Annotated in this window: 53 protein-coding genes and 1 riboswitch (2 of these 54 only partly in view); of the genes, 19 read left to right on the top strand and 34 right to left on the bottom strand. The window is 57.0% G+C overall.

The genetic code is table 11. The annotated features are described in order from the left end of the window. The 7 genes from ACEWZM_RS05360 to ACEWZM_RS05330 form a co-directional block, all read right to left on the bottom strand. Nucleotides 1-870, bottom strand: partial view of an iron-containing alcohol dehydrogenase gene (locus tag ACEWZM_RS05360; RefSeq protein WP_414005454.1) — the 5' portion only. 276 nt of this gene lie to the left of the window's left edge; only the first 870 of its 1,146 coding nucleotides appear in the window; its start codon is at nucleotides 868-870; the stop codon falls past the left edge of the window. A 92-nt stretch (nucleotides 871-962) separates the two neighbouring features. Then, complete coding sequence (locus ACEWZM_RS05355) at nucleotides 963-2,345, bottom strand: aldehyde dehydrogenase family protein (RefSeq protein WP_414005453.1); 1,383 nt, start codon at nucleotides 2,343-2,345, stop codon at nucleotides 963-965. Nucleotides 2,346-2,424: 79 nt separating this feature from the next. Next, on the bottom strand, nucleotides 2,425-3,777 hold the full coding sequence (locus ACEWZM_RS05350) for a glutamine synthetase family protein (RefSeq protein ID WP_414005452.1): 1,353 nt from the start codon (nucleotides 3,775-3,777) through the stop codon (nucleotides 2,425-2,427). Between the two features lie 111 nt (nucleotides 3,778-3,888). Then, complete coding sequence (locus tag ACEWZM_RS05345; RefSeq protein WP_414005451.1) at nucleotides 3,889-4,923, bottom strand: TRAP transporter substrate-binding protein; 1,035 nt, start codon at nucleotides 4,921-4,923, stop codon at nucleotides 3,889-3,891. 51 nt (nucleotides 4,924-4,974) lie between these two features. Next, nucleotides 4,975-6,477 (bottom strand): TRAP transporter large permease, encoded by a 1,503-nt coding sequence (locus tag ACEWZM_RS05340; RefSeq protein WP_414005450.1) that lies wholly within the window; start codon nucleotides 6,475-6,477, stop codon nucleotides 4,975-4,977. After that, the gene (locus ACEWZM_RS05335) at nucleotides 6,477-7,073 is read right to left on the bottom strand and encodes a TRAP transporter small permease subunit (RefSeq protein ID WP_414005449.1); all 597 of its coding nucleotides are present in this window, start codon (nucleotides 7,071-7,073) and stop codon (nucleotides 6,477-6,479) included. Before ACEWZM_RS05335 ends, ACEWZM_RS05340 begins: the two co-directional genes overlap by 1 nt. Then, the gene (locus ACEWZM_RS05330) at nucleotides 7,066-7,875 is read right to left on the bottom strand and encodes an N-formylglutamate amidohydrolase (RefSeq protein ID WP_414005448.1); all 810 of its coding nucleotides are present in this window, start codon (nucleotides 7,873-7,875) and stop codon (nucleotides 7,066-7,068) included. The genes ACEWZM_RS05335 and ACEWZM_RS05330 overlap by 8 nt, the downstream gene beginning before the upstream one ends. 149 nt (nucleotides 7,876-8,024) lie before the next feature. On the opposite strand from ACEWZM_RS05330, the gene ACEWZM_RS05325 reads away from it, so the two are divergent. Further along, nucleotides 8,025-8,897 (top strand): MurR/RpiR family transcriptional regulator, encoded by an 873-nt coding sequence (locus ACEWZM_RS05325; RefSeq protein WP_414005447.1) that lies wholly within the window; start codon nucleotides 8,025-8,027, stop codon nucleotides 8,895-8,897. A 107-nt stretch (nucleotides 8,898-9,004) separates the two neighbouring features. Here ACEWZM_RS05325 and ACEWZM_RS05320 read toward each other — a convergent pair whose 3' ends face one another. From ACEWZM_RS05320 to ACEWZM_RS05295, 6 genes are all read right to left on the bottom strand, one after another. Beyond that, nucleotides 9,005-10,459 (bottom strand): mechanosensitive ion channel family protein, encoded by a 1,455-nt coding sequence (locus tag ACEWZM_RS05320; RefSeq protein ID WP_414005446.1) that lies wholly within the window; start codon nucleotides 10,457-10,459, stop codon nucleotides 9,005-9,007. Between the two features lie 211 nt (nucleotides 10,460-10,670). Then, nucleotides 10,671-11,951, bottom strand: a complete 1,281-nt coding sequence (locus ACEWZM_RS05315) for an amidohydrolase family protein (RefSeq protein ID WP_414007965.1) — start codon at nucleotides 11,949-11,951, stop codon at nucleotides 10,671-10,673. Beyond that, entirely contained in the window at nucleotides 11,951-12,895 is a 945-nt protein-coding gene (locus ACEWZM_RS05310) for an ABC transporter permease (RefSeq protein ID WP_414005445.1), read from the bottom strand. Before ACEWZM_RS05310 ends, ACEWZM_RS05315 begins: the two co-directional genes overlap by 1 nt. A gap of 1 nt (nucleotide 12,896) precedes the next feature. Beyond that, the gene (locus ACEWZM_RS05305; RefSeq protein WP_414005444.1) at nucleotides 12,897-13,949 is read right to left on the bottom strand and encodes an ABC transporter permease; all 1,053 of its coding nucleotides are present in this window, start codon (nucleotides 13,947-13,949) and stop codon (nucleotides 12,897-12,899) included. After that, nucleotides 13,939-15,507, bottom strand: coding sequence for an ABC transporter ATP-binding protein (locus ACEWZM_RS05300; protein ID WP_414005443.1), 1,569 nt, complete (start codon nucleotides 15,505-15,507; stop codon nucleotides 13,939-13,941). Before ACEWZM_RS05300 ends, ACEWZM_RS05305 begins: the two co-directional genes overlap by 11 nt. A gap of 13 nt (nucleotides 15,508-15,520) precedes the next feature. After that, nucleotides 15,521-16,552 (bottom strand): BMP family protein, encoded by a 1,032-nt coding sequence (locus tag ACEWZM_RS05295; protein ID WP_414005442.1) that lies wholly within the window; start codon nucleotides 16,550-16,552, stop codon nucleotides 15,521-15,523. 326 nt (nucleotides 16,553-16,878) lie between these two features. On the opposite strand from ACEWZM_RS05295, the gene ACEWZM_RS05290 reads away from it, so the two are divergent. Further along, nucleotides 16,879-17,226 carry a RidA family protein gene (locus ACEWZM_RS05290; RefSeq protein ID WP_414005441.1) on the top strand — a complete coding sequence of 116 codons (348 nt, stop codon included), beginning with the start codon at nucleotides 16,879-16,881 and terminating at the stop codon, nucleotides 17,224-17,226. 87 nt (nucleotides 17,227-17,313) lie between these two features. Here ACEWZM_RS05290 and ACEWZM_RS05285 read toward each other — a convergent pair whose 3' ends face one another. The 6 genes from ACEWZM_RS05285 to paaZ form a co-directional block, all read right to left on the bottom strand. After that, nucleotides 17,314-18,393: a FecCD family ABC transporter permease gene (locus tag ACEWZM_RS05285; protein ID WP_414005440.1), complete on the bottom strand. Its 1,080-nt coding sequence runs from the start codon at nucleotides 18,391-18,393 to the stop codon at nucleotides 17,314-17,316. 1 nt (nucleotide 18,394) lies between these two features. Next, nucleotides 18,395-19,375 (bottom strand): ABC transporter substrate-binding protein, encoded by a 981-nt coding sequence (locus ACEWZM_RS05280; protein ID WP_414007964.1) that lies wholly within the window; start codon nucleotides 19,373-19,375, stop codon nucleotides 18,395-18,397. A 14-nt stretch (nucleotides 19,376-19,389) separates the two neighbouring features. Continuing rightward, a complete protein-coding gene (locus ACEWZM_RS05275; RefSeq protein ID WP_414005439.1) occupies nucleotides 19,390-20,175 on the bottom strand; it encodes an ABC transporter ATP-binding protein in 786 nt (261 codons plus the stop codon). Then, entirely contained in the window at nucleotides 20,172-20,600 is a 429-nt protein-coding gene (locus ACEWZM_RS05270; RefSeq protein ID WP_414005438.1) for a DUF1636 family protein, read from the bottom strand. Before ACEWZM_RS05270 ends, ACEWZM_RS05275 begins: the two co-directional genes overlap by 4 nt. Nucleotides 20,601-20,703: 103 nt before the next feature. Then, a riboswitch (cobalamin riboswitch) is annotated at nucleotides 20,704-20,917 on the bottom strand. Nucleotides 20,918-20,998: 81 nt separating this feature from the next. Then, complete coding sequence (locus tag ACEWZM_RS05265) at nucleotides 20,999-21,826, bottom strand: PaaX family transcriptional regulator C-terminal domain-containing protein (protein ID WP_414007963.1); 828 nt, start codon at nucleotides 21,824-21,826, stop codon at nucleotides 20,999-21,001. Nucleotides 21,827-21,892: 66 nt separating this feature from the next. Beyond that, on the bottom strand, nucleotides 21,893-23,923 hold the full coding sequence (paaZ, locus tag ACEWZM_RS05260; protein ID WP_414005437.1) for a phenylacetic acid degradation bifunctional protein PaaZ: 2,031 nt from the start codon (nucleotides 23,921-23,923) through the stop codon (nucleotides 21,893-21,895). Between the two features lie 124 nt (nucleotides 23,924-24,047). On the opposite strand from paaZ, the gene paaG reads away from it, so the two are divergent. Genes paaG through ACEWZM_RS05240 form a run of 4 tightly spaced genes read left to right on the top strand, consistent with a single transcriptional unit; the run spans nucleotide 24,048 to nucleotide 27,223 of the window. Then, complete coding sequence (gene paaG, locus ACEWZM_RS05255) at nucleotides 24,048-24,833, top strand: 2-(1,2-epoxy-1,2-dihydrophenyl)acetyl-CoA isomerase PaaG (protein ID WP_414005436.1); 786 nt, start codon at nucleotides 24,048-24,050, stop codon at nucleotides 24,831-24,833. A 2-nt stretch (nucleotides 24,834-24,835) separates the two neighbouring features. Further along, nucleotides 24,836-25,261, top strand: coding sequence for a hydroxyphenylacetyl-CoA thioesterase PaaI (gene paaI / locus ACEWZM_RS05250; RefSeq protein WP_414005435.1), 426 nt, complete (start codon nucleotides 24,836-24,838; stop codon nucleotides 25,259-25,261). 33 nt (nucleotides 25,262-25,294) lie between these two features. After that, nucleotides 25,295-26,620, top strand: a complete 1,326-nt coding sequence (gene paaK / locus ACEWZM_RS05245; RefSeq protein ID WP_414005434.1) for a phenylacetate--CoA ligase PaaK — start codon at nucleotides 25,295-25,297, stop codon at nucleotides 26,618-26,620. Nucleotides 26,621-26,626: 6 nt separating this feature from the next. After that, complete coding sequence (locus ACEWZM_RS05240; RefSeq protein ID WP_414005433.1) at nucleotides 26,627-27,223, top strand: TetR/AcrR family transcriptional regulator; 597 nt, start codon at nucleotides 26,627-26,629, stop codon at nucleotides 27,221-27,223. A gap of 167 nt (nucleotides 27,224-27,390) precedes the next feature. Here ACEWZM_RS05240 and ACEWZM_RS05235 read toward each other — a convergent pair whose 3' ends face one another. Together ACEWZM_RS05235 and trpS are read right to left on the bottom strand one after the other, a co-directional pair. Further along, on the bottom strand, nucleotides 27,391-27,597 hold the full coding sequence (locus ACEWZM_RS05235) for a cold-shock protein (protein ID WP_014875579.1): 207 nt from the start codon (nucleotides 27,595-27,597) through the stop codon (nucleotides 27,391-27,393). Between the two features lie 54 nt (nucleotides 27,598-27,651). Next, complete coding sequence (gene trpS / locus ACEWZM_RS05230) at nucleotides 27,652-28,680, bottom strand: tryptophan--tRNA ligase (RefSeq protein WP_414005432.1); 1,029 nt, start codon at nucleotides 28,678-28,680, stop codon at nucleotides 27,652-27,654. A gap of 144 nt (nucleotides 28,681-28,824) precedes the next feature. On the opposite strand from trpS, the gene ACEWZM_RS05225 reads away from it, so the two are divergent. Further along, on the top strand, nucleotides 28,825-29,511 hold the full coding sequence (locus tag ACEWZM_RS05225; RefSeq protein ID WP_414005431.1) for a rhomboid family intramembrane serine protease: 687 nt from the start codon (nucleotides 28,825-28,827) through the stop codon (nucleotides 29,509-29,511). A gap of 107 nt (nucleotides 29,512-29,618) precedes the next feature. Here ACEWZM_RS05225 and murJ read toward each other — a convergent pair whose 3' ends face one another. From murJ to ACEWZM_RS05210, 3 genes are read right to left on the bottom strand one after another with little or no spacing between them, the layout of a single operon-like run. Beyond that, nucleotides 29,619-31,178, bottom strand: a complete 1,560-nt coding sequence (gene murJ, locus ACEWZM_RS05220) for a murein biosynthesis integral membrane protein MurJ (RefSeq protein ID WP_414005430.1) — start codon at nucleotides 31,176-31,178, stop codon at nucleotides 29,619-29,621. Continuing rightward, the gene (locus ACEWZM_RS05215; protein ID WP_414005429.1) at nucleotides 31,175-34,003 is read right to left on the bottom strand and encodes a [protein-PII] uridylyltransferase; all 2,829 of its coding nucleotides are present in this window, start codon (nucleotides 34,001-34,003) and stop codon (nucleotides 31,175-31,177) included. Before ACEWZM_RS05215 ends, murJ begins: the two co-directional genes overlap by 4 nt. After that, nucleotides 33,963-35,135, bottom strand: a complete 1,173-nt coding sequence (locus tag ACEWZM_RS05210; protein WP_414007962.1) for a penicillin-binding protein activator — start codon at nucleotides 35,133-35,135, stop codon at nucleotides 33,963-33,965. The genes ACEWZM_RS05215 and ACEWZM_RS05210 overlap by 41 nt, the downstream gene beginning before the upstream one ends. 84 nt (nucleotides 35,136-35,219) lie before the next feature. Between ACEWZM_RS05210 and rsmI the strand changes: the two genes are divergently transcribed. The 3 genes from rsmI (at nucleotide 35,220) to gshB (ending at nucleotide 37,517) form a co-directional block, all read left to right on the top strand. Beyond that, complete coding sequence (gene rsmI, locus ACEWZM_RS05205) at nucleotides 35,220-36,080, top strand: 16S rRNA (cytidine(1402)-2'-O)-methyltransferase (RefSeq protein WP_414005428.1); 861 nt, start codon at nucleotides 35,220-35,222, stop codon at nucleotides 36,078-36,080. Nucleotides 36,081-36,082: 2 nt separating this feature from the next. Continuing rightward, nucleotides 36,083-36,481 (top strand): YraN family protein, encoded by a 399-nt coding sequence (locus ACEWZM_RS05200; RefSeq protein ID WP_414005427.1) that lies wholly within the window; start codon nucleotides 36,083-36,085, stop codon nucleotides 36,479-36,481. 103 nt (nucleotides 36,482-36,584) lie between these two features. Then, nucleotides 36,585-37,517: a glutathione synthase gene (gshB, locus tag ACEWZM_RS05195; protein ID WP_414005426.1), complete on the top strand. Its 933-nt coding sequence runs from the start codon at nucleotides 36,585-36,587 to the stop codon at nucleotides 37,515-37,517. Between the two features lie 21 nt (nucleotides 37,518-37,538). On the opposite strand, the gene ACEWZM_RS05190 is transcribed toward gshB, so the two are convergent. The 4 genes from ACEWZM_RS05190 to cobU form a co-directional block, all read right to left on the bottom strand. After that, a complete protein-coding gene (locus tag ACEWZM_RS05190) occupies nucleotides 37,539-39,041 on the bottom strand; it encodes a YifB family Mg chelatase-like AAA ATPase (protein ID WP_414005425.1) in 1,503 nt (500 codons plus the stop codon). A gap of 132 nt (nucleotides 39,042-39,173) precedes the next feature. Further along, nucleotides 39,174-39,857 carry a glutathione S-transferase gene (locus ACEWZM_RS05185; RefSeq protein ID WP_414005424.1) on the bottom strand — a complete coding sequence of 228 codons (684 nt, stop codon included), beginning with the start codon at nucleotides 39,855-39,857 and terminating at the stop codon, nucleotides 39,174-39,176. Nucleotides 39,858-39,915: 58 nt separating this feature from the next. Further along, entirely contained in the window at nucleotides 39,916-40,518 is a 603-nt protein-coding gene (locus tag ACEWZM_RS05180; protein ID WP_414005423.1) for a histidine phosphatase family protein, read from the bottom strand. Further along, nucleotides 40,515-41,048, bottom strand: coding sequence for a bifunctional adenosylcobinamide kinase/adenosylcobinamide-phosphate guanylyltransferase (cobU, locus tag ACEWZM_RS05175; protein ID WP_414007961.1), 534 nt, complete (start codon nucleotides 41,046-41,048; stop codon nucleotides 40,515-40,517). The genes ACEWZM_RS05180 and cobU overlap by 4 nt, the downstream gene beginning before the upstream one ends. Before the next feature lie 291 nt (nucleotides 41,049-41,339). Here cobU and ACEWZM_RS05170 point away from each other — a divergent pair, with 291 nt between their 5' ends. The 8 genes from ACEWZM_RS05170 (at nucleotide 41,340) to ACEWZM_RS05135 (ending at nucleotide 49,930) form a co-directional block, all read left to right on the top strand. After that, a complete protein-coding gene (locus tag ACEWZM_RS05170; protein WP_414005422.1) occupies nucleotides 41,340-42,218 on the top strand; it encodes an RNA polymerase factor sigma-32 in 879 nt (292 codons plus the stop codon). Next, nucleotides 42,215-43,162, top strand: coding sequence for a ChaN family lipoprotein (locus ACEWZM_RS05165; RefSeq protein WP_414005421.1), 948 nt, complete (start codon nucleotides 42,215-42,217; stop codon nucleotides 43,160-43,162). The genes ACEWZM_RS05170 and ACEWZM_RS05165 overlap by 4 nt, the downstream gene beginning before the upstream one ends. Nucleotides 43,163-43,261: 99 nt before the next feature. After that, nucleotides 43,262-44,458: a bifunctional phosphopantothenoylcysteine decarboxylase/phosphopantothenate--cysteine ligase CoaBC gene (gene coaBC, locus ACEWZM_RS05160; protein WP_414005420.1), complete on the top strand. Its 1,197-nt coding sequence runs from the start codon at nucleotides 43,262-43,264 to the stop codon at nucleotides 44,456-44,458. A gap of 61 nt (nucleotides 44,459-44,519) precedes the next feature. Then, nucleotides 44,520-44,975 (top strand): dUTP diphosphatase, encoded by a 456-nt coding sequence (gene dut / locus ACEWZM_RS05155; protein ID WP_414005419.1) that lies wholly within the window; start codon nucleotides 44,520-44,522, stop codon nucleotides 44,973-44,975. Next, nucleotides 44,975-46,078 (top strand): HesA/MoeB/ThiF family protein, encoded by a 1,104-nt coding sequence (locus ACEWZM_RS05150; protein WP_414005418.1) that lies wholly within the window; start codon nucleotides 44,975-44,977, stop codon nucleotides 46,076-46,078. The genes dut and ACEWZM_RS05150 overlap by 1 nt, the downstream gene beginning before the upstream one ends. 92 nt (nucleotides 46,079-46,170) lie before the next feature. Continuing rightward, complete coding sequence (locus tag ACEWZM_RS05145; RefSeq protein ID WP_414007960.1) at nucleotides 46,171-46,944, top strand: transporter substrate-binding domain-containing protein; 774 nt, start codon at nucleotides 46,171-46,173, stop codon at nucleotides 46,942-46,944. 65 nt (nucleotides 46,945-47,009) lie between these two features. Further along, the gene (locus tag ACEWZM_RS05140) at nucleotides 47,010-47,831 is read left to right on the top strand and encodes an amino acid ABC transporter permease (protein ID WP_414005417.1); all 822 of its coding nucleotides are present in this window, start codon (nucleotides 47,010-47,012) and stop codon (nucleotides 47,829-47,831) included. Between the two features lie 83 nt (nucleotides 47,832-47,914). Further along, nucleotides 47,915-49,930, top strand: coding sequence for a M3 family metallopeptidase (locus ACEWZM_RS05135; protein WP_414005416.1), 2,016 nt, complete (start codon nucleotides 47,915-47,917; stop codon nucleotides 49,928-49,930). A 504-nt stretch (nucleotides 49,931-50,434) separates the two neighbouring features. Here the strand turns inward: ACEWZM_RS05135 and ACEWZM_RS05130 are convergent. Both ACEWZM_RS05130 and ACEWZM_RS05125 read right to left on the bottom strand, forming a co-directional pair. Then, entirely contained in the window at nucleotides 50,435-51,361 is a 927-nt protein-coding gene (locus ACEWZM_RS05130) for a 2-hydroxyacid dehydrogenase (protein WP_414005415.1), read from the bottom strand. After that, nucleotides 51,358-51,768, bottom strand: coding sequence for a VOC family protein (locus ACEWZM_RS05125; protein WP_414005414.1), 411 nt, complete (start codon nucleotides 51,766-51,768; stop codon nucleotides 51,358-51,360). The genes ACEWZM_RS05130 and ACEWZM_RS05125 overlap by 4 nt, the downstream gene beginning before the upstream one ends. 92 nt (nucleotides 51,769-51,860) lie before the next feature. Here ACEWZM_RS05125 and ACEWZM_RS05120 point away from each other — a divergent pair, with 92 nt between their 5' ends. After that, nucleotides 51,861-52,685 (top strand): LysR substrate-binding domain-containing protein, encoded by an 825-nt coding sequence (locus ACEWZM_RS05120; protein ID WP_414005413.1) that lies wholly within the window; start codon nucleotides 51,861-51,863, stop codon nucleotides 52,683-52,685. A gap of 7 nt (nucleotides 52,686-52,692) precedes the next feature. On the opposite strand, the gene rodA is transcribed toward ACEWZM_RS05120, so the two are convergent. The 4 genes in view from rodA to mreC are tightly spaced (at most 25 nt apart) and all read right to left on the bottom strand, a layout consistent with a single transcriptional unit that may run on beyond the window. Continuing rightward, a complete protein-coding gene (rodA, locus tag ACEWZM_RS05115; protein ID WP_414005412.1) occupies nucleotides 52,693-53,832 on the bottom strand; it encodes a rod shape-determining protein RodA in 1,140 nt (379 codons plus the stop codon). 25 nt (nucleotides 53,833-53,857) lie between these two features. Further along, complete coding sequence (gene mrdA / locus ACEWZM_RS05110) at nucleotides 53,858-55,804, bottom strand: penicillin-binding protein 2 (RefSeq protein WP_414005411.1); 1,947 nt, start codon at nucleotides 55,802-55,804, stop codon at nucleotides 53,858-53,860. Next, a complete protein-coding gene (gene mreD / locus ACEWZM_RS05105) occupies nucleotides 55,801-56,340 on the bottom strand; it encodes a rod shape-determining protein MreD (protein WP_414005410.1) in 540 nt (179 codons plus the stop codon). Before mreD ends, mrdA begins: the two co-directional genes overlap by 4 nt. Further along, nucleotides 56,330-56,619, bottom strand: partial view of a rod shape-determining protein MreC gene (mreC, locus tag ACEWZM_RS05100; RefSeq protein WP_414005409.1) — the end only. 649 nt of this gene lie beyond the right edge of the window; the window shows 290 of its 939 coding nt (coding positions 650-939); its start codon lies off the right edge, out of view; the stop codon is at nucleotides 56,330-56,332. Before mreC ends, mreD begins: the two co-directional genes overlap by 11 nt.

The following is a 56,619-nucleotide window of genomic DNA, read 5'->3' as shown; positions in this document are numbered from 1 at the left end:
CATGCAGACCGCATTGGTGGTGCCGTGGTGCGTGTTGAACACCGCGCCAATTGGGTGGCTCATGGCATGAATCGCGCCAAGGCCCTTTTGGAACGCGGTCGCCCCCATCGCTGCAGCAGACATCAGCTGTGCTCGGGCCTCAATGTCGGTACCGTCAGCATAGGCGCGCGGCAGATAATCCTTGACCAGCCGCATGCCTTCTAGCGCGATGCCTTGGGACATGGGGTGGTAATGGGGGCTGCTGAATGCCTCAACACAATGGGCAAATGCATCCAAACCAGTGCCTGCGGTGATGAACTGGGGCATGCCAACGGTCAATTCAGGGTCGCAGATCACGACAGTGGGTAGAACCTTCGGGTGGAAGATGATCTTTTTCTGATGGGTTGCACTGTCAGTGATGACGGAGGCACGACCTACCTCGGAGCCTGTACCTGCTGTAGTTGGCACCGCAATGATTGGTGCGATGGCATCAGCATCCGCGCGGGTCCACCAATCACCGATGTCCTCAAAATCCCAGACCGGGCGGTTCTGGCCACACATGAACGCAACCATTTTACCCAGATCGAGACCCGATCCGCCGCCAAAGGCAATAACACCGTCGTGCTCACCTGCATTGTATGCAGCTACACCAGCCTCAAGGTTTTTCTCATTTGGGTTTGGGTCTACTTCGGAGAATATACCGCGCCCCAGGCCCGCAGCCGCCATAGTCTCAAGGGTAGATTGGGTGACCGGCAGATTGGCTAAGCCCTTGTCTGTGACCAGGAGTGGCTTCTTGATGCCAGCCGCAGCGCAGGCATCTGCCAGTTCCTTAATCCGACCGGCGCCGAATTTGATTGCGGTTGGATAAGACCAGTTTCCAACGAGAGTCATATGCATGTTCCTGTGATGAGTTGGGGAGGGGGCACTGCCCCCACTTGCCTACCGGCAAGCCCCCCGGAGTATTTAGAGAAAGATGACAGGCCTTAACCTGTGGTCTTTTTCAAATGATAGGATTTCGGACGTGTCAGGTTCTGATAGCCAATAACAGAAAGGCCGCCGCCGCGCCCGGTGTCCTTGCACCCGGTCCAGCAGAGGCCGGGATCCAGATAATCTGCGCGGTTCATGAAGACAGTACCGGTCTCGATCTTGTCACCAATAGACTGCGCACGGTCCAAGTCAGCCGTCCAGAGCGACGCAGTGAGGCCAAAGTTGCTGTCGTTCATCAGCGCAATCGCTTCGGCGTCGGAGGAGACTTTCATGATACCCACGACAGGGCCAAAGCTCTCTTCGCGCATTACTCGCATGTCATGGGTTACTTGGGTCAGGATCTGGGGAGTCAGATAGGCTCCACCATCATCCTGAGGCATGGTCTCTATATGGGCGACGGCTCCTGCCGCAACGGCATCGGAAATCTGGGAGCGGACCTCGTTGGCGAAGCGCACGTTAGCCATCGGTCCGATGGTGGTGTCTTGTTCCAGTGGGTGGCCCAGCTTGTAGCCGTTTACGATGGCAATGGCTTTCTCCAAAAAGGCGTCATAGAGACTCGCGTGGACGTAGATCCTCTCAATACCGCAGCAACACTGACCGGAGTTGAACATTGCGCCATCGATCAATGTATCAACCGCGGCATCCACATCCGCGTCTTCCATCACATAGCCCGGGTCCTTACCCCCAAGCTCAGTGCCTACGCCGGTGAAGGTGCCTGCCGCCGCCCGTTCCATCGCGCGGCCACCGCCGACGGAGCCGGTGAAATTCACAAAGTTGAACGCGCGTTGCGAGATCAGCTCAGAGGTCGTGTCATGGTCAAGAAAGGCGTTCTGAAACACGTCTTCTGGAATGCCGACCGCATGAAAGGCCTGTGCCATGCGCTCACCCACCAGGAGTGTCTGAGTTGCATGTTTCAGTACGACGGTATTCCCCGCTATCAGCGCAGGAGCCACAGTATTGATTGCGGTCATATATGGGTAGTTCCACGGCGCGACAACCAACACCACACCGTGCGGCACATGTTTAATATAGCGTTTGAAGTGCTCATCTTCGCCGACTTCAATGTCCGCAAGCGCATCTTTGGCGATTGTCGCCATATGGCTGGCGCGCTCGTTGAAGCCTCCAAATTCCCCGCCGTAGCGGATAGGGCGACCCATCATATGTGCCAGTTCTGGCACGATCTCATCATTCATTGCCCCGACAGCGGCTACACCAGCCATCACTAGATCAATGCGCTCCTGAAGAGGGCGTGCGGCCCAGCCCGTCTGCGCCATGCGCGACCGCTGAGTCAGCTCAAAGGCGGCTTCGCGTGGCAGTATTTCACGCTCAGCGTAGACCGATCCATCGATCGGTGAGATGCATTTCAGGGTCTGGCCCATTGTGTTCCTCATTTGGTTTGACAGGGGCGTTGCCCCCATCGTCGTCGTTCCTAAATACTCTCGCTGAAGGCCGATTGCCTTAAGCGCGCTCAAACCCACGAGCGACCTCATAATCGGTCACTGCGCGCTCGAAATCTTCGATTTCGACTTCGGCAGTGCGCGCATAGTGATCCACCACATCATCACCAAAGGCACGGCGCAGCAGTTCAGATCCCATTAAGGCATCGCGTGCCTCGCGCAAGGTGGAGGGAATCATGCCGGTATCGCCTTTGTAGGTATCCCCTTTTGTTGGGGGAGCCAGCTCCAGCTTTTCTTCAATCCCTGCAATCCCGGCGGCCAGCTGCGCTGCCATCGCCAGATAGGGGTTGAGATCGGAACCGCCCACCCGACATTCAACACGAATAGCCTTGCTTCCTTCGCCGCACAGACGAAACCCAGCCGTGCGATTGTCCACAGACCAGATGATCCGGGTCGGCGCGAAAGTGCCTTTCATGAACCGTTTGTAGCTGTTGATATAGGGTGCCAGAAAATAGGTGTAATCAGGCGCGTATTTCAGCATCCCGGCCATATAGTGTTTCATCAGATCGGACATGCCAAGCTCATCGGTCTCATTGTAGAAGGCAGGCTTGCCATCCTTCCAAAGCGATTGGTGAACATGGCTGGAAGAGCCGACCTTGTCGCGGTGCCATTTGGGCAAGAAGGTCGCAGCGTGGCCCTGCAGATGGGCAATTTCCTTGATCGCGTGTTTGGCTATCGTGTGATGATCCGCCGTATCCATCGCCGGAGCGTATTTGATATTCAGCTCTTCCTGACCGGTTTCGGCTTCACCTTTGGAATTCTCAATCGGCAGGCCTGCATCATAGAGATGGTTGCGGATCGGCCGCATCACATGCTCTTCGCGGGTCGTCTGCATGATGTTGTAGTCTTCATTGTAACCGGAGATTGGCGCAAGATCGCGGAAGCCGGATTTGCGCACCTCGTCAAAGCTCTTTTCAAAGAGGAAGAACTCAAGCTCGGTCGCCATCATCGCGTCAAAGCCCATCTCGGTAAGCCGGGCAATCTGTCTCTTCAGAATGGAGCGGGGGGAGTGGCTGACTTCCTTGTGGGTATGGTGGTCCAACACGTCACACAGCACCATGACGGTACCATCGAGCCAAGGCACCGGACGCAGTGTTGTAAGATCCGGTTTCATGACGTAGTCGCCATAGCCGTTTTCCCAGCTGGTTGATGCATAACCATCGGGCGTCGCCATTTCCAGATCCGTCGCGAGCAGATAGTTGCAGCAATGGGTCTCTTCCCATGCGCCATTCACAAAATGCTTGGCGTGAAACCGTTTGCCCATGAGGCGCCCCTGCATGTCCACAAGGCACACCAGAACTGTATCAACTGTGCCGTCGGCAACCTGGTCTTTGAGCGTATCGAAGGAGAGCATGAGCAGCCCTTTGTGTTCTGAGGCCACAACTTTTTTCAAAAAGCCGGGCAAATTCCTTAGGGAGGAGATTGGCCCACCTCTCGCGGGCCAATCTCTTTTCACGTTTCTGGCTTAACCGTAACGGTATGGGCGGCCAGCCTTTTGCATGTCGGCGTTGTACTTCTTGAAGATGTCGACAACCTTGGCCTTGGTGGGGCTTTCGGCGGCGATTTCATCCCAGAAGGCGACCGCAGCGTCTTCGACGGTCTTCCATTCTTCGTCAGGAATAGAGGTCAGCTCCAGCTTGGGGCCATTGACCCGCAGCGAGGCTTCGCCGCCCCAGTACCACCACTGACGATAGTAATGCGACTGATCACAGCACACCCGGAACAGGGTTTGCAGATCTTCGGGCAGCTCATTCCAACGGCCTTGGTTGGCAAAGAACGATCCGGCCCAAGCGCCAGAGATGTTGTTGGTCAGGAAGTAGTTGGTCACATCCGCCCAGCCGACGGTGTAGTCTTCGGTGATGCCGGACCATGCAACGCCGTCCAACTCACCGGTCTGCATGGCGACTTCGATGTCTTCCCAGGGCAGAGTGACAGGAACAACGCCAAACTGGCTGAGGAAACGACCGGCAGTCGGGAAGGTAAAGATACGCTTGCCCTTCATGTCCGCCAGGCTGCGGATTGGGTCTTTGGTAGCAAAGTGGCAGGGATCCCATGCGCCGGCAGAGATATGCTTGACGCCAACTTTAGAGTATTCTTCATCCCAGATTTCGTTCAGGCCGTACTGGTTGAACAGAACAGGCACGTCGAGTGAGTAGCGCGAACCGAAGGGGAAATAGCCACCAAAGACAGTGACTTCGGTGGGGGAGGCCATCGAGTCATCGTCCGACTGCACAGCATCGATGGTGCCGCGCTGCATGGCGCGGAACAGCTCGCCAGTCGGGACCAGCTGGTCGGCGTAGTAGAGCTCGATCTGCATGCGGTCGCCTGCGATCTTGTTGAACATGTCCACGGCGGGTTTCACCACATGTTCTGCCAGCGCAGCACCAGCATAGGTCTGCATCCGCCAGGTGATCTTGGATTGAGCCAGAGCCGGTGTTGCCAGTGGGGCTGCCATGGCACCGACGCCGGCAGTCTGAATAAACTTACGTCTTGTCGTCATGTCTCTTCTCCGAGTTGAATGTTCGGCCCCCTTACGGGGCTCTTCTGAAGGTTATTTTCCGTAAACAAATTCGGGCAGCCAGAGGGCGATCTGTGGGAAGATCATTACCAGGGCCAAGGCCACCACCATCACCGCTGCAAATGGTATGATTGACACATAGATATCCCGCAGCCCGATTTCTGGTGGCGCCATGGCGCGCATCAGGAACAGGTTGTAGCCAAACGGCGGGGTCATATAGGCGATCTGAGTTGTGATCGTGTATAGCACGCCGTACCAGATCAAATCGAACCCCAGCGCACCAACCAGAGGCACATAAAGGGGGGCGACAATGACCAGCATCGCGGTGTCATCTAGAAAGGTGCCCATCACGATAAAGCTAAGCTGCATCAGGATAAGGATCATCCAGGGCGACAGGCCAAGCTGTGTAGTGAACAGGTCTTCGATTGCTTTAACCGCGCCAAGTCCATCGAAGATTGCACCAAAGCCCAAAGCCGCGAGGATGATCCACATGAACATGCAGGAAATCCCAAGCGTTGAGCGCACTGACGTCTCAAACACTTCCTTGGTCATGCGCCCTTTGAGGATGGCGGCTACAAATGCCGTCATTGCGCCAATCGCGGAGCTTTCCACCAGAGACGTCCAACCGTTTACAAATGGGACCATCATGGTGGCAAAAATCGCAAGCGGCAGCACGCCCGAGAACAAGAGGCGGTGTTTTTCTTTCATGAAGACATCGTGGTAGAAGGCCGGAATACCACGCGTGACAAAGACCAGTATGGCACCTGCCAAGGCGATACCCATGCCAGGTTTGGGATCAACTGCTCCCAGTTTTACCGCTAATGGAAGCAGCACCAACAGCCCCAATACCAAATAGTTAAGGCGCAACGGATGGTCGCTGATACGCTCATATTCAGCCAAATCATCTGGGTTCATTGCCGGGCCGAGATGGGGCTGCATGCGGGCGCGCAAGTAGATGTAGAGAATGAACATTGCGGCCATCAGCAATCCAGGTACCACACCCGCGAGCCACAGCTGTCCTACCGGCTGACGCGCGATCATCGCATAGAGCACCAACACCACCGAGGGCGGTACCAGAATGCCCAGTGAGGACCCGGCCTGAATTGTACCGGTGACCAGTGTCTTGTCGTACCCACGGCGCAACAGTTCGGGAAGGGCGATGGTGGCACCGATTGCCATACCGGCAACCGACAGGCCATTCATCGCGGAAATTAGAACCATAAGGCCGATGGTGCCAATCGCCAGGCCCCCTTTTACTGGACCCATCCATACGTGAAACATCCGGTAGAGGTCATCGGCGATCTTGGATTCCGACAGCACATAGCCCATGAAAATGAACATCGGCAGTGTCAGCAAAGGATACCATTTCATCAGCTTCATAGCCGCTGAGAACGGGATTTCACTACCGCCGGTGCCCCAAAGAAGCATACCGGCAAGGGCACCTACAAATCCGATTGCGCCGAACACGCGCTGGCCGGTCATCAGCATTAGCATCATGCCGGCAAACATCACAAGGGCGATGAGTTCATAGGGCATTAGAAGTCGTCTCCGCGAAGGCGTCCGAGATCACGGAACAATTCAGCAAGGCATTGCAGCAGCATCAAAAAGACGCCGAAACAGAGGATGGTTTTGATCGGCCACATGAACGGCCGCCATGCGGTGGAGCTTCGCTCTAGATAGCCAAGTTTGGCAGCAGTTGCATCAAACCCTTCGGTCACAAGGGTCTTCAGTAGGTCGCCAAAGAAGTGGAAAGGCTCCAGTCCGAAATACCCCAGTGAATAGGCGGTCGAGCTGACGGCGCCGTAAAACAGCACACCGAGATAGAACATCAGGAACATTACAGTAAAGGCGTCGACCCAGGCTTTGGTCTTGAGCGACCAGCTGCCATAGAACAGATCCATCCGCACGTTACTGCCCATCTGGATCGAATAGGGCCCTCCCAGAATGTAGTAGGAAACCATCACAAACTGAGCAGTTTCCAACGTCCAGAGCGATGGGTTGAAGAATGTCTTCGAAACTGACGACCACAGCAGCACTCCTACCAATACAAAGATCAGATACATGGCAATACGGCCAATCATCCGGTTCATCGCGTCGATGGCGTGGACATAGCTCTTTATGGCACTAGGCATGATGCGCCCCCTTTGTCGCAAGGGACGTCAGAGCCGGACGCAACAGCTGCAGCAACTCATCGGTCATGGTGGCTTCCTGCTGCGGGCTTTGCAGCAGGTCGTTGCGGATCTCGATCATCACACTGGCAAGACCGTTGTTTTGGCCATGCAGCACCAGCGAATGCGTCACACCGTCCTGCGGGCCATAGGGTTCATTGCGTTCGATTTTGCGATGGGGCAGGGCCTGGGTCGCGTTCAGCATGGCATCAGCCATCCGGGTGTCATCATCATGCAGAATGCCGATTTCGACACTGCGATGTGTGCCGTAGTAGATCGGAGTAAAGCTATGGATCGTTATCAGAACCGTTTCCTGTTCGGAGGCCTTACGCGCGTCGATAAGCTGTGCCACGGCCTCGCAGAACGGTGCATAAACCGACCGCACTCGCTCCTCGCGGGCGGCGGTATCAAGGCCGCGATTGCCAGGTACGTCGATCAGTTCGGACTTTGCAGGCATTGCGCTGGCCGCTTCGGGCGGGCGGTTGCAGTCATAAACCAGTCGCGAGACGCCGCTTGCCACCAACGGTGCATCAAGTGCTTCCGACAGCCCCCTGGCTACAGCCAATGCGCCGGGATCCCAAGCTGCATGGCTGGCACGATCGTCGGCAGACAGGCCAAGCCCATGATACCGCGCCGGGATGTGGTTGCTGGCATGTTCGCACAGCACCAGCACATTGCCGGTCCCGTCTGCATTCCAGATCTCCACAGCCCGGTTGCACAGGTCTGATGCGGCGGTAGATGGAGCGTTGGAATCGCTCAGTGACATTGGGCACTCCCTGATTTTGGAAAAATGTTTTCACGTACGGCTTTTTGTGTCAATATCTTTTCAGGGAAGAATTCAACACCCGTGATGGGTATGGCTCTCTTTGCTGGGCTGTGCTTAAATTGCAGGCAAAGCAAAGGGATAGCCGAACTGTGACAAAACCGCCCGCCACCGTGCGAGAACTGATCCGGGAACAATATGCGTCTTTGACGCAGGCAGAACGTAAGTTTGCCAATGCTCTGTTGGCGAATTATCCGGCGGCTGGTCTAGCCTCCATCACCATTGTTGCGGCCAATGCCGAGGTCTCGACTCCGACCGTGGCGCGCATGGTGCAAAAGCTTGGATTTAAAGGCTATCCGCAGTTTCATCAGGTTCTTCTGAAGGAGCTGGAGGCGAAAGGATCCGGGCCAACGCAGCGCCGCGCCAACTGGGCGTCAGAGGCACCTGAGGGGCATTTGCTGAACAGATTTGCACAGGCGGTGACTGACAACCTGAGCCAGACATTTTCCAATGTGGATTCTGAGCAGTTTGACATCGCGGTGCGGCAACTTGCTGATACTGAGGGGCGGCTCTATGTCGTTGGTGGGCGTATCACGCGCGCTCTGGCAGATTATGCGTTCACTCACTTTCAGGCAATCCGGCAGCGGGTGACTCATATGACATCATCGTCCGCAACCTGGCCACACTATGTGTTGGATATGGTGGAAGGCGACACGCTGTTGATGTTCGATGTTCGCCGCTATGAAACCAACCTTCAACGCCTGGCTGAACTGGCGTCGGAACGGGGGGTAAAGGTGATCTTGATCACGGATCAATGGTCCAGTCCGATCGGATCCGTTGCGGCGCATACCTTCAACTGCTGGGTAGAGATTCCATCTGCTTGGGATTCCAACATCTCGACCATGATGCTGCTAGAGGCGATGATTTCCGCAGCGCAGGAAGAACGTTGGGATGAAACACGTGCGCGCTATGAAAAGCTGGATGCCATCTTTGATACCACGCGTTTGTTCCGTAAATTCACCTGAAGTCTACAGATAGACGACGCGAATTATGTTATATTTTGGTGGAGGATTCGGCCCTATTGCTAGACCCTGCCTGAGAAATTCGTATTGAGGCGCACAAGGTGGTGGCGTCACTCTGCTTGCTGTCCTTCGCTTAACAAATCGCCGCCGCCATCGGGGGCATTTCGCTCACGGGCTGCGGCTTCCTCATTGGCGTCCTCAACATGTGAGGGATCGGATGCCGCGGGCAGCGGTGTCTCTTCTAAGTCTTGCGTGAATAGCGGGTCGGGGGTGTCGTTCTTTATCTGATCCGATACCGGCAGAACGCTGGCCAGGGCATTGGCATCAACCCGCAGCCGGTAAATCGGCACCGGCAACCCGAACCCATTGCTTTCTAATGCGGTTTTTGCGGTTCGGATTGCTTCTCCACGGGCTTTGAGGAAGCTACTGCGGGTTTGATCGACCCATCCGGTAAACGTCAGGACAACGTTGGAATCGCCAACGTCCTTGACCCAGGCTCCAACCGATGGATCGCGCAAAACAAAGGGTAGGGATTGCAGAGCATTGACCGCCGTTGACAGAGCCGCAGCCAGATCGGCGTCGGCATCAACGCCCAATTCAAATTCGAAGCGTCTGTTGTCGTCACGGGTGTAATTTACGATACGTCCCTTGAAGACAGTCGCATTTGGGATGCGGATATGGTTCCCTTCTGGTGAGATCAGGATGGTTGCACGTGATGTAAGACGGGCGACAGTTCCCATGTCGCCCGCTATTTCCACAAAATCGTTGGGGCGAAAGGGCTGGCGGAGGCTGAGCAGGATGGAGGCTATGAAGTTTTCAACCGTGTCGCGCACCGCAAAACCAACAGCCAGACCAGCCACACCAGCGGCCCCGAGTACTGCGCCGAGCAGGGCCGTCGCATTCAGGATATCAAGTGCGACAACGAGGCCCAGAATGATGAACGCAATGCGTGCGACGGCGCTATAGACTTCGGCAATGAACGAATTGGGGGCCAGGCGCTGCCAGATACGAAGCCGGGTCGTGACGAGCCAGCCAAAGGCAGAGATCATCACGAAAACCATCACCGCAACAAAGAAGATTGGCGCATTGGCCACAATGTTACGGGTGCGTTCTTTCAGCCGTGAAAAGGCCGAGTCGAGCCGTTCATCAAGGCGCCCGTTGACCACGGTCTGATTTTCGATAGCGACCACTCCGTCGATCCGTTCAATCATCGTGGTCAGCTGGGCTTGCCGTGGATTGTCCAACACCTCGCCGGACAAAGTCACGACGCCACTGGACACAGAGACACCAACCTTGTCGAAGCCTTCAATTTCTCCAAGGAGATCGACGATACGACGGCGGATCTGAGTGTCTGGGGCTGCGTTGTTATCCAGCTGGATTGCGCTGTCGGTCTGGACTGGGTCGCTTGTCGCCTGAGCGGACAAGGGATGCGGCGATGTCAGAAGCAAGACCAGCATTAGTGCTGTCAGAAGCTGGAGGATCGTTCGCCTGGGAACGATGATACCGGTGATGCGGGGCGCTCTGATCGTTGTTGTTAGCGCGCGGCGGGCAAGGCAGTGGGGCATGGGGATCCTCGGTCAGTAGCGCGACTGGAATAGTGGGTAAACGGCAGATTTGGCTTGCGGGCCTTGGCTTTGGAACAATGGTTCTGCGTGTTGTGGACAAGGTCAACCACGGATGATCCTCTTTGCCGCGATAAATTGCGAGGTCACGTAATCGGTTTCTTCGGTAACTGCATCCTATATGGGCTGATACAAAGTGGTCAGCAGCATAGCCTTAGCCTGGCATCTGGTGACGGCGCCGAACCTGCGTTTGACGTCCTGGCAGCGATAGATCTGCATCGCCGCGCGGAGTGGTGCTGATGACCTTGCCCTTGGCCACGACGGCCAGGCGAGAGGCGCGCAGGCGGAGCGCTTCGGTTGGCGTAGCGGCGTCCAGCACCACCAGAGATGCCTGATCACCCTTCTTCAGGCCATACCCGTCTAGCCCCATGATGGCGGCGTTGCTTTCGGTTACCATGGTGAAGCAATGTGCCATCTCATCGGGGTGGGTCATCTGCGCGACATGCATCCCCATAAAGGCTACATCCAGCATGTCGCCTGTTCCAAGGCTATACCAAGGATCCAGCACACAATCCTGTCCCCAACCGACCAAGACGCCATGTTCTAGTAGCTCTTTTACACGCGTCAGCCCACGCCGCTTGGGAAAGCTGTCATGGCGACCCTGCAAAACGATGTTGATCAGCGGATTTGGAATGGCAGCAATCCCTGCCTCAGCTATCAGCGGCAGCAATTTGGAGACGTAGTAGTTGTCCATTGAATGCATCGAGGTCAGATGGCTGCCGGCCACACGCCCCTGCAGGCCATGGCGCAGAGTTTCTTGTGCCAGTCTTTCGATATGGCGAGACAGGGGATCGTCGGTCTCATCGCAGTGGATATCCACCCTCAGTCCGCGATCCGCAGCGATCTTGCAAAGATCCCGCAGCGAGTCTGCGCCATCCTGCATACTCCGTTCGAAATGTGGAATTCCCCCAACTACATCGACGCCCATATCCAATGCGCGCATAAGGTTTTCGCGGCCATTGTTCGCCCGATATAGGCCGTCCTGCGGAAAGGCGACTAGCTGTAGATCAATATAGTCCTTTACCGCGTCGCGCACTTCCAGCATCGCGGTTACGCCGTGTAGGTGATCGGGGGTTGTGTCTACATGGGTGCGGATCGCTAGGAGGCCCATGCTCGCGGCCCAGTCGCAATAAGTCAGCGCACGGTCGACCATATCCGTGACACAGGCTTCTTCGCGGAGTTCCCCCCAGAGGCTGATGCCCTCTAACAGCGTTCCGGATGCGTTGACCCGTGGCAGGCCGTAAGACAGCGTCGCATCCATGTGGAAATGCGGATCCACAAAAGGAGGCGAGACAAGATCGCCAGCGGCGTCGATGGTTTCTTTGGCCGTGGCGGTGATATTTGCATCAACCTCACTGATGTGTGCGCCAGTGATAGCAATATCTGCGACGCGTCCGTTGGGCAGGGTGCCCCCCTTGATCAACAGGTCGAACATCATCTCTCTCCCTTATTGAATGGTACCATCAGTGCGGCCGGTACCTCAGCACGGCGTGACATCACGATAAGCGCGAGTATCGACAGCACATAGGGCAGCATCAGGAACAGTTGGTAGGGCACGATGGTACCAATCCCGGTCTGCTGCAGGCGGATTTGCATCGCATCAAAGGCCGCAAACAGGATCGCGCCAAGTACAGCTTTGCCTGGGCGCCAGGCACCAAACACCACCAATGCAATGCAGATCCAGCCACGTCCGTTCACCATGTCGAAAAAGAAACTGTCAAACGCCGAAAGCGTGAGAAAAGCACCACCAACCGCCATGAACCCGCTGCCAACAACTACAGCCCCCATGCGGATGGCCGTAACCGATAGGCCTTGGGCTGCCACTGCGGATGGGTTCTCGCCTGCAGCGCGCACGGCTAACCCAAGTGGCGTGCGGTACAGCGTATATGCACAGAATGCTGCCAGAACAAAGGCAGCATACGTCAGCGGCGTCTGCGCGAAGAGCGCTGGGCCTACCAGCGGCAGATCTGACAGAAATGGGATTTCAAAGGTTTGAAATGACTGGATCTTGGGTGGGGAAGAAACCTCGGGCAGAACGACGCGGTAGGTGTAGAAGGTCAGCGATGTTGCAAGCAAAGTCAGCCCGATGCCCACCACATGCTGCGAGAGCCCAAACGGTACGCTAAGCGTCGCGTGCAGTAAGCCAAAGGCCATGCCCGTCATCATGGCGACAGCGACCCCGCCCCAGAGCGGCAGACCGGCCCAGACTGCGATCCAGCCTGAGAAAGCGCCGACGACCATGATCCCCTCGATCCCGAGGTTGAGCACACCGGCTCGCTCACAGATTAATTCGCCCAAAGTGGCAAAGATCAGCGGTGAAGCGATGCGGATAGCTGCGGCCCAAAAGCTGGCCGAGAGTAGGATATCCAGAATGTCCAATTCAGTCCCTCCGCAGCCGGAATTTGCTGAGCAGGATTGCCAGCACCATCAGCAACAGAGCTGAGGCGAGCATGATATCCGCAAGATAGCTGGGCACACCTGCGGCGCGGCTCATGCTATCCGCCCCAACAAAGATTGCAGCCACAAACAGGGCGGCAAAGACCACACCAATGGGGTGCAGAAGCGCGAGCATGGCGACAACGATGCCTGTGTAGCCAAAGCCTGGGCTCAGATCGAGCGTCAGTGCGCCCTTAAGGCCCGCGACCTCGGAATACCCAGCCAATCCGGCAAGGCCACCAGACAGAAGTGCGGTTTTCAGGATCACCTTGGTCACTGGAATGCCGGCAAAGCGGGCTGCCTCGGCATTTTGGCCAACCGCGCGCATTTCATAGCCGAGCGTTGTACGGGTGTTGATTAACCAGACCAAAAGCGCGGAAATCAGCGCCAGCGCAAAGCCCCAGTGCAATCGCAATCCGTCGAAGACGCGTGGCAGACGCGCCTCAGGGTCCAGTCGCGGCGACTTCGGCCAGCCCATTCCCATCGGATCCTTCAGCGGCCCCTCCAACAGGTAGGATACAAAAAGCAAGAAAATAAAGTTGAACAACAGCGTCGTGACCACTTCGTCAACGCCGAGCCGTGTTTTCAAGAGCGCAGGCACAAGCAACAGGCCGGCTCCTGCGATCACTGCAGCAGCGCCCAGGATAGGCAGCAATAGCGGGGCAGGCAGGTTAGGCAGCGAGCCGGTGCCCAGTACAACAGTGATCACTGCACCTGCATAAAGCTGCGCCTCTGCGCCAATGTTCCACAGCTTGGCACGAAAGGCGACTGCGATGGCCAATCCAGTGAATATCAGCGGCGTCGCTCGGTTCAGGGTCTCAAGCAACGCGAATTTTGACCCAAACGCCCCGGTCAGGATCAAACCAAAGATCGAGAGTGGTTCACCACCGGCAATCTGTGCCAGAAGCGCTGCCAGTGCAAATGTGGTGAGCAGCGCGAGCGCAGGCGGTAAAAGTCGCCGCTGCCAGCTTGGTGCCGCAATCGGTTCAAGCCGCATGACCATCCTCCGTTTGTGGACTATCAAAGCCATGGCCGGCCATCCACGTCCCCAGCTCTTCCGGTTGCTTGGTGCCGCGTGCAAATCCGGGGCTAAGGCGACCTTCGCTGATGACATGAATCACATCGGAGAGTTGCATGATTTCGTCCAGATCTTCTGAGATAAGCAGCACGGCCGCCCCTCGTGAGCAGGCCTTGGCCAGCTGTTCGTGAACATAGGTGACCGCGCCGATATCCAGTCCGCGTACCGGCTGATTAGCCAGAATGATCTGTGGCGATTGTTCCAGAACACGGCCAAGGATCAGTTTTTGCATATTGCCGCCGGAGAGCAGACGAATGCGCGTGTCTGGACCGGGGCACCGCACGTCATAGCCTGCAATCACTGCTTTGGCAAAGCTGCGCGCCGCACGCCAATCCAGCCAACCCCGCTTGCTGAAGCGTGTCGCGTAGGTTTCAAGGATAGCGTTTTCGGTCAGATCAAAATCCGCAATCGTGCCTGTCTTATGCCTGTCTTCCGGGATGCGCGCGATACCTGCGTTGATGGCCCGGCGGGGGGACCAGCGGACTGGTCTGGCTCCGTTCAAAGTCATAGTACCGGAATGGGGTGTCGTCAGGCCGGAGATGAGGTCCGACAGGGCAGCTTGCCCGTTTCCCGAAACCCCGGCCAGCCCGGTGATTTGCCCGGCGGCAAGATCAAGCGAGACGCGTTGCAGGCCGGGAGCAGATCCCATGCTAGGGGTGCTGACGTCCTCCAGCTGAAGCAGGGTCGCGCCGGGGGGATTGGTGGTGAATTTTGCCGGGACCACCTCCGCGCCAACCATCAGTGCAGCCAGTTCGTCGCGATTGGTATTTGACGTCCGTCGTTCGGCCACCAGTTGACCATGGCGCAGAACGAGAACGCGGTCGGAAATGGCCATTACTTCGTGGAGCTTGTGCGAGATGAAGATAACCGACAGGCCTCGGCTGATCGCTTCGCGTAGCGTTGCAAACAGCGCGTCGGATTCCTGTGGCGTCAAAACGGCCGTAGGTTCATCCAAAATCAGAATACGTGCGTCCCGATAGAGCGCCTTCAGGATCTCTACCCGTTGACGTTCGCCCACAGTGAGCCGGGCAACCTTGGCGTTTGGATCGACTTTCAGTCGAAATTGCTCAGCGAGTGCCCGAATACGTGCCTTAGCGGACGCAGCTCGAAGGCGGGGGCCAAACAACGGCTCTACGCCTAGGGTGATGTTTTCCCAAACTGTCAGGTTGTCTGTGAGTGTGAAATGCTGATGCACCATACCAACCCCGCCATCAAGCGCAGCGCGTGGCGCACCGGGAGGCAGGGTAGCTCCAAACAGCTCCACCGCGCCTGCGTCGGCGGTATATTGGCCGAACAGGATGTTCATTAACGTGGTCTTGCCAGCGCCGTTTTCGCCAAGCAGTGCTATAACTTCACCGGGCAACAGGTCAAAGCTCACGTTGTCGTTTGCAGTGACGCTGCCAAAGCGTTTGGTTATGTTTTTAAGACGCAGCACCGGAGTGGTGCCCGGTGTCTGCGCTATCTGATCCGATGCCATGTGAGCCCCCCGATCAGGAGGATGTAGGCTCGGTGTCGTTGATCTCTACCACGTAAGAGCCGTCTTTGATGGCTGCCGCGCGGCTGCTAATCAGGTCCACTGCTTTCTGAGGGATCTTACCCTCGAAAGTGCCGTATGGAGCGAGCGATGCGCCGCCCTCCTTCATAAAGGAATAGACGCCATAATCTGCTGCGGTGAAGCTGCTCTCGCGGACTTTGGCAATGGCGGCATCCAGCGTTGGTTCAAAGTGCCAGATTGCCGAAGCCGCCACAGTTTCCGGGTAGTCCGCTTGTGTGTCGATCACATTGCCAATTGCTAAAATGCCCTTTTCCTTGGCGGCGTCGGAGACGCCAAAGCGTTCCGCATAGAGCATATCCGCGCCATTCTCGATCATGGCAAAGGCGGTTTCCTTGGCCTTTGGCGGATCAAACCAGCTGCCAATGAAAGACACCTGAAACTGGATGTCCGGGTTCATCTCACGCGCGCCTGCCATGAACGCATGCATCAACCGGTTCACCTCTGGGATGGGGAACCCACCGACCATACCGATATTGCCGTTTTCAGACATAGCGCCGGCCACGATGCCAGAGAGATATGAGGCATCCTGAATATAATTATCAAATACCGCCAGATTGGGCAGGGCAGGGTCTTCCTTGAACGACGACCCCATCAGGAAGGCAACATCTGGGTAATCAGCGGCCACTTCGCGGGCCTCCGCCTCGACCCCGAATATCTCGCCAATGATCAGCTTATGCCCTTGTTCGGCATATTCACGCATCACACGGGGATAATCCGTATTCGAGGTGTTCTCAGAGAAAGTATAGGTGATGTCACCTCGATCTTTCGCTGCGATGGCCGCGATGTGGATCCGGCTGACCCATTGCTGCTCTACGGGGACGGTGTAGATGCCCGCAACCTTGATAGGTTCGGCTGCAATCGCTTGATGTGGCAACGCTGCGCCAAGTGAAACAGTCAGAGCCCCAGCCGCACAGCTGAGCAGAAAATTGCGGCGCGACAAATGCGCTCCGGTCTTGATCGGTGTCATGTCATTTTCCCCTTGTCGATAGCCCTGCACTGTCGCGGGCTCTGGAACGTCGCTGGTTGAGCCAGCGTGTCTTCGACGGTAGGGAGCTTGTCGTGACCCCGGCAATACCCGTCAGATGTTCCGCAAGATGAACTATAGGGGGGTGCTTTTCTTTTAGGCAAGGACGAATTCAGTTATTTAAGTTTGTGCGGTATTTGAACGAGTTGTTTCGTGCGGAGTAGCTCTACCTTGGCGCAAGTCATAGGGTCCATTGCCTTGTTTGGAACGGGTCGATAACCATGTGACGGACCCGCCTTGCTGGCTGGTAGATATCAAACGAGGATCATATGACACAGATTGAACGCAGCCATACCGGCCCCCGCATGAGCCAGATCGTCAAACATGGTGACACCATATATCTGGCCGGGCAGGTTGGCACCGCTGGGGCCAGTGTCGCCCAACAGACGCAGGACTGTCTCGACAATATCGATCGGCTGCTGGCCGAAGCAGGCAGCGACAAATCCCGCATCCTGCAATGTACCATCTGGCTGTCCGATATGGCAGACTTCGCCTCAATGAATGAGGTTTGGGACGCCTGGGTGCCTGAGGGTCATGCCCCTGCGCGTGCCTGCGGCGAAGCAAAACTGGCGCGTCCAGAGTTGCTGGTTGAGATGATTGTCGTCGCTGCTGCTTAAGGTCTATAGCTGCGAAAGGCCCCTCGCAGGATCATGGGGCCTTTCTTCTACTCTGTCTGATGTCTGATGTCTGATGTCTGACGTGGCTCAGCGACGGCGGAGCAACCAGATGAAGAACACACCGCCGACCAGCCCGGTAACAAGCCCGATCGGCATGTCTTCAGGTGCCATCAGGGTGCGGGCTGCGATATCGGCGGAGACCAGAAATAATCCGCCAAACAGGGCTGAGACCGGGAGGACACGGCGATGATCTCCACCGACGATCAACCGCGCCACATGTGGTACAATCAACCCGACAAAACCGATCATGCCGGAAAATGCCACCATTACGCCTGTGATCAACGCTCCTGCGCAGAAGGTCATCAGGCGAAACCGTGCTACAGGAATACCAAGCGTCGTTGCTGTTTCATCACCAACAGTCATGGCATTTAGATCGCCGGAGCGTGACCAAAGCCAGCCCCCGCAAAGCACCAAGACAACCATCGGATAGGCAAGGTGGTTCCACTGTGCCAGCCCAAGCCCGCCCAGCATCCAGAACACGACGGTATGGGTGGCGCGTGGGTCGCCTAGAAAGATCAATACATTGGCGCCAGCCATGATCACAAAGGAGACGGCCACACCGACCAGTACCAACCGGTCAGCTGTTGTCGCCTCAGCAAAGCGGGAGACGGCCAGCACCAGCGCGGTTGCCCCAAGAGCCCCCATGAAAGCTAGCAGGGGTACAGTAAGGAGGCCCAGAAATAGCCCAGTGTGGAGAAGTGCCAGAATGGCACCAAAAGCTCCGCCTGCAGAGATTCCGAGAAGATGCGGGTCTGCAAGCGGATTGCGGGTCACAGCCTGAAGGCTGGCACCAACCATGGCAAGGCCGGCACCAACCATCATTGCCAAGAGCGCACGCGGGAACCGGATGTCCCAGACGATGGCCGCCTGGCCCTTGCTCCACTCAGCGGCAAATATGCTATCGGCGCCTGTGGTCAGCTTGCTGGCAATGATACCCCAGACAGAGGTCAGGGGGATACCAACGGCTCCGACGGAGACCGCAATTGATAGGGTCAGGGCCGTTAGAACGGCCCCGCCCAAGATCCAGGCCAGCCGCCCGCGCAGGCGTCGCCGGGCGCGCGCATTTAGACGCGGCTCAGATACGGAATGGGCGTGGGCGGTCGACATATCAGTTGTTTACAGCGTTGGCGCGTGCTGCGTCAAAGCCCGTGGCCAATGTCTTGATCGCGCGGATGTTGCGCGGGCCTGGAGTTGCTTCGACATATTCCAGCGTGACAAACCGGTCGTTCTTCACAGCGTCGATTTCTGCAAAGGCCGGATTGTTCCGCATGAAGGCCCGCTTTTCCTCGGCGGTGACCGACCCGTAGTTTACGATTACGATAACTTCGGGGTTGCGCTCGACAACCGCTTCCCAAGTGGCCGTGGCCCAGCTTTTCTCCATATCGTCCATGACGTTGCTTCCGCCTGCCGCCTCAATCAAGGCGGTGGGCATGGCGTATTTGCCTGCGGTAAATGGTGTGTCCTCACCGCTGTCATAGACAAACACACGCAAGGGATCACCGGTTTCGGAGCGGGTATCGGCAAATGTTGCCAATTCACCTTTGTAACCGGCCACCAGCTCCTCAGCCTTATCTTCAACTGCAAAGATCCGGCCCAGGTTCAGCAGGTCGTTGTACATGTCATCCATGCTGACCTTGGATTTCTCGCCAATGTGGATGCAGCTCTCGGTCAGCTCGTAGACCTTGATGTCAAACGGCGCGAGTGTCTCAGGTGTGACAGGGCCGCCTACTTTCATGCCATAGTTCCAACCGGCGAAGAAGAAATCAGCGTCAGCGCCAATCAGTACTTCCTTGGAGGGGTACTTTGCGGACAGCTCTGGCAGTTCAGCGACGCCATCGCGCATCTCCGGATCTAGAGTTTTCCAACCGGAAATACCGGTGTAGCCAACCATGCGATCCGCCAGACCCAACGCCAGCATCATCTCGGTCAGGTTGACATCATTGGAAACGGCGCGCTGCGGCGGCGCGTCAAAGCTAACGCTGCGATTGCAGCTTTCTACGGATGTCTCGGCCTGAGCCATCGGAGCCAAAGACGCAGCTAGAACGGTGGCGGTAAGCAGCTGATTCACAGTAGAAAAGCGGGTAATCATAGTCATTGGGGTCCTTATGAAAGGGGGAGGTGAAAGGTAAGATGATCCTGCCCGGAAGGAGCAAGAGTCTCGCGTCTTGCTGCGACGTTGAAGACCTCACTAACGATGTCTTCGCTCAATACGTCACAGGGCGCGCCAAAGGCGAGTTGACGACCACTGGACATCAACAGGATATCGTCGCAGGCATCGGCCGCGATATTGAGGTCGTGCAGGCTGGTGACAATCGTAGTGTCCAGATCCCGGATCAGATCCAGCACATCCAACTGATGACGAATATCCAGATGGTTGGTTGGCTCATCCAGCACCAATAGTGCAGGTTCTTGGGCCAATGCGCGGGCAACCATGACACGCTGGCGCTCGCCACCTGAAAGGGTGCCAAACGCGCGATCTGCCATCCTTCGAAGCTCCAGCCGGTTCAGCATTTGCTCGATGATCGCACCATCACGGGCACCCGGCGTGGCGAATCCGGAACGGTACGGAGCACGCCCCAATGCCACGATCTCTGCTACAGTGAGCGCGAAGTCGGTGGGTTGTTCCTGCAATACAGCCGCGACACGCCGTGCAGCGGCTTTCGGAGGCAAGGCCCAGATATCACTATCGCCGACTACCACCTTGCCACTGCGCGGCTGGTTGAAGCGGTAGATGACACGCAGCAGGCTCGATTTGCCCGCGCCGTTTGGCCCAACGATACCTAATACCCGGCCTGCATCCAGATGGAAACTGGTAGGATGAAGGATCAACGGGGCCATTCGGCTTGGCCCCCAGCTAACCTCTGTAACGGTGAGTGCAGCGGCGGTCATTCGGCTGGCTCTGCCACAGGCACAAATGCGGTGTCTGCTGCATCTTGCGACGGTGCGGCAGGAAAGAAGGCGGGAATGCGCGACAGCGTGTTGCGACGCAGCTTGCCAGGACGATCAACCGAGCTGCACCAGCCATCTGCCAACACATGGTAAAGATCGGCAAAGGACAAAATGTCGGACAGATCTTCTTTGCGATTAAGGTCGCCAAATACATAGCTGGCCTTACCGTATGCCTGAAAACCAACGGTGCAGGGATTGCCGCAACCCGCCATGCAAGCGACGCCAGCGACCTCGATCTCTGGGCCGTCGCGTTGGGCTAGGGCCGCGCGCAGATCCGCAATAAACGCCGGGCCGGGTCGGCTGCCGGGCTCCGTGCCTTTGCAGGATGTGCACACCAGAATGCGGTGCCGAGTTGTCCCGTCCATAGCGCCCTCCGCGCATCGTGACGAGGCAAAATAGGGGAAGGGAACAGCCACGCCGTAGCGTCATGCTGATTCATCCTGCCCGCCGGAACACCCCGCCCGGTCAATAGGTTTCCAGTGGATGGCAGGTCTCCTGACTTGCGGGTTGTTGCGGGCCTCGGCCTTCCCGACGCAAAGGTCAGTGGACTATCGAGGTCGCTCTCCGCTCACAGTTGCGGGGGCAGTCGCGGATTTGGCGCCTTATGGCTACACCACACCACGTTCCCTTTTCATCCCTCCGCTTTTTTCGCGCATCGGGAACCATCTAGAGAGTTGCGTAGATTTCCCGTTGGCGTTTGTAAAGAAAAAAACCGCCTGACAGTTGTTCCCAGCAGAAAATCGCAACCCGACTACGCCTATTCCTAGGGAAGGGGCGGGGCCAGCAATTCTCCAGCCTGATTGAGATGTGGGCGGGGGAGGTTATGCAATAGCGCAGCGACGCGGTGACGACAGCTCTCTCCAACCCAGTCGTCAGGATGAAAACGGCTTGGCAAATCTGGGTGGCGTAGAACGACGCGCCGCCATCGATGCACGATCATCGTGCGTAGGGTCGCGATCTGTGCCCAATCAACGGCGTTGGCCTCTGCAAGCAGGGCGTTTGGCAGTTTCAGGCCAGCCAAGGTGCTGTCGAGCCGGGCACACGTCAGTTTCAGATCCTCAGGAAACAAGTGCTCGCACAGCCAATTTGGCACGGACAGATCCGGGTCCTTTACTACCAGAAGATCGTGGTGGTCGCGGGGCAATGATCCGTGGCCCAAAATGGTCGAGCGATTGACCCCCACGTAGTTTGGCTGTTGCGCCAAGGCGTCCAGCGCGCTGGTCTGACCATCTCCGGCGATCAGTATATGCCAATCAACCAGTGGTACAGTTGAAGCCGCATAGATGCGCGGAGTGACTGCAGCGGATTGGCTGCGGCCCATCTGAGTCAGGAAGTGGACTGATGCGCGGCCCGACCGGGTGCTATCGATCCAACCATCCTTGCGCAGGCGGTGCAGTGCAACGCGGATCGCTTCGGGCTTGATGCCCATCGGGGTGATGATCCGGGTTAGGGTGCTGCCATTGATCTGGTCTCCGTCACGCTGCGCCAAATCTCCAAAAAGGGAGACAATAATCGACCAGACCCGCTGGTTTTGCGGGTCAGCGAGGGCGGTTACGGCGGTACTGAACCAGGATGGCTGCTTGTCGGTCATGTATAATAGATAAGTCGCCCGGCCCGGATAGGCCAGAGCGGGCGGCATTATCCCGACAAAACCCGGTCAAAAGGCGTTCATCGTCAGCAGCTCATATTCGGCGGCAATCTCATCATCCTGATTGCTTAGGGTCACATGCCAACGGACCTCGCCATAGTCTTCATTGCGAGGGGTCTTCTTCTTGACTGACAGACGTACTTTGATGCTGTCGCCTGCGGAGACGGGTTTCATAAACCGCAGGTTATCTAGACCGGTATTTGCTAAAACCGGACCTTCGTCAGGTTGCACAAACAGGCCGGCGGCAAAGCTGATGAGCAGATAGCCATGGGCCACACGGCCGGGGAAAAACGGGTTCCGTTTGGCTGCCTCATCATTCATATGTGCATAAAATGTATCGCCGGTGAAATGGGCGAAGGTCTCGATATCGTCCAGGGTGATGGTGCGCGTATCGCTATACATGGTTTCGCCTAGCTCTAGCTCACCAAACTTGCGTGTAAAAGGATGCACTGTGGCAGGCAGTTCTATGCCGCCCGGAACCCATGCCTCACCAATGGTTGACAGGATATCGGGCGAGCCCTGAATGGCGGTGCGCTGCATGTAGTGTTTGACGCCGCGCACGCCGCCCAGTTCTTCACCACCGCCCGCGCGGCCTGGGCCGCCGTGGACCATATGTGGCAGCGGGGAACCGTGGCCGGTGGATTCTTTCATCGAATCCCGGTTGTTGAAATAGAGCCGCCCGTGGAAAGCACCGGATCCTAGCGCGACACTGCGGGCCACCTCTGCATCATGGGTTATGACTGACGCCACCAAGGAGCCTTCGCCCCGATTGGCGAGTGCAATGGCATGGTCAAGATCGCGGTATCCCATAACTGTCGATACAGGGCCAAAGGCTTCGGTGTCGTGGATACGTTCAGCCCGGTCTGGATCGGCACAGTGGAACAGCATCGGTGGTACAAATGCGCCTTTCTCGGGGTCGGCACCCGCCACCACAAAGCTGTCTGGGTCGCCGTAAACGCGCTCGGCCTCCTGTGCCAGGATTTTTGCTTTGTCCAACACGTCACGTTTCTGGCTACCTGATACGAGCGCTCCCATGCCTGTGCTGTCCAAGCGGGGGTCGCCGATGGTGGTTTTGGCCAATTTTTCAGACAATGCAGTGATGACTGCATCGACTTGTGGTTGCGGTGCGATGATACGGCGAATGGCGGTACATTTCTGACCGGCCTTTGTGGTCATCTCGCGGCTGACTTCCTTTATGAAGAGGTCGAACTCCGGCGTGCCGGGTGTCGCGTCAGGGCCCAGGATCGAGGCGTTCAAACTGTCCTGCTCTGCGACGAATCGCACGGATTTTTCCAGGATAACAGGGGTGGAACGTAGTTTGACCGCAGTCTGTGCTGAGCCGGTGAAGCTGACGATATCCTGAATGCCCAGATGGTCAAGCATATCGCCCAAACCTCCTGAAACCAGTTGTAATGCGCCATCTGGCAAAAGGCCGCTATCAAGCATGAGCCGCACCGCCAGTTCGGTCACATAGCAGGTAGCGGTGGCCGGTTTTACAATGGCTGGGACACCCGCGAGAAGGGTTGGCGCTAGTTTTTCCAACATGCCCCAAACAGGAAAGTTGAAGGCGTTGATATGTACTGCAACTCCTTGCAGAGGCGTGCAAATATGTTGCCCAAGGAAGCTGCCATTGCGTGACAACTGCTCGATATCACCGTCGAGATAGACATGAGCATCCGGCATTTCCCGCCGCCCTTTTGAGGCAAAGACAAATACAGTACTAATTCCGCCATCGATGTCGATCATATGATCGGATTTGGTGGCACCGGTGTCAAAGCTCAGATCATAAAGGGCCTGTTTGTGGGTGTTCAGATGTGTTGCCAGTGCCTTTAACATCCGGGCGCGACCATGGAATGTCATCTTGCGCAAGGCCGGGCCTCCGGTCGAACGGGCGTAGTCCAGCATCGCCTGTACGTCCAACGCCTCATTCCCGGCCTGTGCAATGGGTGCACCGGTGATCGCGCTTGCAATGCTGCGCGCGCCCGTGCCGGGTGCGATCCATTGGCCAGCGGCAAAGCTGGATACATCAAGAAGGCTCATGGCGGGATCCTTTACGTCCGAACCGGTCTTAGCCCGGTCAAATATGAGAGGTCGTAAATATATTGACCAACCGGTCGGTTTATGCAAGGTCTTTGTCAATACATGCTCGAGGGGAGATGCTGTGATGTCTGAGACGCTGTTGATAAAGGATCATGGATCTTGGGTGGAGATTACTCTGAACCGCCCGGACCGGCTGAACAGTTTCAACGAAGATATGCATCACGCCCTGCGAGCGGCTCTTGAAGCGTCACGTGACCAAGGAAAGCGTGCTGTTCTGCTAACGGGAGCCGGTCGTGGGTTTTGTGCGGGGCAAGATCTGGGCGATCGCGACCCGCGTAAAATGGACAGTTCTCCGGATCTTGGCCACACTGTGCGAACCTTCTATGCGCCTTTGGTGAACCTAATCCGCTCGCTTGAATTTCCGGTGATCTGCGCCGTCAATGGCGTCGCCGCTGGCGCTGGAGCCAATCTGGCGCTGGCTTGCGATATGGTGTTGGCGGCCGATAGTGCCAAGTTTATCCAGTCTTTTTCCAAAGTGGGTCTGATCCCTGATACCGGCGGCAGTTGGCATTTGCCGCGTTTGTTGGGTGAGGCCCGTGCCAAGGGGCTGGCCCTGACCGCTGAACCTTTGCCGGCCCAAAAAGCCGCAGAATGGGGATTGATCTGGAAGGCTCTGCCTGATGAGGATCTAATGGATGAGGCCCGTGCCATGGCAGATAAATTCGCCAATGGGCCGACACTTGGTTTGGGTCTGACCAAATTTTGCATTCAAGGCGCGGCTACGAATACGCTGTCTGAACAGCTTGAGATCGAAGCTGACGCTATGAAAACCTGTGGCGAGAGCGCGGACTATGCCGAAGGCGTCGCCAGTTTTCTCGAGAAACGTACGCCTGTTTTCAAGGGGGCGTAGGCATGACGCCCAAGGAGCGCGCCGAAAAGTCTGCCGCCGCCATGTGGGCGACAGATCAGGCCTCGCAATGGGCCGGGATGGAAATCACCCATGTCGATGAGGGTTTCGCGGTGCTGGAGATGACTGTCTCGCCACATCACTGTAACGGCCATGGCATCTGCCACGGCGGCGTCACCTTCATGCTTGCTGACAGTGCCTTTGCCTTTGCTTGCAACAGTCGCAACCAATCAACGGTCGCTCAGCAAAATATGATCAGCTATACCGCGCCAGGCCGGTTAGGCGACCGGCTGATCGCCACTGCGCGGGAGGTCTCCCTGACCGGGCGCAGTGGGATATACGATGTCACTGTCACCAATCAGGAAGATACCAAGATCGCCGAATTCCGCGGGCTGTCACGGGCGATCAAAGGCCATTTGTTTGATGTATAGGCCATTCTACAAAGACCAGGTGTGGAGGACGCCATGAAAGACCTGACCCCAAACAAAGCCGATCTTGATCCGATCGAGATTGCCTCCATTGACGAAATCCGCGCCTTGCAGCTGGACCGTTTGAAACGGTCGCTGCGCCATGCCTACGAAAATGTGCCGATGTACAAGCAGCGGTTTGATAATGCAGGCGTGCACCCCGACCATCTGCAACAGTTGTCGGATCTGGCCAAATTCCCCTTCACCTACAAGAATGACCTGCGCGACAATTATCCCTTTGGTCTCTTTGCTGTGCCACGCGAGCAGATCATCCGATTGCACGCGTCCTCCGGTACGACGGGCAAGCCGACCGTTGTTGGTTATACTGAAAATGATATCTCCAATTGGGCTGATCTGATGGCACGTAGTCTACGTGCCTCGGGTTTGCGCAGGGGGGATATGGTGCATAACGCATATGGGTACGGGCTGTTCACCGGTGGACTTGGCGCGCACTACGGGATCGAGCGGCTGGGCGCGACTGTGGTGCCTATGTCTGGTGGGCAAACCGAAAAGCAGATCGGCCTGATCACCGATTTTCGACCGGACGGCATTATGGTGACGCCTTCCTATATGCTTAACATCCTCGAGCAATATCAAAAGGTTGGCATTGACCCTCGAGAAAGCTCACTAAAGGTTGGCGTTTTTGGTGCCGAACCTTGGACTGATGCGATGCGCCGTGAGGTTGAAGAGGCCTTTGATATGCATGCAGTGGACATTTACGGCCTTAGTGAGATTATGGGCCCCGGCGTCGCCAATGAATGTGTTGAAGCCAAGGATGGCCCGGTTATCTGGGAAGATCATTTCCTGCCGGAAATCATAGACCCACAGACAGGTGAGGTGCTGCCGGATGGAGAAATGGGTGAGCTGGTCTTCACGACGATCACAAAGGAAGGGCTGCCTATGGTCCGCTATCGGACCCGTGATCTGACGCGCCTGCTGCCTGGTACTGCACGTTCTATGCGGCGGATGGAAAAAATCACCGGACGCAGCGACGACATGATCATCCTGCGTGGTGTCAACGTTTTTCCCAGTCAGGTGGAGGAGCAGTTGATGGCCATCGATGGTCTCGCGCCGCACTATCAGATTGAGCTCTATAAATCGGGCCGCATGGACGCCATGCGCGTCTATGTAGAGGCCAGCCCGGATGCCTCGGATGAGGCAAGCAAGACTGCTGCCGCGCGGATATTGACGAAGCAGATCAAGGATATGGTGGGGGTTTCGACCGAGATCGTTGTCGGCGATCCCGGTGCGGTTGAACGCAGCCAGGGCAAAGCCAAGCGTGTTGTCGATAACCGCAACGCCGATCCGCGCGAACAGGAGTAACCCCACTTGGCCCGCACCATTGCTAAAGATCATGATCACAAGCGTACGCAGATACTTACATCTGCGGCAAAAGTCTTTGCTGAACAGGGCTTTGATCGAGCATCGATGACCCAGCTGGCGCGGGAGTGCGGGATCTCCAAGGCCAATATCTACCATTACTATGACAGCAAGGACGCTGTGCTTTTCGGTGTTCTTGATACCTACCTCTGTGAGCTGCGGGACCGGGTCTGTAGTGTGGATGTTACGGGTCTTGTCCCTGACCAGCGCCTGCGCCGGATCGTGTCTGAAATCCTGCTGGCCTATCAGGGGGCTGACAACGAGCATCAGGTGCAAATCAGCGCGATGTCAGCCTTACCAGAGCCTCAACAGGCTTTACTGCGTGGGTATCAGCGTGAGTTGGTCCATCTGGTGAGTGATGCGCTGGCGGCCGTTGCTTCGGATGAGATCGCTCAGGATCCAGCCAAGCTGCGAGCTACCACCATGTCGGTCTTTGGTATGCTGAACTGGTACTACATGTGGAATTCAGGGACAGGGCCGGAGGCGCGCGAAGGCTATGCGGAGATGGTCGCCGACCTGACCATGAATGGCATCAAAGGCCAGTAAGTGTGCCGCTCGTGGCTTGATCGACACACATCTCCAGATTGAAATTCAAAACTGCAGACATGCAAAAGGCCGCCAGAAACGGGCGGCCTTAGGGTGATTCTATCCACAGGAATCCGTGGCCAGAACGTCTTTAGATGGATGGGCGAGGAAGATCCGCGCCGCGATCCTTACAGCAGTTCCAGGGAACCTGCGGACTGCTTGCCGTCACGACCAGTTTCCAGCTCGTAGGAAACTTTTTGGTTGTCGTTCAAACCATTAAGGCCCGAGCGTTCAACCGCAGAGATGTGTACAAACACGTCCTTGCCGCCAGACTCGGGCTCGATAAAGCCGTAGCCTTTTGTTGCGTTGAACCATTTCACGGTGCCATTGGCCATCCGAATTCTCCAGTATCTATCTCCCCGCAGGGTGCGGGCTCGTAAGGCCTAGTATCATAGAGTAACCGGAGCCACCATGCCCACAATGTCATAAGTTTTGCGAAGAATGGGGGCTGTGATCTCTCGGGCACGCTCTGATCCACGCGCAAGGATCTTGTCGATTTCGTCCTGATGCTGCATCAAACGGGCCATCTCAGTGGTGATGGGGCTCATTTTTGAAACTGACAGATCGGCGAGCATCGGTTTGAACTCCGAAAACGCCTTACCGCCAACGTCTGCGAGCACCTGATCCACGGTTTTTTCTGCCATTGCGGCGTAGATATTGACCAGATTGCGTGCTTCGGGGCGGCCTTCCAGACCTTCTGCTTCTGACGGCAGAGCGTCAGGATCGGTCTTGGCCTTGCGGATTTTTTTGGCGATGGTGTCGGCGTCGTCGATCAGGTTGATGCGGCTGGCATCCGAAGGATCGGATTTCGACATCTTCTTGGAACCGTCGCGCAGAGACATAACGCGCGTGGCAGCCCCTTCGATCACCGGCTCGGTCTCAGGGAAGAAATCGACGCCGTAGTCATGGTTGAACTTCATCGCAATGTCACGGGTCAGTTCCAGATGTTGCTTCTGATCCTCACCAACGGGTACATGGGTGGCGTGATAAACCAGAATATCTGCTGCCATCAGCGCGGGGTAAGCAAACAGGCCGAGAGACGCATTCTGCGCGTTCTTGCCAGCTTTGTCTTTCCACTGGGTCATCCGCTGCATCCAGCCCATGCGGGCGACGCAGTTAAAGATCCATGCGAGCTGCGCGTGTTCGGGCACCTGGCTTTGATTGATCAGGATCGACTGTTCGGGATCAAGCCCCGCCGCGATGAAACCCGCACACAGTTCGCGCGTGGATTTCTTCAGATCAACCGGGTCCTGCCAGACAGTGATGGCGTGCAGATCTACCATGCAGTAGATGCTTTCTACGTCCTTGGCTTGCCAATCCACGAACCGCTTCAGCGCGCCAAGATAGTTGCCAAGGTGCAGATTGCCCGATGGTTGGATGCCGGAAAACACGCGGGGCGTGAATGTAGTCTCGGTCATCAAGAAACTCCCGTCTGGAATTAGGATCCTTGCTGGCTTAACCATGGCGGCAACAGTCGTCAACCACGCTCGGATCGGCCGTCATAGGTCGGGCATCAGGTGTCGGGCAGGACAACAGTGCAGGCAAGTAGGAGCAAGATCACGATGGAACACGAAAAAGAGCCGTCTCCGGTGAACCCGCTGCCGCCGGTGGTAGTGGCGCTGGTGCTGATCCTCTTTGCGATCGAGGCCGGGTTCTCGCTTGGTGCGCGCGGCATCATTGGCGGAGCCGATGCCATTGGCTGGCGGTTGCATGCCATCCAGACCTATGCCTTCTCGTCAGAGGTTCTGTGGTGGATGTGGGAGACCGGACAATGGCCGGTGGAACATTTGATCCGGTTCGTATCCTACATTTTTGTGCATGTGGCCTTTACCCAAACCTTGTTTGTCTGCGTTTTTGTTTTGGCGATGGGCAAGATGGTCGGAGAGATCTTTGGTGATCTGGCCATGGTGGTGGTGTTTCTGGTCTCAGGCATTGGTGGTGCGCTTGGCTATGCGCTGCTGACACAATCGCCGACTCCACTGGTTGGAGGATTTCCCGCCGTCTACGGGCTGATCGGGGCCTTTACCTATATTCTGTGGCGGCAACTGGCATTGGTGGGGGCTCAGCAAAGCAGGGCCTTCACGCTGATCGCGTTCCTGATGGGAGTGCAACTGCTGTTTGGCCTGCTGTTTGGTGGCACGTTGGACTGGGTCGCAGATCTATGCGGATTTGGAACCGGGTTCGGCCTGTCTTTCTTTTTAGCGCCTGGTGGCTGGGCGCGGATCCGCAGCCGAATTCGACGTCAGTAAGCGTCGAAAAGGAGACCGAGTAAAGCCGGACTGCATGCATTACATACAATATATACAAGAGCGCCAGCTGGTGCTCTTCATAGTGTGATTGGTAGCTAAGAAGCCAGTCAGCTTGCGGACGGGTCGCTTCCTCTGCGGACGGCACGTTTTACATCGCCCAGACGCACCGCGCCGATGATCTGACCCACGCCAAAATAGATAACTGCCCCAAGGCCGATTAACCCGAGCAGCGCAAGATAACGCCAAGTGGGTAGGTAGAACAGCCAGTCAAAACTATGAACCACCCCAAAAAGCGACAGCCCCATGATCGCCGAGGCTACCAGTATGCGCAGGCCGCGATCATAGAAACGTCGATCGAACCGTGCGACGTCGCCCATCCTGCGCGCGCCGAGCCAAAGGCAGGCGACCATTGCCCAACCCGCCACTGTCGCTGCGATTGCGGGTGCGATCCAACCCACAAACGGCTTCAATCCAAAGGCAAGTACGGCGTTAATGACCATCGCCAACACGGCATAGCGAAAGGGGGACCGGGTATCTTCACGCGCAAAGAACAAGGGTTGCAGTACTTTTTGCAGCACAAAAGCAGGTAAGCCCGCACCGTAGATAGCAACTGCGAGAGCTATCGCTGCGATGTCGTCGGAACTGGTTGCGCCGCGTTCGTACAGCACCGAAACCAGTACCAATGGCACCGCAAGAAATGCGGCCGTAGAGGGCAGTGTCAGCAGCAGTGAGAATTCGCCTGCACGGGAAAACGCGTCCCGCGCACCGGCATCATCAGCGGCCCGCAGGCGGCGCGACAGATCAGGTAGCAATACGATACCAACCGCTATACCCACGACGCCGAGTGGCAATTGGTACAGTCGATCTGCCACAAACAACCAGCTCACGGCGTTTTCAATGTCCGAGGCAACCTGTTGACCAACCACCAGATTGATCTGCGTCACTCCCATTGCGAGCGCCGCAGGCAGCGCCACTCGAACAAGGTTCTTCATCTGTGGTGTCCAGCGTGGACGACCGGGGCGTAGGTGAATGCCTGCACGGCTGGCAGCCACCCATACCAGAGCCAGCTGTGCCACGCCGGCCACTGGGATGGTCCATATTAGCCACGTGATCACACCGCCGCCCAGCACCGCCCCGGCGACCATAGCTGCACAGGCAAAGATGTTTAGCAAAACCGGCGCAGCGGCCGCTGCCGCAAATCGACCGGTGGCATTTAAAACGCCGGAAAACAACGCAGCCAAGGACATGCACAGAATATAGGGAAAGACGATCTGTCCGTACCCAACTGCGAGATCAAACCGCGCATCGCCAATAAATCCGCCTGCCGTGGCCCAGACCAGGGCTGGCATAAACACCATGCCAAGCCCGACGAGCAGCAGCACCGTGATTGCCAGTAGGTTAAACGCCTCCTGTGCAAATCCTTGCGGGTCGTCGCCGCTTTCCAGTCGTTTGGCAAACATCGGCACAAAGGCCGCATTAAACGCGCCCTCTGCAAAGAAACGGCGGAACATATTGGGCAGACGGAAGGCTGCCACAAAGGCATCCATCAACGGCCCGGGGCCAATATAGGCGGTGATCAGGATTTCCCGTAAGAAACCTAGGATCCGGCTTGCTAACGTCCAGAAACCGACGGTGAGAAAGCCCGACATCAGCTTGATCGGCTTCATGATCCGGCCCGCTTTGCCCCTTCGGAGATGGCCTTGCGCAGCTTGGCCTCCAGCGATTTCTGTTTGGACTCTGCATAGTATTTCAGGCCAAACATGTCCTTGACGTAAAAGGCATCAACCACCTGCTCGCCGTAGGTTGCGATCACCGCATTGGCGATATAGATATTGGCCCCAGCCAAGGTGCGAGCCAGATCATATAGCAGTCCAGGTCGATCCCGCGTGTCCACCTCGATGATGGTGTAGATTTCAGAGCCATCGTTATCAAAGGTGATATGTGTCGGCACATTGAAGGCACGCTCGCGCTTTTTGATCTTGTCCCTTGATCTGAGTGCTTCGCCAGGGATCACCTCGCCCTTCAGGGTTTTCTGGATCATCTCCCGCAGCCGTGGCAGGCGCTCTGCCTCATAGGGGTGGCCTTCGGAGTCTTGGATCCAGTAGGCATCAGTCACATAGCCGTCCTTGGTGGTGTAAGACCGTGCATCAACCACATTCGCGCCAACCAGCGCCAGCGCACCGGCGATGCGGGCAAAGATGCCGGGATGATCTGCCATTGAAAAACAGGCTCGGGTGGCGTCACGGTCTTCATCCGGGTGCAGGCGAATGATCACTTCTACCGGGTCATCAAGCTCGGTCAATTCACGCAACATCTCGGCGAAATCGATATGGGCGGTGACGTGCAAACCCTGCCAATAGGGATCGTAATGACGGGCGGTTTCCACTTTCAGGCTTGCTTTGGACCAGTCGGGCAGGGCCGCGCGCAGGGCTTTCTTTGCCTCGGTGCCGCGATGGGCCCGGTTCAGCGCCTCCATCCCGTTTTCCAACGCTTCGCGGGTCTGGTTATAAAGCGCCCGTAACAGAGCCGCTTTCCAGTTGTTCCACGTATCCGGCCCAACGCCGCGAATGTCGCAGACGGTCAACAACAGCAAGAGGTCCAGCCGTTTGATAGTCTTTACCGCCTTAGCAAAGTCGCGCACCGTACGCGGGTCGGCAATATCGCGTTTCTGCGCCATATCCGACATCAACAGATGATAGCGCACCAACCACTCGACGGTCTCGCATTCACTTTTATTGAGGCCAAGCCGTGGTGCCACACGTCGCGCAATCTGTGCGCCCAGAATCGAATGATCTTGCTCGCGCCCCTTACCGATGTCGTGCAGCAGCATCGCCACCAGCAACACCTTACGGTTCACGCCGGTGCGGATCACGGTGGAGGATAGCGGCAGCTCATCTTCGAGTTCACCCCGTTCGATCGCGGCAAAGTTCGAGATCACCTGAATGGTGTGCTCATCCACCGTATAGGAGTGGTACATGTTAAACTGCATCATAGCCACGATCGGCTCGAACTCGGGCACAAAGGCGCTGAGCACGCCAAGTTCGTTCATCCGCCGCAATGCGCGTTCGGGATTGCCATGTTTCAGCAGCAGGTCGATGAAGATCCGGCGGGCTTCCTTGTCGTTGCGCATCTCGTCATCCACCAGATGCAGGCTTGCGGTCACCAAGCGCATGGCATCGGGATGGATCAACATGCCGGTCCGCAGAGCTTCCTCGAATATGCGCAAAAGGTTCAACTTGTCTGCGCAGAAAGCCTCCGGGTCGGCCACGTTCAGGCGGTTGTGAACCACCATATATCCGGGTTTCACACGAGGCCGCCTCCGAAAGATCCGCTCCAGAAGAGGTTCGTTTTTCTGGTGGGTGGCTTCCAGCTTGGTCAGGAAAATACGGGTCACATCGCCAACTCTGGTGGCGTGACGGAAATATTCCTGCATGAAGACCTCAACCGCGCGGCGCCCCGCCCGGTCCTCATATCCCATGCGGGCAGCGACCTCGACCTGGAGGTCAAAGTTCAGCTGCTCTGTTGCGCGTTTGGTGAGCAAATGCAGATGTGCCCGCACCGCCCAGAGAAAATTCTCGGCCTTGGCAAAGGTGTCCAGCTCTTCCGGGCTGAACAATCCCATGGGCACCAGTTCGGCAACGTCTTGTACCTGATAGAGATATTTGGCGATCCAGTATAGCGACTGCAGATCTCGCAATCCGCCTTTGCCCTCCTTGACGTTGGGCTCAACGACATAGCGCTCGCCTTGCTTGAGGTGGCGCGCATCGCGCTCTTCCAGTTTTGCCTCGACAAAATCGCGGGCGTCCTTGGAAAACAGTTCGGCATTCAGGCGACGGTCCAGATCAGCAGCCAACCCGGCATCGCCATCCAGAAAACGCTGCTCCAACATAGCGGTGCGAATGGTGAAATCCTCGCCGCCCAGACGAATGCAATCGCGGATGGTACGGCTGGAATGGCCGACCTTCAGACGTAGATCCCAAAGGATATAGAGCATCGATTCAATCGCGCTCTCGGCCCATGCGGTGATCTTGTAGGGGGTTAGAAACAGCAGATCGACATCGGATTGAGGGGCCATCTCGCCGCGCCCGTACCCGCCAACAGCAATTAGCGCGATCCGCTCACCCTGAGTAGGGTTGGACAGTGGATGCAGCAGGCTGGTGGCGGTGAAATGCGCGGCCGTGACGAGCCCATCCGTCAAGTAGACATAGGACCGGGTCAGTGCCCGTGCGGCGAAGGGTTCCTCCGCAAAGGCCTCCGCGATCGCGGCACGTCCCGCCAAATTGGCGTCACGCAGGATGTTGACGACCCCGGCGCGCAGCTCTGCAGCAGGGCAATCGCGTGACAGTGCAGTTATTGCTGCACGAACGGCTACCGCATCAAAAATTTTGCCGGGGTCGCAAATCAGCGGCCCCAGTAAAGGCGGTAGATGGACGGTGTCCGGCAGTGCTGGATCAGAATCCGGCACCGGCGAAGCTACTGGGAGCTGGGTCAATAACCACGACCTTCTGTTCTTTGATTGTCGCAACCGCAAGGCCACGTTCGTTGGTGCCATCGGGCCGCAGGCGGAAGATCCCACCGGTGCCTTGGAAGCCATTGCTGCGGGTCAGCGCAGCACCGGTCAACGCGTCGGATTTGCCTGCGCTCACCAGTGCGCCGATCGCGGCAATGCCATCATAGGCCAGACCACCGATGGGATGCGGTGCTGCACCATAGCTGGCTTGATAGCGGCCGCGGAACTGCTGTGAGCGATTGGTGTCGGGCAGGGCGAACCAACCACTTTGTACACCCGGTAGTGCCAGCGTCTGCGATGGAATATCCCAACGAGTAAGACCGATATACTGAGTGGTGGCCGGGTTTACACCCGCTTCCGGCATCAGCTGTGTCAGGAGGGGCAGAGCACCGGCAGTGTTCGCCGTTAGGAAAACGGATTGCGCTCCGCTGCGGCCAACAGTCGACCGAATGGTAGGGATGGCGTTGATGACGCCCTGCTGCGACAGCTCGTAGCTAATAGCGCCGTTGATATTGGCAGGGGTTGCCGCAGCGGCGCGTTCAATCGCAACACGGCCCGCCTGTCCTGCGGGATCACTGCCGCTGACGATCACCATGTTCCCCTTGCCCTGACGCGCAGCATAGCTGGTCAGCCGCCGCGCCGTATTGTCAAAGGTCGGTCCAAGAATAAAGACGTTGCCACCGGCAATGGCGGTATTGTTGGAAAAAGCCAGAACATTCACATTCCGCTGCGCAGCCACTAGCCCAGCAGCATTTGCCGCCTCGGCGCGGACCGGGCCTAGAATAATCCGCGCGCCGTCATTGATTGCGGTGGTGGCAGCGGTTGCGGCCTGTTGAGGCAGGCCTGCGGTGTCGTAGATTCGCAAGTCAATTTTGACACCGTTCAGATCTGCAATCGCCATGCGCGCAGCATTTTCAAGGCTCTTTGCTAAAAGCGCATCACCCGGCTGTGCAGATCCGCGAGGCACCAATAGGGCCACTGGCACGGGCTTGGATGTGTTGATCGTAGGCCCGACACCGGTTGGCAAGGTGTCACAGGCGGCCAGTGCCAGCGTTGAAACCGCGGTTACAGCGGCTATTGTCGCCTTGCGGGCATGTTGAAAAACAGCAAACATAATAGACTTGAAACTCCCTTGTCCGACGGCGTAGGCCGTGTTGGTACCTGAGAGATCATAAACCACCAACAAGGCGGGTCCAGCGTGAATCACAAGATCGTCCATTTGCCCTGCGGCCTGTACTTTGTTGCCACACCCATAGGCACCGCTCGCGACATTACTTTGCGGGCGTTGGATGTGCTGGCCTCTGCTGACATGATTGCTGCAGAGGATACGCGATCCTTGCGCAAACTCATGGAAATCCACGGAGTTCCCCTCAATGGACGGCAGATTGTTGCCTATCATGATCACAGCGGAGCGGGTGCGCGCGGTCGCTTGCTGGCGGCGCTCGAAGACGGGCAATCGGTCGCCTATGCCTCCGAGGCTGGTATGCCGCTTATTGCCGATCCAGGCTATGATCTGAGCCGCGCGGCAGCTGAGGCCGGACATCTCGTCACCATTGCGCCGGGGGCTTCCGCGGCGCTGGCGGCGCTCACATTGGCCGGTCTGCCAACGGATGCATTCTTCTTTGCAGGTTTTTTGCCAAATGCCAGCGGGGCACGGCGCAAACGGTTGGAAGAGCTTGCCGCGGTGCCCGGAACTCTGGTGTTTTACGAATCTCCTAAGCGGGTCGCCGCCTCTTTGCGCGACATGGGATTGGTGCTGGGCGACCGCCCGGCAGCGCTGTGCCGTGAAATCACCAAGAAATTTGAAGAAGTACGGCGCGGTAACCTGCTGGTTCTTGCCGACGGTCTGGACCAATCGCCGGTCAAGGGCGAGATTGTGGTATTGGTAGATCGCGCCAGAGGCACCAGCGTCAGCGATGGCGACCTTGATAGTGACTTGCGCGCAGCACTTAAGGATAACTCCGTGAAAGACGCCGCCTCCATTGTTGCTGAAATGCATAATTTGCCCCGCCGCAAAATCTACCAACTGGCGCTTGATATGGCCAAGGAAGCAGACTAAGCGTGGCCGCTGGGAAAGAAACCCAACCCAAGTCGCAGTCGGACCGAGCGCTGCGTGGGTCTCAATCTCATCATGCCGGACGTGCGGCCGAAGAACTGGTGGCTCGTCACTATGAAAGCCAAGGCTATCGCGTTGCTGAACGCCGCTGGCGGGGCGGCGGCGCTGAGATCGATCTGATACTGCGGCTGAAGGCGATGGTGATCTTTGTCGAGGTCAAACACAGCGCCACCCATGATCAGGCAATAGCACGGATTAATGCCAAGCAGATGCAGCGTATGGTGACCAGTGCGGCGCAGTTTCTCGCAGGTGAGTCCGATGGCCAGTTGACTGAGGCGAGGTTGGATATCGCGGCAGTTGATGGGGCCGGTAAGGTTGAGGTTGTGGAAAATTATTATAGTTAAGGTTGTTCGTTTCAGCCATTGAACCCGCTGCCAACCTGGGCCATGTATTCGGCGTGGGCGGTTTGCCCATGTCATTTTGCCCAAGTCATGAGGGACTGACATAATGAAAATCGCCTTTCAAATGGATCCAATCACCGACGTTGATATTAACGCGGACAGCAGCTTTCGTATTGCGGAGGAAGCGCAGGCACGGGGTCACAGCCTGTTCTTTTACGGCCCCGATCAGCTGGCCTATCAGGAGGGACGTGTTACTGCCCGTGGTCACGATATGACAGTACAGCGGGTTGCCGGCACCCCGGCGGAACTCGGCCCGCGCCGTGAAGTGGACCTGAGCGAGTTTGACGTGATCTGGCTGCGCCAGGATCCGCCGTTTGATATGCATTACATCACGTCGACCCATCTACTTGATCGTTTGAAGGGTCAGGCTCTTGTGGTCAATGATCCGTTCTGGGTGCGCAACTACCCGGAAAAGCTGCTGGTTCTGGATTTTCCAGAACTGACGCCGCCCACCACCGTTGCCCGCGATCTTGAGACCATCAAGGCGTTCAAAGAAAAGCACGGCGATATCATTCTAAAGCCGCTCTATGGCAATGGCGGGGCCGGTGTGTTCCGGCTCGACGCAAATGACCGCAACCTGGCCTCTCTGCATGAGTTGTTTACAGGCTTTAGCCGTGAGCCGCTGATCGTGCAGAAATTCCTTCCCGATGTTTCCAACGGCGACAAGCGTGTAATCCTTGTCGACGGTGAGCCAGTGGGTGCGATCAACCGTGTCCCGGCGGCGGGTGAGACGCGCTCCAACATGCATGTTGGTGGTCGGCCAGAAAAAATCAGCCTGAGCGAACGTGACCTGGAAATCTGTGCCGCGATTGGGCCACTGCTGTGTGAAAAAGGGCAGATTTTTGTCGGTATCGATGTCATCGGTGACTACCTCACCGAGATCAACGTGACCTCACCAACCGGGATCCAGGAATTGGAACGGTTTGATGGTGTGAACATTGCCGAAAAGATTTGGCAGGCGATTGAAGCCAAACTCTGAGTTTGAGCTTGCGGAGTTCGCCTAGGCCGCAATGCGAAAACTGATTGCCTCGGCAATATGGGGGCGTCGGACATCCGGCGCTCCTTCAAGATCTGCAATCGTGCGGGCAACTCGCAGCACCCGGTGATAGCCCCGTGCCGTTAGCCCGAACCGCTCCGCAGCCTGTAGCAGCAAGGCGCGGCTTTCGCTGTCCGGGGTGGCAACTTCCTCTAGCATTTGCCCCTCTGCATCTGCATTCTGACGTATCCCTGTAAAATGCTGGTACCGGCTGGTCTGTACTTCGCGGGCGATAGCGACACGGATTGCAATATCGACTGAAGGCTCACTATCATTGGGTAGATCCAGATCGGCGAACCCCACTGGCGGGACATCAACGCGGAGATCGAAGCGGTCTATCAGCGGTCCTGAAATGCGCCCGAGATAATCGGTGGAACATTGTGGGGCCCGTGCGCAAGCGCGGTTTGCATCGCTGAGCGCCCCGCATTTGCAGGGATTGGCAGCGGCCACTAGCATAAATCGACTGGGATAGCTGACATGTGCATTTGCACGCGCCACATTCACGCTGCCGGTTTCCAGTGGCTGACGCAGGGTTTCCAGCACCGCGCGACTGAATTCAGGCAGCTCATCCAGAAACAGAACGCCATTGTGGGCCAGACTGATCTCACCTGGTTGCGCGCGGCGCCCTCCGCCCACAATGGCCGCCATTGAGGCGGTGTGATGCGGTTCGCGGTAGGGGCGATTACGGCGAATGCCACCTTCATCGATCAATCCGCACAAGGACTGTATCATAGAGGTTTCCAGCGCCTCGGCGGCAGTTAAGGGGGGCAAAATAGATGGAAGCCGCGCTGCGAGCATTGATTTTCCTGATCCCGGGGCCCCGACCATGAACAGATGGTGCCGTCCGGCGGCTGCGATCTCAAGCGCGCGTTTGGCCCGTTCCTGACCTTTCACATCACGCAGGTCTTTTTCGGAAGGGGCATCAATCACCTCGCCGGGTTCGGCTGGTGCAATGACCATCTGCCCGGTGAAATGTCTGACCACATCCGTTAGCCCGTTTGCCCCAATAACGGTCGCATCACTGACCCAGGCGGCCTCGGCGCCAGAGGCTTTGGGGCAGAGCAACCGCAGTCCGTCGCTGGCAGCAGCCATAGCCGCTGGCAAAGCGCCGACGACAGGTACTAGGCTGCCGTCGAGCGACAACTCGCCCAGTGCAATTGTCTCGGATGCGGCTTCGGGGGGGATGATTTCAATCGCGGCCAGCAGTGCCAGCGCAATGGGTAAATCGAAATGGCTGCCTTCCTTGGGCAGGTCGGCGGGGGACAGGTTCACAGTAATGCGGCGCGAAGGCAGAGCAATCGACATGGTCGCAAAGGCAGAGCGCACACGCTCGCGCGCCTCACTAACCGCCTTGTCGGGCAGGCCCACGATGGAAAATGCAGGCAAGCCAGGTGCCACAGCGCATTGCACCTCGACCTTGCGTGCGTCGATGCCTTGAAAAGCAACGGTATAAGCGCGCGAAATCATCTCTCCCCTTTCCACAATGGGTTGGGAGAGATGCTTTGCTAACGTGGTTTCGGAGATGTTAATGGCACCGGTTTTTTACGGATTATTCACCTAAAGTGTCTCATCCGGGTGACGCAGTCAGAGGCAGGGCGCTTAGGACAATTGCCAAGGCTTGCGGGGCAATTCGATTGGGTAGGGGTCTGTCACATACGACACCTCGTCGATCCTGTCTTGCCATTTGCGCAGAACCGGATCGGACAGGGTTGTACGGCAATAGGCGCGTGTGTCTTCCGAAACAGGCAGGTCAAACCCGACGATCCGGGCAGCGACTGGCGCGTAAAACGCATCCGCTATGGAGTAGTCACCAAACAGCCAACCTTCGTGGCTGCCCGACACTTCACGTGCGTGGGAAAAAAGGGTTTCGATCCGCTTCAGATCCGCCCGCACAGAATCGGAAGGCTCAAATCCCTGATAAACGTAGGCCAATTGCATTGGGCAGGCGCTCCGCAAGGCCCCAAAACCAGACGCCATTTCCGCGACCAGCCAGCGTGCTGTTGCGCGATGACGGGCATCCGACGGCCACATGCCAGCCTCTGGGTGCCGCTCCGCCAATGTTTCGGCAATAGCAATTGTTTCGCCGATCACAGTACCATCTGGCAGCTGAAGCGTTGGCAACAATCTTGCGGGTGCCAGCTTCGACATTTTGTCTGCCATGGTGCCTGCAAACATCTCGACCAAAGAGACTTCATGAGGCAGGTTGAATTTTTCCAGCATCAGCCAGCCGCGTAACGACCAGCTCGAATACTTGCGATCACCGATGTAAAGTTGATAAGTCATGGTGCGAGCGTATCGCAACGCTTTTCATTCTGAAATGTAATAATTGTGAATACATGTATCACGGATTGTGATTTATTGCGCCGATGCCCCATCCTCGATCCATCTTCGTGCCGCGATGAGTGATTTCACTGACAGACAGATTGTCGATCCGATGCGCGAAGGCCTCTTCTGCACTCAACTGCTCTGACCTTTGGATTTGTGTCAGGATCTGACCGAAGTGACCAACCACGATCAAATTTCGGCTGCGGTGGGTCTCGACTAGCTCGTTTACCGCTGCATCGACCCTTGCGCAGACCTGATTCCAACTCTCGCCGCCTGGCGGAGTCACATCTCCGGGTGTTTCCCAATAGGCTCGGATACGGTCGGGATCTTCTGCGTCAATCTCATGCCAGCTGCGCAATTCCCAATCACCGAAATGGATTTCGCGCAGCTCCGGAATGTCTGCCAACCTCTGCCGATCGCGACCGATAGCGGTCGCTGTGTCTCGCGCCCGGCTCAGGTCTGAAGAAACAACCAGCGCGTCTGGCGGAAGATAGTGATGCAGCCGATCCAGAGCTGCCGTATCAGACAGATCTGCGGGTAGATCGGACCAGCCAACCATGGATTTGGCGTGGGTCGGCCCATGGCGGACCAAGAAGAGCCGGGTGATGGCTTCGGTCATATTGCGGTTCCTTTCAGCACATGTGGCAGGCCTGCAGTGACTTGGACAACAGTATCTGCGCTGCTGGCCAGAGTGATGTTTAACCGACCCTGTGCTTCGCGGAATTGGCGCGCGAGAGCGTTATCCGGCACGATGCCATGACCAACTTCGTTAGATACGATCACTACTGTGGCGGCGCATCGCGCCAGTGCCGCCATCAGCGCATCCTGTGCGGCTTCCAAATCCGTTTCAGCCAGCATTTGATTGCTAAGCCACATGGTTGCACAATCCAGCAGGCAGATCTGATCGGAATGCAGCGAGTCGAGTACTGGTGCCAGATCCATGGGCGCCTCATGGGTTGTCCAACCGCTGCCACGCTGAACCAGATGTCGGCCGATTTTGGCGCGCATCTCGTCGTCAAACACTTGTGAAGTGGCCAGATAAACCCTGTCTTTGTGGGAGTTTAGGCAGATTTTTTCCGCGTAGGCCGACTTGCCAGACGCAGCGCCGCCCAGAATGAATGTGACTTTAGACAGCACTTTTATTACCATGATAAGACCGAAGTGTTGCGTGAATGGGTAGCCACGGGTGCGGCGCAACGCAAGATGTGTTCCCCATGTGAGCACGTCAACATTTCTAAGCTAGCGCTTATTCTGGCGCAGATTTTCAGACGATGATTGCACCACTGATAGGCCGATGTGGCAGTGCGCTTGCACTTTTTTGACGCCGCTTTGGTCAGATATGACAGTTCCGATCAAGTTTTAGGAATGTGTCACAGGTGAAGTGATCCAAATACTCTGGTGGTGCGTAACAATATCAAAATTCATCTACGGGGAAGAAAAATGGCACTTGATACCATGATCGAAAACCCGTTGCCCAAGCGGGCAATGAAAGCAGAATTGCTGGATGCAGAAACAGAACTGCAACTGGCCTATGCTTGGCGGGATGAGCGCGATGTGCAGGCGCTGCACCGATTGATCAACGCGTATATGCGTCTCGCGATTTCCATGGCCGGAAAGTTCCGCCGATACGGCGCACCGATGAACGATCTTATTCAGGAAGCGGGGCTAGGCCTGATGAAAGCCGCCGATAAGTTTGATCCCGACCGAGGGGTGCGCTTTTCGACCTATGCGGTTTGGTGGATCAAGGCCTCGATCCAGGACTATGTGATGCGGAATTGGTCGATGGTACGCACCGGATCCACATCCTCTCAGAAATCCTTGTTTTTCAATATGCGGCGCGTCCAGGCCCAGCTAGAACGCCAGGCCCAGTCCGACGGAACGCGTCTGGATCAACATCAGCTGCACCAGAAAATAGCCACTGAAATTGGCGTGCCTTTGCGTGACGTGCAGATGATGGATGGGCGGCTTGCAGGTGCTGATTTCTCACTGAATGCAGTGCAATCCTCTGAGGATGAAGGTCGGGAGTGGATTGAAGCACTGGAAGACGACCGTGCGCAGGCTGCCGATTTGGTTGAGGAGAGCCATGACACTAAGCAGCTGCGAAATTGGCTGTTGGAGGCGATGCAAGCGTTGAATGAACGTGAGCGGTTTATCATTACTGCACGTAAATTGTGTGAAAAACCGCGTACCTTAGAGAGCCTCGGCAATGAGCTGGGCCTCTCTAAGGAGCGTGTTCGCCAGCTTGAAGCGGGTGCCTTGCAGAAAATGCGCAAAGCACTTGAAACCTGCTCGCGGGAGGTTCAGAACTTTCTTCTATGACAAAAAATAGTATTTCTATCGGCGAAGGCGTGTCCCGGTTGGGGCGCGCCTTCGCTATATGCGGAGGCGGCCTGCGCCGGATGTCCTTGGCCACTGTCGTCGCCATGGGTACGTTGGCCAATGCCGGATACGCCACTGAAAATGAGACGGATGCTCCTACATCCGCGATCGTGGTCACAACCGTTACAGAGGTGTTGCCGATACTCGCAAATGCGGATGTGGTCTTTCTGGGAGAGGTCCATGACAACCCAGCCCATCACGCAGTGCAGGCGGAGTTGGTTGCCCAGTTGCGGCCAAGTGCGGTGGTCTGGGAAATGATCACACAGGCGCAGGCCGCTTCACTGAGCCCTGAGCTGCTGCATCATGGTCCCGCTTTGGCTGAGGCGCTTGACTGGGCGGAGTCGGGTTGGCCGGATTTTACGCTTTATCAGCCCATTTTTGCCGCCGGAGCGAAAGCTGTGCAGTTTGGCGCATTGGTGCCCCGTGCAGAGACACGCCGTGCGATGGAAATAGGGGTTGCAACATTCTTTGGCCCTGATGCAGGTCTTTATGGCTTGACCGAACCTTTACCAAAGGCGGATCAAACCATGCGCGAAGCGGATCAACTGGCCAACCATTGCAATGCGGTGCCAGCGGAGATTTTGCCGGTTCTCGTCGATCTGCAACGGTTGCGAGATGCGGAGCTTGCTCGAGGTGTTACGATGGCTTTGGAGCAGTCAATGGTTGCTGGGTCGGAGCAAACAGCGGGTCCGGTGATCGTGATTACCGGCAATGGTCATGCGCGGCGTGATCGAGGTGCGCCGGTCGCATTGCAATTGGCGCGACCAGATCTGGCAATAGCCTCGCTTGGCCAATCCGAAGACGGGCAAATAGCAGGGGCGTTTGATGTGGAATTAGACGCACCAGCACTCTTTCGCCCCGATCCTTGTTTGGCGTTCCAATGAGAACGGGGCAGAGTTTCAGAAAATCTACTGCCGAAAACCGTTTCACACTGGCGGCACAGCGCAGTAGAGTTTGCCGGGATCTGCGGCAAGGATAAGCAAATGCTGGCGAACAAACGTATTCTTCTGATTATCGGCGGTGGCATTGCCGCCTATAAATCGCTTGAGCTGATCCGCCGCCTGCAGGATCAGGGGGCCGATGTTGTGCCGGTTCTGACCAAGGCTGGCGAGGAGTTCGTGACACCTCTGTCGGTGTCGGCTTTGGCGGGTCAGGCCGTTCACCGCGATCTATTTAATCTGACAGCCGAAGCTGAAATGGGTCACATCCAGCTGTCGCGCAGCGCAGATTTGCTGGTCGTGGCACCGGCCACGGCGGATCTGATGGCCAAGATGGCCAATGGCCATGCCAATGATCTTGCTTCAACCCTTTTGCTGGCGACAGATACGCCGGTGCTGCTGGTCCCTGCTATGAATGTCCGTATGTGGCAGCATGCGGCCACCCAGCGCAATCTGGCCACGCTGCTTGCGGATGGGCATAGTCTTGTTGGCCCGGACGAGGGCGGTATGGCCTGCGGTGAGTTTGGACCGGGCCGCCTGGCTGAGCCTGAAGCCATCGTTGCTGCTATTGTAGCGAAGCTTTCGGATGGTCCCCTAAAGGGGCGGCGTATTGTCGTGACCTCTGGTCCCACGCACGAGCCGATTGACCCGGTGCGCTACATCGCCAACCGATCCTCCGGGGCGCAAGGAACGGCGCTGGCCCGTGCTCTGCGCGATCTGGGTGCTGAGGTGGTCTTCATCACGGGCCCGGCCAGCGTCGCGCCTCCCGATGGGGTGGAGGTCGTGCCAGTGGAGACCGCGCGGCAGATGGCCGATGCTGTGGCTGCAGCTTTGCCTGCGGACGCTGGTGTCTTTGCCGCGGCGGTGGCCGACTGGCGTGTCACCAGTGCCTCGGACCGCAAGCTGAAGAAATCCAAAGACGGCCTGCCGGTGATGGAATTCGCAGAAAACCCCGATATCCTGAAAACAGTTTCACGGCTGGAGGATGGCCGCCCGGCGCTGGTAGTCGGTTTTGCGGCGGAAACCAATGATGTGGTGGAAAATGCGACCGCCAAACGCCTGCGCAAAGGCTGCGATTGGATCGTGGCCAATGATGTCTCTCCCGCGACGGGCATCATGGGGGGCAGTGAAAATGCGGTGGTTCTGATTTCGGACACCGGTGCCGAGAGTTGGCCGCGCACGAACAAGGATGCGGTTGCCCGGCGACTGGCTGACCGTATCGCAACAGCATTGATTGGCTAGTAGTGGTTCCACAAGACGCACTGTGCATTTGAACGACGGGTAGAGAAGGACAGGACGCAACATGGTTGAGATCCGGGTCACATTTGACGAGAGTGCAGATAGGGAACTTGGTCTACCAAGTTACCAGACACCAGGGGCCGCAGGGGCGGATCTTCGAGCCAATCTTCCGGATCGTGCGAGCCTGACCCTTGAGCCCGGCGCACGGGTGTTGGTGCCGACCGGGCTTCGAATGGCCATTCCGCTGGGCTATGAAGTGCAGGTACGCCCCCGCTCTGGTCTTGCGTTGAAACACGGTATTACGCTGCCCAATACTCCGGGCACTATTGACTGTGACTATCGGGGCCCATTGGGCGTGATCCTGATGAATGCAGGGGATGCGCCGTTTGAGATCCTGCATGGTGATCGCATCGCGCAAATGGTTGTCGCGCCAGTTGTGCAGGCTGGGTTTGCGCTTGCAGAAACGCTTGATGAAACGCAGCGCGGGGCGGGGGGCTTTGGCTCCACGGGGCAGGGCTGATGCTGTCAATTTTTGTCCTTGCCGCATTGATATGGTGGGGCGGCCGGTATCTGGGTCTCGAACGAAGGCTGCGGCTGAGCCTGCTGGCAGTGCTTTATTTTGCGGTTTTGGCGATGCATCTGACCTTGCCCGAGACCGCGCCGTTGCGGGTCGCCACAGGCGGTTCTGCTGCACCCTGGCTGATGTTGGCGGGTGTTATTGTACTGGTCTTGGCCTATCGACAGGGGCTGCGTCTGCTGCGCAACCGAGCTCAGTCTAACGAGGATGCTAGCGATCAGGCTCAGTCGCGTTCGAGCAAGTTCTCCGAAACCGAGTTAGAACGCTATGCGCGCCACATTGTTCTGCGCGAACTTGGTGGTCCGGGACAAAAGAAATTACGCAACGCACGTGTGTTGGTGATCGGTGCAGGCGGCCTTGGCGCGCCAGCCCTGCAATATCTGGCCGCAGCCGGTGTCGGCACCATCGGGGTAATCGACGATGATCTCGTGGAAAACGCCAATCTGCAACGGCAGGTCATTCACCGCGATGATGACATCGGCCGCCCCAAGGTGTTCTCTGCACAGGCCGCAATGGTCGCGCAAAACCCCTATGTCGAGGTGCGCCCTTACTATCGCCGATTTGACGCAGATATCGCGGCTGATCTGTTCCAAGACTATGATCTGATCCTTGACGGCTCCGATAATTTCGACACCCGATATCTGGCCAATCGCACGGCGGTTGCACTAGGGAAGCCATTGATTTCCGGGGCCTTGTCTCAGTGGGAAGGCCAGATTTCACTATTTCACCCTGCGGTCAGCGGGCCTTGCTATCAGTGCATTTTTCCGGAGGCACCGGCGCCGGGGTTAGCGCCCAGCTGTTCTGAGGCAGGCGTGGTCGGGCCTTTGCCTGGTGTGATTGGTGCGATGATGGCCTTAGAAGCCTTGAAAGCGCTAAGCGGCGCAGGCGCTGTTCTGCGTGGTGAAATGCTGATCTATGACGGTCTATATGCAGAAAGCCGCAAGATAAGCCTGCGGGGGCAGGCCGATTGTCCAATCTGTGCGGGCGGGACTGACATAGGAATTGCGGCTAATAGTGGTGACCAGATCGACTGCACAAACGTTTAGAAAGTCTGACGGAACCCGACAATGCAATAGGATAACAAAAAGGGGAGGATAAAATGATATTTGAAATGACCCAACCGGGACTAAGAACCGCGATGGCAGCTGCCGGGCTGGCCATACTGGCAAATAGCGCCATGGCCGCCGATTTGCCGGATCTTGACGGCCGTGAAGTGGTGATCTCGGTTGAGAACGCCTATCCACCGCTGCAGTTTGTTGAACCATCCAGCGGCAATGCAATTGGGTGGGAATATGATGCCGTTGCAGAAATCGCCAAGCGGATCAATATCAGCGTGGTTTATGAAACCACCAGTTGGGATGCGATGATCCCGGCGGTTAGCGACGGCCAGTATGACATGGGCATGACGGGTATCACCATTCGTGAAGACCGTAAGGAAAAGGTGGATTTCTCGGCCAGCTACCTGACATCGCAGATGCGGATGATAGTGGCGGGAGATGAAACACGGTTTGAAGACGCCAAGGGGTTTGCAGCAAATGCCGATCTTCTTGCTGGTGCGCAGCCGGGAACAACGCCGTTCTACGTGACCGTCTATGATATCCTTGATGGGGATGAGGCGAACCCGCGCATCAAACTTTTCGAAACATTTGGCGCTGCCATTCAGGCGCTGCGTACCGGTGATGTGGATCTTGCTCTGTCGGACAGTACGGCTGCCAATGGCTATGTGCAGGCGTCTGATGGAGGGCTCAAAATTGTCGGTGAGCCGCTGGGTACCGAGGATTTCGGTTTCATTTTCCCGAAAGGGAGCGATTTGGTCGCGCCGCTCAATGCAGCGATTGCGTCGATGGCTGCAGACGGAACGCTTGAAGCGCTGAACACCAAATGGTTCCTCGAATATAAACTCGGTGGTTGATCAGACGCACGACCACGACCAATCCCCGGCCTAAGTGCCGGGGATTTCTACATTATGGGGCAGAGATGAGCGAACAAGAGCCAAAGTTGCGGAGGGCAGAGAGCAATAGCGAGGATTTTCCCTGGTGGTTAGCGGCAGTGCTTCTGATCGGTGCAACGCTGATCTGGCGAGTCGCCTCCGATGATCTTTATCTCACAATTCTCAGCACACTCATGCGCGGCGTTCAGCTGACAGTATTCGTTACGCTTATCAGCTTTTCTCTGGCTTCGTTGCTAGGGTTGGGGCTCGCGCTAGCTGCAGGGTCGCGTTGGTTGGTGATCCGTCAAGGAGCGCGATTTTACATCGAAGTGGTGCGTGGGATCCCGATCATTGTTCTACTGCTTTATGTGGCATTTGTGCTGGCACCGGCGTTGGTGGAATTGCGCAACTGGTTGGGAGGCTACTTTGGAGCTGATCCAATCCGAACCCGCAGTTTCCCGCTCTTGTGGCGGGCCATTATTGCGTTGATGATTGCCTATTCCGCATTTATCTCAGAGGTTTTTCGCGCTGGGCTCCAGTCGGTGGATAAGGGACAGATTGAGGCGGCAAAGGCCCTTGGCTTGAACCGATGGCAGCGGTTTCGGCTGGTGGTGTTTCCGCAAGCGATCCGGACCATTCTACCGCCGTTGGGCAATGATTTTGTCGCATTGGTCAAAGACAGTTCGCTGGTGTCTGTGCTCGGCGTTGCAGATGTCACCCAGTTGGGCAAACTGACAGCGGTGGGCAACTTCCGCTATTTTGAAACCTACAATGTGGTGGCAGTGATTTATCTTACGTTAACGATTGGGTTGTCGCTGTTGCTCAGGCGGCTGGAGAAGCATCTGCGTCGTCGCGAACAACAGCGTTAGAGCATTTTGGTGAAATTGTTCTGATAGAGGCTCTGGACGATGGGCAGGTGCAGGCATAGCCTTCTGACAAAGGAGAATGTGTCATGACTAACCCCCTGCTATCCCAATGGGACACGCCGTTTGAAATTGCCCCTTTTGATCAGATCCAGGACAGTGATTTCGCCCCGGCGCTGGATATCGCCTTGGCCGCAGATAAGGCGCAGATTGACGCCATCGCCCAGTCGGATGAGGTCCCTACATTTGCCAATGTGATTGAGGCGCTAGAAGCGCCTTGTCCAGAACTCGAGCAGGTGTTGTCTGTGTTCTACAGCGTGGCCGGGGCAGACAGTAATCCCGCGCGAGAAGCGCTTCAGCGTGAGTTCTCACCTAAGCTGGCGGCGCATTTCTCTGCGATCACCGCAAACAAGGCGCTCTATGCGCGGGTAAAATACGTTTGGGATCAACACAATACGCAAGATTTGTCCGATGAGCAGCAGCGCGTTTTGATGTTGACACACCGCGGTTTCGTGCGCGGTGGCGCTGCGCTGGAAGGGGCTGAAGACGCCCGCATGCAGGAGATCAAATCGCGGCTTGCGATCCTGGGGACCGATTTCACCCAGAACCTGCTTGCTGACGAACGTGATTGGTTCATGGCATTGAGCGAAGATGACCTAACCGGCCTGCCTCAGTTCTTGGTGGAGGCGGCACGAGCCGCGGGGCAGGAAAAGGGGCTGGATGGCCCTGCAGTTACACTTTCGCGCTCTCTCATAACGCCGTTTCTGAAGTTCTCTTCCCGCCGCGATCTGCGCAAACGCGCATTTGAAGCTTGGGCGGCCCGTGGTGCGAACGGCGGTGAGAGTGATAATCGGGAGATTGCGGCCGAGACCTTAAAACTGCGCGAAGAGCGTGCAAAGCTCTTGGGCTATGAGACGTTTGCCGCCTACAAGCTGGAAACAGAGATGGCCAAAGCCCCGTCAGCAGTGCGCGATCTTTTGATGCAGGTGTGGAAGCCTGCCAAGGCACAGGCTGAGGCGGACGCCAAGGTGCTGAACAAAATGATGCGAGACGATGGGATCAACGGCGATCTAGAGCCTTGGGACTGGCGCTACTATGCTGAGAAACGGCGCAAGGCGGAGCATGACCTCGATGAGGCCGAGTTGAAGCCCTATTTCCAATTGGACCGCATGATCGAAGCCTCGTTTGACTGTGCCACCCGTCTGTTTGGACTTGAATTCAAACCATTGGATGTTGCGCTTTATCACGAGGATTGCCGCGCCTGGGAGGTCACGCGAAACGGTCAGCATGTGGCGGTATTCATCGGTGATTACTTCGCCCGGTCGTCCAAACGCTCGGGCGCCTGGTGTTCCGCGATGCGCAGTCAGGCAACATACCCCGAGGTGGCGACGCCAGTAGTGATCAACGTTTGCAATTTCGCCAAGGGCGATCCGGCATTGCTGTCCTATGACGATGCGCGCACGCTGTTCCACGAGTTCGGCCATGCGCTGCACCAGATGCTGTCGAACGTTACCTACGAGAGCATCTCCGGCACCTCTGTAGCGCGCGACTTTGTTGAGCTGCCCTCGCAACTTTATGAACACTGGTTGGACGTGCCGGAAGTTTTGGGTAAATTCGCAACCCACGCAGAAACCGGCGCGCCAATGCCGGTAGAGATGCGCGACAGGGTGCTGGCTGCCTCGACCTTTGACATGGGGTTTCAGACGGTGGAATACGTGGCTTCCGCGCTTGTCGATTTGGCCTTCCACGATGGCCCCGCGCCACGTGATCCAATGGCAAAACAGGCTGAGGTGCTGGAGAAGATCGGTATGCCCAAAGCCATCATAATGCGCCACGCCACGCCGCATTTTGCGCATGTGTTTGCAGGTGACGGCTATTCATCCGGTTACTATAGCTACATGTGGTCAGAGGTGATGGATGCCGACGCTTTTGAGGCGTTTGAAGAGGCCGGTGGTGCCTTTGACAGTGAGCGCGCCGAGGCGTTGGAGGCTCATATCCTGTCTACCGGCGGTTCGCGTGACCCAGCGGAACTCTACACCGCCTTTCGCGGCCGTTTGCCCGGTGTGGACGCCCTGTTGAAAGGTCGCGGTTTGGCGGCAAAATAGGAAGTAGTTTAGGTTTTGAGATAAGAAGGGCAGGCGTGAGGCGTCGGCCCTTCTTGTGTTGGGGCAACCCTGAGCTCAGCTTAAAATATATCCAGACTGAGGTTGAGCAAGTTGAACGAAACGCTGTTTCTATAAGTGCTGCTACCCGCCTCGCTTGGCAGATGTCGGCAACGGTCCCAATTGTCTTTGCGGTCTGGCAGAAGGGGTATTACCTCCATTGCCATTAGCTGCATCGCGCAATCAAATGGCTCTCCTTCGAACGTACCATTGACTGCAAAAGGCTTGAGCTGGAGGTAAACAACTTTCCAATTTCGCTGCCAGAGGCCAACTTCTGAAACAGCTGCTGCGAATTCTTGGCCCGGCGTTTCCTCGTGGCAGGTATCGCCACGTAACCGCTAGTGTTCTGGTCACCGGTTTATGCGGTCAGAATAGCGCGAGGGGTTAAATCAATCACGAGGAAGGCGTGCGGGTTGGTTGCCGATTGTTAAACCCAAATGTCTGTGTTCAGTATCCCAAACTGCGGTCAACCTGATGCAGGAAGGGCTCGGCTGCCTCTCCCCGGCGGATGTTCTCAGCAATCACGCGAGCGGCGGTGATGGCGCGGGTTTCGGCAGCGATATGCGGCGTCACAGTCACATTGCTATGCGCCCAATAGGCGTGATCTGCGGGCAGGGGTTCCACCCGAAAGACGTCCAGCGTGGCGTGGCCGATCTGTCCACTGTCGAGTGAGGCAAGCAGGTCATCGTCATCGATCAGCGGGCCGCGACCGGGGTTGATAATACGTGCGCCGCGCGGCAGCAGCGCCAGAGTCTCACGGTTCAGAGTATTGTGCGTCGCAGGTGTGTCGGGCAGCAGAAGAATCACAATCTCTGCTGTGGCGAGAGCATCGCGCAGACCGGCGTCGCCGTGGCTGCAGGCAATCCCCTCAATCGACTTTGGGGACCGAGACCAGCCAGTGACGGGAAAGCCTATTTGTGCCAGCATCTCAGCGCAGGCTTGGCCCAATGCGCCAAGGCCAAGGATTGTGATTGGACGCTCTTCGGCAAGCGGCGGGACCATGGGTTGCCATCGGTCCTGTGTCAGGAGCGTGTTGTCGATGCCAAGGTGATATCGCAGCACATGGCCTGTGACCCATTCTACCATGCCGGCAGTCAGACCGGGATCGACCATTCGGCACAGCGGCATGGTCAGGGTCTGGTTGCCCACGATCTTTTCTACCCCGGCCCAAAGACTGAGCACAGCCTTGCATCGGGTATAGGGGGTGAAGTCTTGCAGGTCAGAATTGGGCGCATAGACCACATAGTCCACATCTTCCGGCGCGTGATCGATGCGCAGATCGACCGCCAGACCAGCGTCAGCGAAGGCGGCACGCAAAGGGGCTTCATGGGTGTTCCAACGTTCAGAGCGGGCTGCATACTGAACCTTGATCATGTCGCAAATACTCCTGACATATCGGCAAACCCTTTGATCTCAATCGGGTTGCCCGATGGGTCGTGAAAAAACATCGTACTCTGCTCGCCTGGCTCTCCAGCAAAGCGTGTGGTGGGCGCGATTGTGAATTCAACTTCCCTTGCTTTAAGCCGGTTGGCGAGTGCTTGCCACTCCGCCTGCGGCAGGATCACCCCGAGGTGTGGCATAGGCACCATGTGATCACCTACTTTGCCAGTGTTGGCAGTGGCAAAAACAGGGCCAAGATGGAGCGAAATCTGGTGGCCGAAGAAATTGAAGTCGATCCATGTGTCGGTACTGCGCCCTTCCTGACAGCCCAGCAGCTCACCATAAAACGTGCGGGCTCTCGTCAGGTCATCCACATGATAGGCGAGATGGAAAATACTCATCGCTCTGCTCCCTTATCTAACTGCCTATAGGGATAGAGGGAGATCAGTACAAAGGGTAGCTTGTTTTTCTATGTTCAGACATAAGTAAATCTATGGATACACGATTTCTGTCTAGCCTGATTGCAACAGTCGAGGAAGGCTCGCTTGCTGCGGCTGCGCGCCGTGAGGGAATCACGGCATCGGCTATTGCGCAGCGTATTGCGGCGCTGGAGGCTGATGTCGGCGTGTCCTTACTGCGCCGCGCGGGGCGGGTCATGCAGCCGACGGCTGATTGCCGTCGTTTGTTGCCCCGAATGCATGACCTGCTACGTGCTGAGGTTGAGTTGCGCTCCGAATTGCGCGGTACCGCCTTGACTGGGCGATTGCGGCTCGGGGCGGTGTCGACAGCGATGGGAGATTACGCGGGCGCGATCCTGCGACATTTGCGTGAGGCCGCACCAGAGGTTGCGCTGCAGTTGGTGCCGGGGACATCAGAAGGGCTCTATGCAGCGATGGAACAGGGGCAAATTGATGCTGCACTGTTGATTGAGCCGCCGTTTCCTGTGCCCAAAGCCTATGTTTTTTGGGATGTGGCCTGCCAGCCTATCGGATTGTTACAGCCAGACAGCCTAGGCGGTACAGCGCTGCCCTATCTTGTTTATGGCCGCGATGCATGGGGTGGCGCGCAATGTTGGCAAGCATTGACCAGGCGGGTTGGCGAGCCTGAAATTCTGGCCGAGCTGGATGCGTTGGAATTGATTGCACAGATGGTGGCGGAAGGTACAGCGCAAGCCGTTGTTCCTTGGTGGGACGGGTTGCAGCGTATAAACGGGCTGCGGTTCACGCCCTTTGCGGGAGAGGTCCGACGGGTAGGCGTCATTTTGCATCAGCGGGATGCAGAAAGTGCGCTGATGCATGTATTGATGGCGGCCTTATGAGCTGCGTCTAGCGTGGGCGGTGGATATGGGCGCTTTGCACCAGGCCAAAAGCAGCCATCAGCACGAGCATCGCCGAACCGCCATAGGACACCATTGGCAATGGCACGCCGACAACCGGCGCCAGGCCCATCACCATTGACATGTTTACGGCAAAGAACAGGAAAAATGTGATCGCCACACCGAGTGTCACCAGTGATGCAAAGCGATCTTTTGTCGCAAGCGCGGTCGCGATGCAGAAGATGATCACCAGCATGTAGATAAACAGCAGGGTGACACCGCCAATAAAGCCGAACTCTTCCGCCAGAGTTGTAAAAATGAAATCGGTGTGTTTCTCCGGCAGGAAGTTCAATCGAGACTGCGTTCCCTGCATATAACCGCGACCAGACCAACCACCCGATCCCAAGGCGATCTTGGACTGAGTGATGTGATATCCGGCCCCCAGTGGATCCTGCGAAGGATCTAGAAAGGTGTCGATGCGGCGGAACTGATAATCCTTTAAGAGTTGCCAATCGGTGCCGCGGCTCTTGAACACAGTTGCGACCAGGCCCACAGCACCGCTTATGACGGCTGCGAAATAGGCCCAGTGTACGCCGGCCAGAAACATCACACCCCCGCCTGCGGCCATCAACAATATGGAGGTTCCGAGGTCCGGTTGCCGCAGAACCAGAAAGGTCGGGAGGAGGATCAGGATCACAGGCGCGATCACCCATTGCGGGCGTGAACAGCGTTCTGGTGGCAGCCAATCGTAATAGGCTGCGAGCAGCATCACCAATGTGACTTTCATCAGCTCCGATGGCTGCAGGCGCATGAACCCGATATCGATCCAGCGTTGTGCGCCCATTCCGACTGCTCCAAAGAACTCGACAGCGACCAGCAACAGAACAGAGGCAAGATAGGCCAGAACCGAGATGTTGCGCCAAAACCAGATCGGGATCATCGCAACCACGAACATCACCGATAGCCCTAAAATAAAGCGCTTCATCTGTGGCTCGACCCAGGGGGAGAAGCTGCCGCCTGCAACTGAATAGAGCATAAGGAAGCCGACGCTGGCGACGCTGGCCAGCAGAAGGGTTAACGGCCAGTTGAGGTACAGGATCTTGCGAAGGCCGGTCGGAACCGATTGCGCATTATTGGCGAGATAGCTCATGCCAGTTCTCTCCTATCCAAGCCTCTCACGCCTGACTGCTATCATTGCTGCGGGCGCGCTGGATGCGTTCACGCTCTAGCCGCTCTTGCAGGGCTTGAATGCCGGGGCGATCTTTCTTGGGGTAAGCCTCTAGCGGAGGCGTCCCGTCATAAAGCGCCTGCAGAAGCACGTCACGTGCGATAGGGGCCGCCGCCTTGGAGCCGCCACCGCCGTGTTCGACAACCACTGCAACGGCGAATTTCGGATCATCGTAAGGCGCGTAGCTGACAAACAATGCGTGGTCACGGCGCTCCCAAGGCAGGTCTTCATTTCGGATCACCCCGGCTGCGCGTTCTGCAGCGGTGATATTGCGGACCTGGCTCGTGCCGCTTTTGCCAGCCATGCGCATACCGTCGGCGATGATGCGGGAGCGATAGCCGGTGCCGCGCCGCTCGTTGCTCACAGAATACATGCCACGACGCACGGTGCGCAGGTTATTCTCGCTGATACCAAGTGACTCGCCTGCGCCGCTGGGTTGTTCTACCCCGTCAATGGATTTCAGCAGCCGGGGTGTTACCTCGCGTCCTGTGGCAAGACGTGCAGTCATGACAGCCAGCTGCATTGGCGATGCGAGAAGATAGCCCTGGCCAATGGAGGAGTTCACAGTGTCACCAATCAGCCAATCCTCACCGTAAGTCTTGGATTTCCATTCTTTGTTTGGGGCGATCCCTTTTGCAACGGCGGACATTGGCAGATCATGGCGCGTGCCAAGGCCAAAGCGTTTCGCCATGGCCGAGATTTTGTCGATCCCCACCTTTATTGCGAGATCGTAATAGTAAACGTCGCAGGAGCTTTTGAGGGAGGTGTTGAGGTCGACATGGCCATGCCCGGCCCGTTTCCAGCAATGGAAGCGGCGGCCTGCAACCTCTAGGTGACCAGGGCACCAGACCGTGTCTTCGGTGCCGATTAGCCCCTCCTCTAGCGCAGCAAGCGCTGTGATCATCTTGAAGGTAGACCCCGGCGGATAGGTCCCTTGAACGGTCTTGTTGGCCAGGGGGCGATAGGGATCTTCGGTCAGGAGCCGGTAGTCGGCCACTGATATGCCGCGTACAAACAGATTGGGGTCAAAGCTGGGCGAAGAGGCAATGGCGCGCACATCGCCGCTCTCGCAGTCGATGATCACCGCGCTGGCGCTCTCATTCCCAAGGCGGGCTTGAGTGTAACTTTGAAGATCGGCGTCCACGCTCAGCTGCATGTCGGCTCCGGCTTCGCCTTCTCGGCGGTCCAGCTCACGCATAACGCGGCCGGTCGCATTGACCTCCACCCGCTTAGCGCCAGCCTTGCCGCGCAGATCACGTTCAACCTTGGCCTCAAATCCAACTTTGCCGATCTGGAACCGCGGAATGCGCAAAATAGGTTCCGGGTCGGTCAGCTTGCTGAGGTCATAGTCAGACACAGGACCAACATAGCCCACCACATGGGCAAAATCCTCCAGCTGCGGATAGACACGGGTCAGACCTACCTCTGGTGTGATACCGGGCAGGGCGGGGGCGTTCACCGCCACTTTGGAGATGTCATCCCAGCTTATCTGATCGGCCAATGTGATGGGGAGGAACGGTGGTGAGCGGCGCATCTCGGCCAAAGCGCGCTCGATGTCCTCAGGGTCAAGTGTCAGTAGCCGCGACAGCTTGCCGATGACGTCGCCGACATCGCCCGCATCCTCCGGCACCACTGTGATGCGGTAGGATTGTGCGTTCTGCGCCAGGATCGTGCCATTCCGATCGTAGATCTGGCCACGCGCCGGAGGTATCAGCCTGATATTGATGCGGTTCTCTTCAGCCAGCAGGCGGAACTGATCAGCCTGATCAACCTGTAGATGGCGCATCCGCATCGCCAGACCGCCAGCAAACGCGAGTTGAAAGCCGCCTAGCAAAAGGGCACGACGACTTATCTTGCGGTGTGATCCTTCGACGTCTTTTACGGTGCGTTTCATCGATGGTTTCCTAGCGCTTCTGCTTCGGCAGGGGAGAGTTTACGAACCCCCAGCAGGCTCTGACTGGCTAATACGACAAGCGGATAGATCAATAGTGTTGCTACCATTTGGATCAGAATCAACCCCAGAGAGGGTTGTTCGACCCCCAGAATTGCGAGGACCAGTCGGTTTAGCAGGGTGGTTGCCGTGACTGTTGCAGCGACTGTCACCCACTCTCCGATAAAGGCGGTTTCACGGTGCGGCTGTACTTGCGATTTCAAAAAGCTGCAAGCCAGCACTACGAGAAGAGCCATCAGGCCCGGTGGCCGCTGAAATAGCAGATCCGCCAGCAGAAACGTTAGAGCAATCAAAAGGGTAGGGACGTAGTCAGGGCGGCGGACCGACCAGGCTACAACCAGTGCCAGCAGAAGATCAGGTGGTGCCCAGCGAGAGGGCAACGTATCCAAAGGCAGCAGGTGAAAGAACATGATCAGCAGAGCCAGCCCAGAAAAAGTCGCACGCATAATCCAGATACGCGCCGGGGCGTTACTCGCCATTTCCAGCCTCCGCTGCGGCATCGTTGTTGCCCAGCCCCTCTGGTCGTGGCTGTGGTACGTTGATACCGGGTGCCGGAACAACCAATCCGCCGGGATCCTTGATCACCTCCGACCCGTGGTGGCGCAGCACCCGCAGAAACTCCAGCCGCTCGTAGTCAGCAGACAGGCGTACACGCAGGCGGCCAAACCGATCTTGTGTCACTTGCCCGATCAGCAAACCGGCGGGAAAAACGTTACCATCCCCGGACGTCACTACCCGGTCGCCGGGGCGCACGAGGT

This window comes from Phaeobacter cretensis (genome assembly GCF_047372505.1).
In the GTDB taxonomy this organism is placed as follows: domain Bacteria; phylum Pseudomonadota; class Alphaproteobacteria; order Rhodobacterales; family Rhodobacteraceae; genus Phaeobacter; species Phaeobacter cretensis.
The sequence above is the reverse complement of the archived record's forward strand: the minus strand, read 5'-3'. Positions and strand labels throughout refer to the sequence as shown.

Bases quoted from the DNA above. Each gene is read 5' to 3' on its own strand.
- ACEWZM_RS05355 (WP_414005453.1), bottom strand. From the start codon at position 2,345: ATGGGCCAGACCCTGAAATGCATCTCACCGATCGATGGATCGGTCTAC.
- ACEWZM_RS05350 (WP_414005452.1), bottom strand. From the start codon at position 3,777: ATGCTCTCCTTCGATACGCTCAAAGACCAGGTTGCCGACGGCACAGTT.
- ACEWZM_RS05345 (WP_414005451.1), bottom strand. From the start codon at position 4,923: ATGACGACAAGACGTAAGTTTATTCAGACTGCCGGCGTCGGTGCCATG.
- ACEWZM_RS05340 (WP_414005450.1), bottom strand. From the start codon at position 6,477: ATGCCCTATGAACTCATCGCCCTTGTGATGTTTGCCGGCATGATGCTA.
- ACEWZM_RS05335 (WP_414005449.1), bottom strand. From the start codon at position 7,073: ATGCCTAGTGCCATAAAGAGCTATGTCCACGCCATCGACGCGATGAAC.
- ACEWZM_RS05330 (WP_414005448.1), bottom strand. From the start codon at position 7,875: ATGTCACTGAGCGATTCCAACGCTCCATCTACCGCCGCATCAGACCTG.
- ACEWZM_RS05320 (WP_414005446.1), bottom strand. From the start codon at position 10,459: ATGCCCCACTGCCTTGCCCGCCGCGCGCTAACAACAACGATCAGAGCG.
- ACEWZM_RS05315 (WP_414007965.1), bottom strand. From the start codon at position 11,951: ATGTTCGACCTGTTGATCAAGGGGGGCACCCTGCCCAACGGACGCGTC.
- ACEWZM_RS05305 (WP_414005444.1), bottom strand. From the start codon at position 13,949: ATGCGGCTTGAACCGATTGCGGCACCAAGCTGGCAGCGGCGACTTTTA.
- ACEWZM_RS05300 (WP_414005443.1), bottom strand. From the start codon at position 15,507: ATGGCATCGGATCAGATAGCGCAGACACCGGGCACCACTCCGGTGCTG.
- ACEWZM_RS05295 (WP_414005442.1), bottom strand. From the start codon at position 16,552: ATGACACCGATCAAGACCGGAGCGCATTTGTCGCGCCGCAATTTTCTG.
- ACEWZM_RS05290 (WP_414005441.1), top strand. From the start codon at position 16,879: ATGACACAGATTGAACGCAGCCATACCGGCCCCCGCATGAGCCAGATC.
- ACEWZM_RS05285 (WP_414005440.1), bottom strand. From the start codon at position 18,393: ATGTCGACCGCCCACGCCCATTCCGTATCTGAGCCGCGTCTAAATGCG.
- ACEWZM_RS05280 (WP_414007964.1), bottom strand. From the start codon at position 19,375: ATGATTACCCGCTTTTCTACTGTGAATCAGCTGCTTACCGCCACCGTT.
- ACEWZM_RS05275 (WP_414005439.1), bottom strand. From the start codon at position 20,175: ATGACCGCCGCTGCACTCACCGTTACAGAGGTTAGCTGGGGGCCAAGC.
- ACEWZM_RS05270 (WP_414005438.1), bottom strand. From the start codon at position 20,600: ATGGACGGGACAACTCGGCACCGCATTCTGGTGTGCACATCCTGCAAA.
- ACEWZM_RS05265 (WP_414007963.1), bottom strand. From the start codon at position 21,826: ATGACCGACAAGCAGCCATCCTGGTTCAGTACCGCCGTAACCGCCCTC.
- paaZ (WP_414005437.1), bottom strand. From the start codon at position 23,923: ATGAGCCTTCTTGATGTATCCAGCTTTGCCGCTGGCCAATGGATCGCA.
- paaG (WP_414005436.1), top strand. From the start codon at position 24,048: ATGTCTGAGACGCTGTTGATAAAGGATCATGGATCTTGGGTGGAGATT.
- paaI (WP_414005435.1), top strand. From the start codon at position 24,836: ATGACGCCCAAGGAGCGCGCCGAAAAGTCTGCCGCCGCCATGTGGGCG.
- paaK (WP_414005434.1), top strand. From the start codon at position 25,295: ATGAAAGACCTGACCCCAAACAAAGCCGATCTTGATCCGATCGAGATT.
- ACEWZM_RS05235 (WP_014875579.1), bottom strand. From the start codon at position 27,597: ATGGCCAATGGCACCGTGAAATGGTTCAACGCAACAAAAGGCTACGGC.
- trpS (WP_414005432.1), bottom strand. From the start codon at position 28,680: ATGACCGAGACTACATTCACGCCCCGCGTGTTTTCCGGCATCCAACCA.
- ACEWZM_RS05225 (WP_414005431.1), top strand. From the start codon at position 28,825: ATGGAACACGAAAAAGAGCCGTCTCCGGTGAACCCGCTGCCGCCGGTG.
- murJ (WP_414005430.1), bottom strand. From the start codon at position 31,178: ATGAAGCCGATCAAGCTGATGTCGGGCTTTCTCACCGTCGGTTTCTGG.
- ACEWZM_RS05210 (WP_414007962.1), bottom strand. From the start codon at position 35,135: ATGTTTGCTGTTTTTCAACATGCCCGCAAGGCGACAATAGCCGCTGTA.
- gshB (WP_414005426.1), top strand. From the start codon at position 36,585: ATGAAAATCGCCTTTCAAATGGATCCAATCACCGACGTTGATATTAAC.
- ACEWZM_RS05190 (WP_414005425.1), bottom strand. From the start codon at position 39,041: ATGATTTCGCGCGCTTATACCGTTGCTTTTCAAGGCATCGACGCACGC.
- ACEWZM_RS05185 (WP_414005424.1), bottom strand. From the start codon at position 39,857: ATGACTTATCAACTTTACATCGGTGATCGCAAGTATTCGAGCTGGTCG.
- ACEWZM_RS05180 (WP_414005423.1), bottom strand. From the start codon at position 40,518: ATGACCGAAGCCATCACCCGGCTCTTCTTGGTCCGCCATGGGCCGACC.
- cobU (WP_414007961.1), bottom strand. From the start codon at position 41,048: ATGGTAATAAAAGTGCTGTCTAAAGTCACATTCATTCTGGGCGGCGCT.
- ACEWZM_RS05170 (WP_414005422.1), top strand. From the start codon at position 41,340: ATGGCACTTGATACCATGATCGAAAACCCGTTGCCCAAGCGGGCAATG.
- ACEWZM_RS05165 (WP_414005421.1), top strand. From the start codon at position 42,215: ATGACAAAAAATAGTATTTCTATCGGCGAAGGCGTGTCCCGGTTGGGG.
- coaBC (WP_414005420.1), top strand. From the start codon at position 43,262: ATGCTGGCGAACAAACGTATTCTTCTGATTATCGGCGGTGGCATTGCC.
- dut (WP_414005419.1), top strand. From the start codon at position 44,520: ATGGTTGAGATCCGGGTCACATTTGACGAGAGTGCAGATAGGGAACTT.
- ACEWZM_RS05150 (WP_414005418.1), top strand. From the start codon at position 44,975: ATGCTGTCAATTTTTGTCCTTGCCGCATTGATATGGTGGGGCGGCCGG.
- ACEWZM_RS05145 (WP_414007960.1), top strand. From the start codon at position 46,171: ATGGCAGCTGCCGGGCTGGCCATACTGGCAAATAGCGCCATGGCCGCC.
- ACEWZM_RS05140 (WP_414005417.1), top strand. From the start codon at position 47,010: ATGAGCGAACAAGAGCCAAAGTTGCGGAGGGCAGAGAGCAATAGCGAG.
- ACEWZM_RS05135 (WP_414005416.1), top strand. From the start codon at position 47,915: ATGACTAACCCCCTGCTATCCCAATGGGACACGCCGTTTGAAATTGCC.
- ACEWZM_RS05130 (WP_414005415.1), bottom strand. From the start codon at position 51,361: ATGATCAAGGTTCAGTATGCAGCCCGCTCTGAACGTTGGAACACCCAT.
- ACEWZM_RS05125 (WP_414005414.1), bottom strand. From the start codon at position 51,768: ATGAGTATTTTCCATCTCGCCTATCATGTGGATGACCTGACGAGAGCC.
- ACEWZM_RS05120 (WP_414005413.1), top strand. From the start codon at position 51,861: ATGGATACACGATTTCTGTCTAGCCTGATTGCAACAGTCGAGGAAGGC.
- rodA (WP_414005412.1), bottom strand. From the start codon at position 53,832: ATGAGCTATCTCGCCAATAATGCGCAATCGGTTCCGACCGGCCTTCGC.
- mrdA (WP_414005411.1), bottom strand. From the start codon at position 55,804: ATGAAACGCACCGTAAAAGACGTCGAAGGATCACACCGCAAGATAAGT.
- mreD (WP_414005410.1), bottom strand. From the start codon at position 56,340: ATGGCGAGTAACGCCCCGGCGCGTATCTGGATTATGCGTGCGACTTTT.